44 protein-coding genes, 1 tRNA gene and 1 pseudogene (1 of these 46 only partly in view) are annotated in these 57671 nt (G+C 72.6%); 26 read left to right on the top strand and 20 right to left on the bottom strand.

The window, feature by feature from the left end:
- Window positions 1-16 precede the first annotated feature (16 nt).
- Window positions 17-1045 (top strand): aspartate-semialdehyde dehydrogenase, encoded by a 1029-nt coding sequence (locus ACH4KB_RS19580; RefSeq protein ID WP_398067133.1) that lies wholly within the window; start codon window positions 17-19, stop codon window positions 1043-1045.
- An 80-nt stretch (window positions 1046-1125) separates the two neighbouring features.
- Here the strand turns inward: ACH4KB_RS19580 and ACH4KB_RS19585 are convergent, their stop codons facing one another.
- Window positions 1126-1473 (bottom strand): type II toxin-antitoxin system PemK/MazF family toxin, encoded by a 348-nt coding sequence (locus ACH4KB_RS19585; protein ID WP_398067134.1) that lies wholly within the window; start codon window positions 1471-1473, stop codon window positions 1126-1128.
- Window positions 1466-1690, bottom strand: coding sequence for a ribbon-helix-helix domain-containing protein (locus tag ACH4KB_RS19590; RefSeq protein ID WP_398067135.1), 225 nt, complete (start codon window positions 1688-1690; stop codon window positions 1466-1468). The genes ACH4KB_RS19585 and ACH4KB_RS19590 overlap by 8 nt, the downstream gene beginning before the upstream one ends.
- A 103-nt stretch (window positions 1691-1793) precedes the next feature.
- Between ACH4KB_RS19590 and pepN the strand changes: the two genes are divergently transcribed.
- Window positions 1794-4370, top strand: a complete 2577-nt coding sequence (pepN, locus tag ACH4KB_RS19595; RefSeq protein ID WP_398067136.1) for an aminopeptidase N — start codon at window positions 1794-1796, stop codon at window positions 4368-4370.
- A 325-nt stretch (window positions 4371-4695) separates the two neighbouring features.
- Window positions 4696-5229: a hypothetical protein gene (locus tag ACH4KB_RS19600; protein ID WP_398067137.1), complete on the top strand. Its 534-nt coding sequence runs from the start codon at window positions 4696-4698 to the stop codon at window positions 5227-5229.
- A gap of 95 nt (window positions 5230-5324) precedes the next feature.
- Here ACH4KB_RS19600 and alc read toward each other — a convergent pair whose 3' ends face one another.
- The 5 genes from alc to ACH4KB_RS19625 all read right to left on the bottom strand — a co-directional run bounded on the left by alc (window position 5325) and on the right by ACH4KB_RS19625 (window position 10643).
- The gene (gene alc, locus ACH4KB_RS19605) at window positions 5325-6479 is read right to left on the bottom strand and encodes an allantoicase (RefSeq protein ID WP_398067138.1); all 1155 of its coding nucleotides are present in this window, start codon (window positions 6477-6479) and stop codon (window positions 5325-5327) included.
- 65 nt (window positions 6480-6544) lie between these two features.
- Entirely contained in the window at window positions 6545-7453 is a 909-nt protein-coding gene (locus ACH4KB_RS19610; RefSeq protein WP_398067139.1) for a LysR family transcriptional regulator, read from the bottom strand.
- A gap of 233 nt (window positions 7454-7686) precedes the next feature.
- Window positions 7687-7899, bottom strand: a complete 213-nt coding sequence (locus tag ACH4KB_RS19615; protein WP_398067225.1) for a hypothetical protein — start codon at window positions 7897-7899, stop codon at window positions 7687-7689.
- A gap of 5 nt (window positions 7900-7904) precedes the next feature.
- Window positions 7905-10331: a 4-alpha-glucanotransferase gene (gene malQ / locus ACH4KB_RS19620; protein ID WP_398067140.1), complete on the bottom strand. Its 2427-nt coding sequence runs from the start codon at window positions 10329-10331 to the stop codon at window positions 7905-7907.
- Complete coding sequence (locus tag ACH4KB_RS19625; RefSeq protein WP_398067141.1) at window positions 10332-10643, bottom strand: hypothetical protein; 312 nt, start codon at window positions 10641-10643, stop codon at window positions 10332-10334. It lies immediately after the preceding gene.
- 357 nt (window positions 10644-11000) lie between these two features.
- Here ACH4KB_RS19625 and ACH4KB_RS19630 point away from each other — a divergent pair, with 357 nt between their 5' ends.
- Entirely contained in the window at window positions 11001-13991 is a 2991-nt protein-coding gene (locus ACH4KB_RS19630) for a beta-N-acetylglucosaminidase domain-containing protein (protein WP_398067142.1), read from the top strand.
- Between the two features lie 221 nt (window positions 13992-14212).
- Here ACH4KB_RS19630 and ACH4KB_RS19635 read toward each other — a convergent pair whose 3' ends face one another.
- Window positions 14213-14749 carry an HNH endonuclease gene (locus ACH4KB_RS19635; RefSeq protein WP_003969129.1) on the bottom strand — a complete coding sequence of 179 codons (537 nt, stop codon included), beginning with the start codon at window positions 14747-14749 and terminating at the stop codon, window positions 14213-14215.
- Between the two features lie 314 nt (window positions 14750-15063).
- On the opposite strand from ACH4KB_RS19635, the gene ACH4KB_RS19640 reads away from it, so the two are divergent.
- The 14 genes from ACH4KB_RS19640 (at window position 15064) to ACH4KB_RS19705 (ending at window position 34903) form a co-directional block, all read left to right on the top strand.
- Window positions 15064-16131: a mechanosensitive ion channel family protein gene (locus ACH4KB_RS19640; protein ID WP_398067143.1), complete on the top strand. Its 1068-nt coding sequence runs from the start codon at window positions 15064-15066 to the stop codon at window positions 16129-16131.
- A gap of 237 nt (window positions 16132-16368) precedes the next feature.
- The gene (locus ACH4KB_RS19645; RefSeq protein ID WP_398067144.1) at window positions 16369-17592 is read left to right on the top strand and encodes an ROK family protein; all 1224 of its coding nucleotides are present in this window, start codon (window positions 16369-16371) and stop codon (window positions 17590-17592) included.
- A gap of 59 nt (window positions 17593-17651) precedes the next feature.
- Window positions 17652-18983 (top strand): ABC transporter substrate-binding protein, encoded by a 1332-nt coding sequence (locus ACH4KB_RS19650; protein WP_398067145.1) that lies wholly within the window; start codon window positions 17652-17654, stop codon window positions 18981-18983.
- Between the two features lie 6 nt (window positions 18984-18989).
- Window positions 18990-19931: a carbohydrate ABC transporter permease gene (locus ACH4KB_RS19655; RefSeq protein ID WP_398067146.1), complete on the top strand. Its 942-nt coding sequence runs from the start codon at window positions 18990-18992 to the stop codon at window positions 19929-19931.
- Between the two features lie 3 nt (window positions 19932-19934).
- Window positions 19935-20846 (top strand): carbohydrate ABC transporter permease, encoded by a 912-nt coding sequence (locus tag ACH4KB_RS19660; RefSeq protein WP_398067147.1) that lies wholly within the window; start codon window positions 19935-19937, stop codon window positions 20844-20846.
- 2 nt (window positions 20847-20848) lie between these two features.
- Window positions 20849-22114 (top strand): 6-phospho-beta-glucosidase, encoded by a 1266-nt coding sequence (locus ACH4KB_RS19665; RefSeq protein ID WP_398067148.1) that lies wholly within the window; start codon window positions 20849-20851, stop codon window positions 22112-22114.
- Window positions 22105-23088 carry an N-acetylglucosamine kinase gene (locus ACH4KB_RS19670; protein WP_398067149.1) on the top strand — a complete coding sequence of 328 codons (984 nt, stop codon included), beginning with the start codon at window positions 22105-22107 and terminating at the stop codon, window positions 23086-23088. Before ACH4KB_RS19665 ends, ACH4KB_RS19670 begins: the two co-directional genes overlap by 10 nt.
- A gap of 424 nt (window positions 23089-23512) precedes the next feature.
- On the top strand, window positions 23513-24901 hold the full coding sequence (locus tag ACH4KB_RS19675) for a hypothetical protein (protein ID WP_398067150.1): 1389 nt from the start codon (window positions 23513-23515) through the stop codon (window positions 24899-24901).
- Between the two features lie 11 nt (window positions 24902-24912).
- Window positions 24913-25953, top strand: a complete 1041-nt coding sequence (locus ACH4KB_RS19680) for a glutamate ABC transporter substrate-binding protein (protein WP_398067151.1) — start codon at window positions 24913-24915, stop codon at window positions 25951-25953.
- Between the two features lie 118 nt (window positions 25954-26071).
- On the top strand, window positions 26072-27448 hold the full coding sequence (locus tag ACH4KB_RS19685) for a hypothetical protein (protein WP_398067152.1): 1377 nt from the start codon (window positions 26072-26074) through the stop codon (window positions 27446-27448).
- Window positions 27445-30285 (top strand): tetratricopeptide repeat protein, encoded by a 2841-nt coding sequence (locus tag ACH4KB_RS19690; protein ID WP_398067153.1) that lies wholly within the window; start codon window positions 27445-27447, stop codon window positions 30283-30285. Before ACH4KB_RS19685 ends, ACH4KB_RS19690 begins: the two co-directional genes overlap by 4 nt.
- Window positions 30286-30287: 2 nt before the next feature.
- The gene (locus tag ACH4KB_RS19695; RefSeq protein ID WP_398067154.1) at window positions 30288-31820 is read left to right on the top strand and encodes a PP2C family protein-serine/threonine phosphatase; all 1533 of its coding nucleotides are present in this window, start codon (window positions 30288-30290) and stop codon (window positions 31818-31820) included.
- Window positions 31821-31934: 114 nt separating this feature from the next.
- A complete protein-coding gene (locus ACH4KB_RS19700; RefSeq protein ID WP_398067155.1) occupies window positions 31935-33296 on the top strand; it encodes a VWA domain-containing protein in 1362 nt (453 codons plus the stop codon).
- 131 nt (window positions 33297-33427) lie between these two features.
- Window positions 33428-34903 (top strand): FHA domain-containing protein, encoded by a 1476-nt coding sequence (locus tag ACH4KB_RS19705; RefSeq protein ID WP_398067156.1) that lies wholly within the window; start codon window positions 33428-33430, stop codon window positions 34901-34903.
- A 15-nt stretch (window positions 34904-34918) separates the two neighbouring features.
- Here ACH4KB_RS19705 and ACH4KB_RS19710 read toward each other — a convergent pair whose 3' ends face one another.
- A complete protein-coding gene (locus ACH4KB_RS19710) occupies window positions 34919-35914 on the bottom strand; it encodes a methyltransferase domain-containing protein (protein WP_398067157.1) in 996 nt (331 codons plus the stop codon).
- Window positions 35915-36023: 109 nt separating this feature from the next.
- Here ACH4KB_RS19710 and ACH4KB_RS19715 point away from each other — a divergent pair, with 109 nt between their 5' ends.
- The 4 genes from ACH4KB_RS19715 (at window position 36024) to ACH4KB_RS19730 (ending at window position 43825) form a co-directional block, all read left to right on the top strand.
- On the top strand, window positions 36024-36428 hold the full coding sequence (locus tag ACH4KB_RS19715) for a globin (RefSeq protein WP_003969111.1): 405 nt from the start codon (window positions 36024-36026) through the stop codon (window positions 36426-36428).
- Window positions 36429-36661: 233 nt separating this feature from the next.
- Window positions 36662-39946 (top strand): FtsX-like permease family protein, encoded by a 3285-nt coding sequence (locus ACH4KB_RS19720; protein ID WP_398067158.1) that lies wholly within the window; start codon window positions 36662-36664, stop codon window positions 39944-39946.
- Window position 39947: 1 nt separating this feature from the next.
- The gene (locus tag ACH4KB_RS19725) at window positions 39948-42824 is read left to right on the top strand and encodes an ABC transporter permease (protein WP_398067159.1); all 2877 of its coding nucleotides are present in this window, start codon (window positions 39948-39950) and stop codon (window positions 42822-42824) included.
- Window positions 42821-43825 (top strand): ABC transporter ATP-binding protein, encoded by a 1005-nt coding sequence (locus tag ACH4KB_RS19730; RefSeq protein WP_398067160.1) that lies wholly within the window; start codon window positions 42821-42823, stop codon window positions 43823-43825. Before ACH4KB_RS19725 ends, ACH4KB_RS19730 begins: the two co-directional genes overlap by 4 nt.
- A gap of 192 nt (window positions 43826-44017) precedes the next feature.
- Here the strand turns inward: ACH4KB_RS19730 and ACH4KB_RS19735 are convergent, their stop codons facing one another.
- The 7 genes from ACH4KB_RS19735 to ACH4KB_RS19765 form a co-directional block, all read right to left on the bottom strand.
- Window positions 44018-44734 (bottom strand): hypothetical protein, encoded by a 717-nt coding sequence (locus tag ACH4KB_RS19735; protein ID WP_398067161.1) that lies wholly within the window; start codon window positions 44732-44734, stop codon window positions 44018-44020.
- Entirely contained in the window at window positions 44731-45153 is a 423-nt protein-coding gene (locus ACH4KB_RS19740) for an acyl-CoA thioesterase (RefSeq protein ID WP_397916902.1), read from the bottom strand. The genes ACH4KB_RS19735 and ACH4KB_RS19740 overlap by 4 nt, the downstream gene beginning before the upstream one ends.
- A gap of 5 nt (window positions 45154-45158) precedes the next feature.
- Complete coding sequence (gene ettA / locus ACH4KB_RS19745; protein ID WP_398067162.1) at window positions 45159-46823, bottom strand: energy-dependent translational throttle protein EttA; 1665 nt, start codon at window positions 46821-46823, stop codon at window positions 45159-45161.
- A 137-nt stretch (window positions 46824-46960) separates the two neighbouring features.
- Complete coding sequence (locus ACH4KB_RS19750) at window positions 46961-48448, bottom strand: Cys-Gln thioester bond-forming surface protein (protein WP_398067163.1); 1488 nt, start codon at window positions 48446-48448, stop codon at window positions 46961-46963.
- A gap of 199 nt (window positions 48449-48647) precedes the next feature.
- Window positions 48648-49109, bottom strand: a complete 462-nt coding sequence (locus tag ACH4KB_RS19755) for a single-stranded DNA-binding protein (protein WP_398067164.1) — start codon at window positions 49107-49109, stop codon at window positions 48648-48650.
- 144 nt (window positions 49110-49253) lie between these two features.
- Window positions 49254-51209, bottom strand: coding sequence for a GTPase (locus ACH4KB_RS19760; protein ID WP_398067165.1), 1956 nt, complete (start codon window positions 51207-51209; stop codon window positions 49254-49256).
- Window positions 51206-52849 (bottom strand): ATP-binding protein, encoded by a 1644-nt coding sequence (locus ACH4KB_RS19765; protein ID WP_398067166.1) that lies wholly within the window; start codon window positions 52847-52849, stop codon window positions 51206-51208. The genes ACH4KB_RS19760 and ACH4KB_RS19765 overlap by 4 nt, the downstream gene beginning before the upstream one ends.
- 306 nt (window positions 52850-53155) lie before the next feature.
- Here ACH4KB_RS19765 and ACH4KB_RS19770 point away from each other — a divergent pair.
- From ACH4KB_RS19770 to ACH4KB_RS19780, 3 genes and pseudogenes are all read left to right on the top strand, one after another.
- Window positions 53156-53228 (top strand) — tRNA-Arg (locus ACH4KB_RS19770).
- A gap of 424 nt (window positions 53229-53652) precedes the next feature.
- Window positions 53653-53882, top strand: a pseudogene (locus ACH4KB_RS19775) (transposase family protein); the annotation flags it as partial.
- A 332-nt stretch (window positions 53883-54214) separates the two neighbouring features.
- A complete protein-coding gene (locus tag ACH4KB_RS19780) occupies window positions 54215-55357 on the top strand; it encodes a Fic family protein (RefSeq protein ID WP_398067167.1) in 1143 nt (380 codons plus the stop codon).
- A gap of 13 nt (window positions 55358-55370) precedes the next feature.
- Here the strand turns inward: ACH4KB_RS19780 and ACH4KB_RS19785 are convergent, their stop codons facing one another.
- Window positions 55371-55502 (bottom strand): integrase, encoded by a 132-nt coding sequence (locus ACH4KB_RS19785; protein ID WP_398067168.1) that lies wholly within the window; start codon window positions 55500-55502, stop codon window positions 55371-55373.
- 232 nt (window positions 55503-55734) lie between these two features.
- Window positions 55735-56121: a hypothetical protein gene (locus ACH4KB_RS19790; RefSeq protein WP_398067169.1), complete on the bottom strand. Its 387-nt coding sequence runs from the start codon at window positions 56119-56121 to the stop codon at window positions 55735-55737.
- A gap of 316 nt (window positions 56122-56437) precedes the next feature.
- Between ACH4KB_RS19790 and ACH4KB_RS19795 the strand changes: the two genes are divergently transcribed.
- A complete protein-coding gene (locus ACH4KB_RS19795) occupies window positions 56438-56575 on the top strand; it encodes a hypothetical protein (protein WP_398067170.1) in 138 nt (45 codons plus the stop codon).
- On the opposite strand, the gene ACH4KB_RS19800 is transcribed toward ACH4KB_RS19795, so the two are convergent.
- Together ACH4KB_RS19800 and cas5e are read right to left on the bottom strand one after the other, a co-directional pair.
- Window positions 56545-57267 carry a type I-E CRISPR-associated protein Cas6/Cse3/CasE gene (locus ACH4KB_RS19800; RefSeq protein WP_398067171.1) on the bottom strand — a complete coding sequence of 241 codons (723 nt, stop codon included), beginning with the start codon at window positions 57265-57267 and terminating at the stop codon, window positions 56545-56547. The two genes, ACH4KB_RS19795 and ACH4KB_RS19800, sit on opposite strands and share 31 nt — an antisense overlap.
- Window positions 57264-57671, bottom strand: the final stretch of a protein-coding gene (gene cas5e, locus ACH4KB_RS19805) for a type I-E CRISPR-associated protein Cas5/CasD (RefSeq protein WP_398067172.1). It continues 468 nt past the right edge of the window; 408 of the gene's 876 nt are visible here — the last part of the coding sequence; its start codon lies off the right edge, out of view; it ends in the stop codon at window positions 57264-57266. Before cas5e ends, ACH4KB_RS19800 begins: the two co-directional genes overlap by 4 nt.

The following is a 57671-nucleotide window of genomic DNA, read 5'->3' on the forward strand; positions in this document are numbered from 1 at the left end:
GAACAGAGGAGTCCTCGTGAAGGTCGGAATCGTCGGCGCCACCGGTCAGGTCGGCACAGTCATGCTCAGGATCCTGGCCGAGCGGGACTTCCCGGTCGACGAGCTGCGGCTGTTCGCCTCGGCCCGGTCCGCGGGCTCCACGATCGACTTCAAGGGCTCCGGCATCACCGTCGAGGACGCCTCCGCGGCCGACTACACGGGCCTGGACATCGTGCTGTTCTCCGCCGGCGGCGCGACCTCGAAGGCGCTGGCCGAGAAGGTCGCCGCCCAGGGCGCCGTGGTGATCGACAACTCCTCCGCCTGGCGCAAGGACCCCGAGGTCCCCCTCGTCGTCTCCGAGGTGAACCCGCACGCGGCCCGCGTCCGCCCGAAGGGGATCATCGCCAACCCGAACTGCACGACGATGGCCGCGATGCCCGTGCTGCGCCCGCTGCACGACGAGGCCGGTCTCGAAGCGCTGACCGTCGCCTCCTACCAGGCCGTGTCCGGCTCCGGGGTCGCCGGGGTCGCCGAGCTGCACGGCCAGGCGCTCAAGGTCGTCGCCGAGGCCGAGAAGCTGGCTCACGACGGCGAGGCCGTGGACTTCCCCGAGCCGGCCGTCTACAAGCGCCCGATCGCCTTCAACGTGCTGCCGCTGGCGGGCTCGATCGTGGACGACGGCTCGTTCGAGACGGACGAGGAGCAGAAGCTCCGCAACGAGTCCCGCAAGATCCTGGAGATCCCGGAGCTGAAGGTGTCCGGCACCTGCGTCCGGGTCCCGGTCTTCTCCGGCCACTCGCTCCAGATCAACGCCCGCTTCGCCCGCCCGATCGGCGTCGAGCGCGCCGTGGAGCTGCTGAAGGACGCCGAGGGCGTCGAGCTCTCGGAGATCCCGACCCCGCTCCAGGCGGCCGGCAAGGACGCCTCCTTCGTGGGCCGTATCCGGGTCGACGAGACGGTGGACAACGGCCTCGCGCTGTTCGTCTCCAACGACAACCTCCGCAAGGGCGCGGCGCTGAACGCCGTGCAGATCGCGGAGCTGGTGGCGGCCGAGCTGAAGGGCTGACGCGCGGCGTCACACGTACACGCACGGGAAGGGGCGGCCACCGGCAGTGCACCGGTGGCCGCCCCTTCGTGTGTGCGGGGTCAGAGCGCGAGATGGCGGCGGAGGGCCTGGTCGATCTCGGCCATGCGCTGGCGGGGGACCTCACCGATTCGCTTCAGTACCCGATCGGGGGAGACGGCCCGGATCTGTTCGCACTGAACCTTGGAGTTCTGCGGAAGGTGGCTCTCTTTCGCTGCGAGAAGCACCTGGAAGCTGAGGACCCTTGAGGTGTTCGAGGTCAGGGGCACCACGGCGACGACGCCCCTGCCGGTCAGCTCGACCGACCGGTTGGCGGCGTTGTTGGAGACGATCACCGCAGGGCGTACCTTGTTGGCTTCGCTCCCCCGCGCAGGTTCCAGGTCCACGAGGTGGATGTCGCCCCTACGCATCGGTGAGCCCATCGGCCACGGTGCGGTCCCAGAGAGCGGCGTCCTCGCTCGCGTCCCACTCCTGGAACGCCTCTGTGTACTCGGCTTCCAGACCTGCGGTACGCAACAGCTCGATGGCGGCGTGTATGACGGCGGACCGGGAATCCGCGTCGGTCTTCGTCGCGTACTCGTCGACGAAGGCGACGTCCTCCTGCGGCAGACTCACGCTAATCTTCATACCAACGATGCTACCCGAGTAGGAACAAGGGCGCTACCCATCGTCGGGCCGGGCCGGACATGGAAGGATGATCCGAAACGTCACCATCGAAGGAGATGACCGCGTGCCTGGCACGAATCTGACCCGCGAAGAGGCACAGGAGCGGGCGCGCCTGCTGACCGTGGACGCGTACGAGATCGATCTCGACCTCTCCGGAGCGCAGGAGGGCGGCACCTACCGGTCCGTGACCACCGTGCGCTTCGACTGCGCGGAGGCGGGTGCGGAGTCGTTCATCGACCTGGTCGCCCCTGCCGTCCACGACGTGGTGCTGAACGGCAAGGACCTGGACGTGGCCGCCGTGTTCCGCGACGCGCGGATCGCCCTGCCGCATCTGCGGGAGGGGGCCAACGAGCTGAAGGTCGTCGCCGACTGCTCGTACACCAACACCGGTGAGGGCCTGCACCGGTTCGTCGACCCGGTCGACGAGCAGGCCTATCTGTACACGCAGTTCGAGGTTCCGGACGCGCGCCGCGTCTTCGCCTCGTTCGAGCAGCCCGACCTGAAGGCGACCTTCGCGTTCACCGTGAAGGCCCCGTCCGGCTGGACGGTCATCTCGAACTCCCCGACGCCGGAGCCTGCGGGCGACGTCTGGACCTTCGAGCCGACGCCGCGCATCTCCACGTACATCACGGCCCTCATCGTGGGCCCGTACCACGCGGTGCACAGCAGCTACGAGAAGGACGGCCAGTCCGTCCCGCTCGGCATCTACTGCCGTCCCTCCCTCGCGGAGTACCTGGACGCGGAGGACATCTTCGCCGTCACCCGGCAGGGCTTCGAGTGGTTCCAGGAGAAGTTCGACTACGCGTACCCGTTCGCCAAGTACGACCAGCTCTTCGTCCCCGAGTTCAACGCGGGCGCGATGGAGAACGCGGGCGCGGTCACCATCCGCGACCAGTACGTCTTCCGCTCCAAGGTGACGGACGCGGCGTACGAGGTGCGGGCCGAGACCATCCTGCACGAGCTGGCCCACATGTGGTTCGGCGACCTCGTGACGATGGAGTGGTGGAACGACCTCTGGCTGAACGAGTCGTTCGCCACCTACACCTCGATCGCCTGCCAGGCGGACGCGGCGGGCTCGAAGTGGCCGCACTCCTGGACCACGTTCGCCAACTCCATGAAGACCTGGGCGTACCGGCAGGACCAGCTGCCCTCCACGCACCCGATCATGGCGGACATCCAGGACCTGGACGACGTCCTCGTCAACTTCGACGGGATCACGTACGCCAAGGGCGCGTCCGTGCTCAAGCAGCTCGTGGCGTACGTCGGCAAGGACGCGTTCTTCCAGGGCGTCCAGGCGTACTTCAAGGCGCACGCCTTCGGCAACACCCGCCTCTCCGACCTGCTGGGCGCCCTGGAGAAGACCTCCGGCCGCGACCTGAAGACGTGGTCGAAGGCGTGGCTGGAGACGGCGGGCATCAACATCCTGCGCCCGGAGATCGAGACCGACGCCGACGGCCGCGTCACCTCCTTCACCGTGCTCCAGGAGGCCCCCGCGCTGCCCGCCGGCGCGAAGGGCGAGCCGACGCTGCGCCCGCACCGCATCGCCATCGGCTGCTACGGCCTCGACGCGGACGGCAAGCTGGTGCGCACCGACCGGATCGAGCTGGACGTCGACGGCGAGCGGACCGACGTGCCCGCCCTGGTGGGCAAGGCCCGCCCGGCGGTCGTCCTGCTCAACGACGACGACCTCTCGTACGCGAAGGTCCGCCTCGACGCCGAGTCGCTGCGGGTCGTCACCGAGCACCTGGGCGACTTCACCGAGTCGCTGCCGCGCGCCCTGAGCTGGGCCTCGGCCTGGGACATGACGCGCGACGGCGAGCTGGCGACCCGCGACTACCTCGCCCTGGTGCTCTCCGGCATCGGCAAGGAGTCGGACATCGGCGTCGTGCAGTCGCTGCACCGCCAGGTGAAGCTGGCACTCGACCTGTACGCGGCGCCGGAGGCACGTGAGGGCGCGCTGATCCAGTGGACCGACGCCACGCTGGCGCACCTGCACGCGGCGGAGCCGGGCAGCGACCACCAGCTGGCCTGGGCCCGCGCCTTCGCGGCCACGGCCCGCAACCCGCAGCAGCTGGACCTGCTCCGGTCGCTGCTGGACGGCACGGAGATCATCGAGGGTCTGGCCGTCGACACCGAGCTGCGATGGGCGTTCGTGCAGCGGCTGGCGGCCACCGGGCTGCTGGACGAGGAGGAGATCGCCGCCGAGTACGAGCGCGACAGGACGGCGGCGGGCGAGCGCCACGCGACCTCCGCGCGGGCGGCCCGGCCCACCGAGGAGGCCAAGGCCGAGGCGTGGGCCTCGGTCGTGGAGTCCGACAAGCTGCCCAACTCCCTCCAGGAGGCGGTCATCAGCGGCTTCGTCCAGACGGACCAGCGCGAGCTGCTGGCCCCGTACACGGAGAAGTTCTTCGCCGCGGCGAAGGACGTCTGGGACTCGCGCAGCCACGAGATGGCCCAGCAGATCGCGGTGGGCCTCTACCCGGCCCTCCAGGTCTCCCAGGAGACGCTGGACGCCACGGACGCCTGGCTGGCCTCGGCCGAGCCGAGCGCGGCCCTGCGCCGGCTGATGTCGGAGTCGCGGTCCGGTGTGGAGCGCGCGCTGAAGGCCCGGGCGGCGGACGCGGCGGCGGCGACCGCGTAGCGGCGCGTACGGCCCTGGGGGCGTCCTCTTCGTCGCGGCGGATTCGCCGCGGCCGAGGGGGCGCCTCTTTCCGTTGCGCCGGCGGCCCGCTACTCCGGCCGCGGCGTGAGGACGAGCGGCCAGACCTCACCGGTCCGGACGCACTCCACGGCCTGTTCGGCCGGGGTCCCGGCGGAGTGCGGTATCGGGTGCGAACGTCCGCAGGTCGGCCCGTACCCGCGCGCGGCCCGTTCGGCCGCCGTCCGCGCGCGGTGGGGTCTCCCGTGACCTACGGTCCGAAGGGTCGTCGCAGGAAGCTTCGGCCGCAGGCCACGGGAGGGTTCGGATGCCCGGCTCCGCCGCCGTGCCGGTCGCGCTGGCGCTGTGCGCCGGTCTGCTGACGGGCCCCGCCGCCCCGGTGGCCGGCCGGCCGGACTGCCGGGCGGGTCCGGCGGGCTGCCACGACCTCTACACGTACGGCTACAGCCTCGGGCTGCATCCGTTCACCGGCGCGGACGACGTCAGGGAACAGCTGACCGACCACTTCTGGCTGTTCCCGGTCAGCGGCGGCTGTGCGGGGCGGATCCGGGCGGGGGCGCGGTGCGAACTGCTGGGCGGCAATCCGGTCGAGGTGGAGTACATCGGGAACGACTTCTTCCAGATCAACACGCTGCCGGGGCACCAGTTGGGCCGGGGCATGCACATCCGCTTCGCCTTCTCGCGGACCCTCGGCTTCCACTCCCTGACGGTCCGGGCCTGGCAGGACCGGCCCACCGACTGCACGGGCGAGCCCTTCTGCGACACGGTGAACCGGGTGTTCGCCTGGGGGACCTGGCGGGTGCTGGCGAAGACGCTGCGCTTCTCCGCGTACGCCGCCTGAGCCGCCCGGACCCGTTGGAAGCCGCCCGGCGGACGGGCGCAGGAGCGCAGCCGTCCGCCGGGCGGAGCAGGGGTGCCGCGGAAGGGGTACGGGGGTTACGCGCCCGACTCCTCGTAACGGCGGGTCAGCTCGGCCGCGCCGGACTCCGTGAGCGTGCCGTGCAGACGCATCCGGGCCACGCCGCCGTCGGGGAAGGCGTCGAGGCGGACGTGGGTGACGACGGCCTGGGCGCGCAGCACGAAGCGGTGCAGGGTGTCGGGCTGGAGGCGGGTGCGCGGGACGATCTCGAACCAGTCGCCGGTGTCGCCGTTGCGGCCCTGGAGGGCGATCCAGCCGGCCGAGTTGCCCTTGAGGTAGGCGGTGTCGATCTCGATCGCGCGGACCGCGCCCTGGGCGGGGAGGCGGAAGCGGACCCAGTCGTTGGTGTCGCGGACCCGGCGGCGGCGGTTCTCCCAGCCGTCGTCCATCTTGCGGGAGGTGCCCGGCAGGATGATCTGGGTGGGCGAGGAGTAGAAGCGGTCGGAGGCGTCCTCGTACGTACCGCCGTTGAGCACCGAGATCAGGTCGATGGTGCCGAGTGCGGCGAGCCAGGCCGGGTCCGGGACGACCTCGCCGTGCACGCGGAGGCGGGCGATGCCGCCGTCGGGGTGCTGGCAGAGGCGCAGGTGGGTGTAGCGGCGGCCGCCGGTGATCTCGAAGGCGTTGGCCGCGTGGCCGCGTACGGGGGTGGGCGGGAGGATCTCCTCCCACTTCACGTCGTCGGCGAGCAGCTGCTCGGGGCCCGGGGCTCCCTCGACGGAGGTGGCCTGGACGGATACGCGCTGCGGGTAGTTGCCGCGGAAGTGGGCGGTGTCGACGATCAGGCCGCGGATGATGCCGGGCGCGCCGAGGCGGACGATGGCCCAGTCGTGGTCCCCGGGGGCCGGGAAGGGGGTTTCGGCGTCCGCTCCCCTGCGGCGGCGGGTCTCCCAGCCGTCCATGATCTTGCCCTTGTGCCCGAAGTGCTCGGGGTCGAAGACGGCGCGCTCACGGATCAGGAGGTTCTCGCGCTCGGCGAAGAACTCGTCGTTGGCGGCGATCACGCCCGCGCCGAGGCGGCGGTCGGCGAGGTCGACCAGCTCGGTGAAGGGGAGGTCTCCCGCTTCGCGGTAGTCGGCGTAGGGGTCGCCGCCGCCGTAGGGCGCGGCGTCATTGGCGTGGGGGTCGGTGTCGTGGTCCTGGAATGTGGTCTCGCTCGCGTCGAAGGTCATGGCTCCTACCTTCACGCCACCTGACCCATCAGGTCCATCGAAAGTTTTCGCAGATACCTTTCAGCTCAGCTGAATGATCTGGCCACGCTGGTGAGTGCCGCGAGGACCCGGGCCACCGCCGGTCCGCTCGAAGCCCCGTGCCGGACCGCCGCCACCACATGGCGGCGCGGCCGGTCCGCCTCCAGCACTCGCATCACCACGCCCTCGCGACGCTCCCGGGCGGCCATCCGGGGGACCAGCGCGACGCCCATGCCCGCCTCGACCAGGGCGAGGATCGCGGTCCACCCGGCGGCGCTGTGGGCCTGCTCGGGGACGAAACCGGCCGCCTCGCAGGCGGCGGTGGTGATCTCGGACCAGGGTCCCGAGCCGCCGAAGATCCAGCGGTCGGCCGCCAGGTCCGCGAGCCGCAGGGCGGGTGCGCCGGCCAGCGGGTGGTCGGCGGGGAGCGCCACGTCCAGCGGGTCGGCGAGCAGCGGGAAGAGGCTGAAGCGGGGGTCGCGGGCAGTGGGCGCGTGGGCGGCCAGCGACAGGGCCAGGTCCACCTCGCCCGCGGTGAGCAGCTCGTAGGCCTGGGCGGCCTCGGCCTCCCGTACGCGTACGTCGGGCCCCGGGCGGTCCTCGGCGCGCAGCAGCCGGACGGCGGGGACGACGAGGGCGGGCACGGCGGTGGAGAACGCGGCCACCCTGACCTCGCCCGCCTCGCCGCGCAGATAGCCGGTCAGTTCGGCCTCGGCCCGCTCCAGCTGGGCGAAGACCGCCTCGGCGTGGCGCAGGACGAGGTGGGCGGCGTCGGTGAGGCGGACGCGGCGGCCCTGGGCCTCCAGGAGGTCCACGCCGAGCTGCTTGGCCAGGTTGGTGAGCTGCTGGGAGACGGCGGAGGGGGTCATCAGGAGCGCCTCGGCGGTCGCTGTCACCGTGCCCCGGTCGCGCAGGGTGCGCAGGATACGGAGCTTCTTGACGTCCCACTCGGTCATGGGCGCAACCTACCGGCCCGGCGCGGGCCGTGTTCCCGCCCCCGGGCCGTGCACACGTCGGCGTCCGGGCCGTGCGCACGTCGGCGTCCGGGCCGTGCACACGTCGGCGTCCGGGCCGTGCACACGTCGGCGTTCGGGCCGTGTACATGGCGGCGTCCGGGTCGGACGCACGAATGCGCCGCGCGGTGGTGCCCACCGGCGGCGCATCCTTCGTGCAGGGCGTACGTGTGCGGTCAGACCCGCTTCTTGGACTTGTCCAGGACCATGACCAGGCCCGTGATCACCACGAACAGGGCGATGGGCGCGACGACGTAGAGACCGATGGTCTCGACCGCGCTCAGGCGCGGAGCCGGGTCGTCACCGTCGTCGGGCGTGAGCGCGAGCGCCGGGCTCGACATGAGCAGCATCATCAGCGTCGTCCCGGCCGCAACGACGCCGGCGCGCATAGCGTTCATCTTTTCCACGGTGCCAACGTAGCGAACGGCTGGGGACGGCGCTCGCCCGGGGGTGCCGTACGAGGCTTTCGGGGCCGCAGGACGTCCATCAGCGCGTGCAGCCGGGGCGAGGCGGTGATCTCCTCCAGGGTGACCGGATGCCCCTCGGCGTCGGCGATCGGAAGGCGCCAGTTGGGGTACTGGTCCCAGGTGCCGGGGAGATTCTGCGGGCGGCGGTCGCCGACGGTGTCGGGGAGCCAGACGCCGGTCATCGTGGCGGGGGTGCTCAGCAGGAAGCGGTGGACGGCCCGGACGGCGGCCTCCTCGTCGCCGTCGCCCTCGGGGAGCATCCGCAGCCGGGCGAGGAGGGCCAGCCACTCGGCGGTGTCGGTGGCGTCCTCGGTCAGCTCCTCCTCCAGGGAGCGGGTGAGCAGACCGAGGCGGTGGCGCAGCGTCACATGGTCGCCGGTCAGCCGGGCGGCGGTGGAGGGCAGGTCGTGGGTGGTGGCGGTGGCCAGGCAGTCCCGGCGCCATTTCTCCGGGGCGAGCGGCCGTCCGTCGCCGTCCCAGTCGCGTTCGAACCAGAGCACCGAGGTGCCGAGCACGCCGCGCCGGGCGAGCGCCTCGCGGACCCCGGGCTCGACGGTGCCGAGGTCCTCGCCGACGACGACGGCCCCGGCCCGGTGGGCCTCCAGGACGAGGACGGCGAGCATCGCCTCGGCGTCCTGGGCGACGTAGGTGCCGTCGGTGGGTGAGCTGCCCTCGGGCACCCACCAGAGCCGGAACAGGCCCATGACGTGGTCGATGCGCAGGGCTCCGGCGTGGGCCAGCAGTCCGCGCAGCAGGCCCCGGTAGGCGGCGTAGCCGGTGGCGGCGAGGACGTCGGGGCGCCAGGGCGGCAGGCCCCAGTCCTGGCCGCGCGCGTTGAAGGCGTCGGGGGGCGCGCCGACGGACATGCCGTGGGCGAATGCCTCCTGCTGGGCCCAGGTGTCGGCGCCGGCCGGGTGCACGCCGACGGCGAGGTCGTGGACGATCCCGACGCCCATCCCGGCGTCCTCGGCGGCCCGCTGGGCGTCGGCGAGCTGGGTGGCGGTCAGCCAGGCGAGGCGGCAGTGGAAGTCGACCCGGTCCAGCAGCTCGGTCCGGGCGCGGGCGGTCGCCGGGGAGCGGGGGTCGCGCAGGGCCTCGGGCCAGGCGTGCCAGTCGGGGCCGTGCACCTCGGCGAGCGCACACCACAGGGCGTGGTCCTCCAGCGCCTGGCCCTGCTCGGCCAGGAAGTCGCAGTAGGCGGCGCGGCGGCCGGGGGTGAGCGGCACCGCGACGACCAGCTCCAGGGCCTGGCGCTTCAGCTCCCGGACGGCGTCCCGGTCGATCAGCGCGCCCTTGTTCAGCACGGCCTCGCTCAGCGCGGCGGCGTCCTGCCGGAGGTCGTCCAGGGCCGCCCGGTCGCGGACGAGGCCGTATTCGGGGATCGACTCGACGCGCAGGTGCACCGGGTCGGGGAAGCGGCGCGAGGAGGGGCGGTACGGGGACGGGTCGGTGGGGTGCCCGGGGACGGCCGCGTGCAACGGGTTGACCTGGACGAACCCCGAGCCGAGGGTCCGCCCGGACCAGGCGGCGAGGTCGGCCAGGTCGCCGAGGTCGCCCATGCCCCAGGAGCGGGCCGAGAGCAGGGAGTAGAGCTGGACCAGGAAGCCGTGGGTGCGCTCGGGCGGCTGCGGGACGCGGGCCGGGGCGACGACGAGGGTGGCCGTGGCGCGGCGGTGGTCCGGTGTCACGACGTGGACGCGGTGGACGCCGGGAGGCGGCGGGATCCACCAGGCGGGTACGGCGGCCGGAGCGCCGGGCTCCCCGTCGGCGCGCTGCGGGTACGGCGCGGACGCGAAGGCGGTAGCGGTGGCGGCGCCCGCGGGAGGCGACACGGGCGCGGCGGGGACCGCGCCCCCCGGCGGCTGCACGGGCGGGGCGGTGGCACCGGGGGCGACGGGTGGGACGGCGGCTCCTGCCGCGACGGGTGGGGCGGCGGCTCCGGCGACATCCCCCAGAGGCATCAGAGGCACGGCAGCGCCCCCCGGCGGCTGCACGGGCGGGGCGGTGGACGTCGCCCGGGTCCGCATGCTCAGCGGGGCGGGCGGGGGGCCCGAGGGGGGTCCCGGGGTCTCGGCCGGCTCCGGCTCGACCGTGACGGTCGAGCCGGGGGGCAGCCCGGCGAGGGCGGACGGCAGGGGCTCGCCGGCCCAGACCACGACGGTCGGCGGCAGCAGGCGCGAGCGGGACTCCGCGGCGACGAGACACTTCCGTACGTCCGCCGGAGTGCCGGCGTCGACGCCCAGCGCGGCGAGCACGGCGATGACCGTGTCGTCGGGGACGGACACCGTGACATCCGGCGACGGGGAGTAGGAGGTGGCGACACCGTGCAGTGCGGCGAGCCGGGACAAGCCCATTCAGACTCCTGGGAACTCCATGCCCCCTGCGGTGCCGGGTGCGGTCGGCTCGCTGGTCAGAGGGGCGACGGCGGCGAGCGGCGGCTCGCTCGTGAGAGGGGTGGCATCGGCGAGCGGCGGCTCGCTGGTCAGCGGCGCGGAATCGGCGAAGGAGGATTCGCCGAGCAGGAGGGAGACATCGGCGAGCGGCGGCCCGCTGATCAGGTGGGCGACCTCGGCAAGGGGGAGTTCGCTGGTCAGCGGGGCGGATTCGGGCTGTGTGGGTACCTGTTTGGAGAGGGCGGAGAGCAGAAGCTGCGCGGCAGCGGGCATGTTGGCCTCCTGGCCATGGAGAACAGGACACAGCAGGCCTACCCAGGCCTCGCCATGGCAGACGTGGACGTGATGCAGGCGTTATGAACAACGAGCCCAACGTGCTCTGGGTCACACTCCGTTCCCCCGAACGGCAGGTATGGGCCGTTTTCAGCCACTCTCGGCCGCCACACCAGCCCCAGAGGGCTCGAAGGTGTCGCTATTCCCGGCAAATACGGCAGAACGGCCATGCGCATTGACACCCTCGCGCCCGGGTGGTGGGCTCGGACCCCGCCGGGGCCCATCGCCCGCGGTCCGAGGGGTCGGCACGGCGGCGGCCCATCGCCGGCAGTTGGTCGTTACGAAGGGGAGCGCGACGTGCGGATCGGGCGCAGAAGGCAGGCAACGGCCGTGGCCGCCGCCGTGATCGGCGGACTCCTCGGATCCGTCTCCGTCGCTCCGGCCGCGACGGCCGCCCCCGCCGATCCCGGCAGGCCCGCGGTGGGCTCCGCCGACCGGGCCGACAGCGCGCGGACCCCGTCCGTCTGGCCCCGGCCGCAGAGCTTGAGGACCACCGGGCCCGCCGTGCCGCTGGGCTCCGAGGCCACGCTCGTCGCCGCGCCGGACGCCGATCCGTACGCCGTCGAACAGGCGCGCACCCTGCTGCGCGGGGCGGGCGTCCGGACCCTGCACGAGAGCCTGCCGGGCGGCGGGCCGGTGGTCCGCGTCGGCGGCGTCGGAGCCGCCGAGGCACTGCGGGCGCTGCGCGCTCCCGACCGGGCCGATCTGCCGTCGGGCGGCTACCGGATCGCGGTCGGCCAGGTCTCCGGACGCGCCACCGTCGCGCTGGACGGGCTCGGCGCGGACGGCCTCTTCCACGCCGTCCAGACCCTGCGCCAGCTGATCGCCGACGGCACGGTGGCCGGCGTGACGGTACGAGACTGGCCGGGAACCGCCGTACGCGGCATGGCCGAGGGGTTCTACGGAGAGCCGTGGACGCGCGAGGAGCGGCTCGCCCAGATCTCCTTCATGGGCCGCACCAAGCAGAACCGCTATCTCTACGCGGCGGGCGACGACCCCTACCGGCTGGCACGCTGGCGCGAGCCGTACCCGGCCGAGAAGCGGGCCGAGTTCCGGGCGCTCGCCGAGCGGGCGCGCGCCGAGCACGTCACGCTCGGCTGGGCGGTCTCCCCCGGTCAGGCGATGTGCATGGCATCGGACCAGGACGTCCGGGCGCTGACGAAGAAGATCGACGCCATGTGGGCGCTGGGCATCCGGGTCTTCCAGCTCCAGTTCCAGGACGTCAGTTACAGCGAGTGGCACTGCGACCTGGACGCGGAGACCTATGGCAGCGGTCCGAAGGCGGCGGCCCGCGCCCAGGCCCGGGTCGCCGGCGCCCTCGCCCGGCATCTGGAGGAACGCCACCCGGACGCGGCCCCCCTGTCGGTGCTGCCGACGGAGTTCTACCAGGACGGGGCCACCGACTACCGCACCGCGCTGGCGGCCGAGCTGGACGACCGGGTACAGGTGGCCTGGACCGGTGTCGGGGTGGTGCCGAAGAAGATCACCGGCGGTGAACTGGCCGGGGCCCGCGCCGCGTTCCGCCACCCGCTGGTGACGATGGACAACTACCCGGTCAACGACTACGCCCAGGACCGCATCTTCCTCGGCCCGTACACCGGCCGGGACCCGGCGGTGGCGAGCGGGTCGGCGGCGCTGCTGGCCAACGCGATGGAGCAGGCGTCCGCCTCGCGGATCCCGCTGTTCACCGCAGCCGACTTCGCCTGGAACCCGAAGGGGTACCGCCCGGACGAGTCGTGGCGGGCGGCCGTCGAGGATCTGGCGGGCGGGGACGCGGGCGCCCGGGAGGCGCTGCTGGCGCTGGCCGGGAACAGCGCGGGCTCGGTGCTCGGCGCGGAGGAGTCCGCCTACCTCCAGCCCCTGTTCGACGCGTTCTGGAACTCCCGCGCGGACGCCCCCCGCCGCGACCGGGCGGCGGCCGAGCTGCGCGCGGCCTTCTCCGTGATGCGCGGGGCCCCCGAGCGGCTCAGGACCCCCGCCGACGGCCGGCTGACCGAGGAGGTGCGCCCCTGGACGGAGCAGCTGGCCCGCTACGGCCGGGCCGGTGAGCTCGCGGTGGACCTGCTTCAGGCGCAGGCCGCCGGGGACGGCGCCGCCGCCTGGCGCGTCCAACTGGCCCTGGAGCCGCTGCGCGAGGAGATCGAGGCGAGCCGGGCCACGGTCGGCGAGGGTGTGCTGGACCCCTTCCTGGACAGGGCGGCGAAGGTGTCGGCCGGATGGAACGGCGTCGACCGCGCCTCGGGCCGGGTCACGAAGGACGCGCACAGCTATACGGTCCGGCTGGCCGCGCCCCGCCCGGTGGAGGCCGTCACGGCGCTCGCCGAGCCCGGATCCGCCCTCGCCGGCGCGGTCGTGGAGGCCCACGTGCCCGGTGAGGGGTGGCGGGGGCTCGGGAAGCTCTCGCCGAGCGGCTGGACCCAGACCGCCGCGAAGGGGCTGCGCGCCGACGCCGTACGGGTCACGGTGCCGGAGGCCGCCCGGACCGTCCCGCCCTCGTACCTGAGCCCCACCCTGCCCCCTTCCCCCGCCGTCGTGGCGGGCTCCCCGCAGGTGCGCGCCCTGGTGCCGTGGTTCGGCGACGAGCCCGCCGCCACGCTCGACCTGAAGCGCGGCGAGACGGACGCGGAGATCGGCGGCGAGCCCCAGCGTGTCGAGGCCCGGCTGGCCGGGCGGCGTCCGGTCGAGGTGAAGGGCAAGCTCACCGCGAAGGCCCCCGAGGGCATCGAGGTGCGGGTCCCGAAGCAGACGACCGTGCCGCGCGGATCGCGTACGGACGTGCCCGTCGACATCACCGTCCCGGCGGACACCCCGGCGGGCGAGTACGAGGTTCCGCTGGCCTTCGGCGGCCAGGAGTCCACGCTGACCGTGCGGGCCTTCCCGCGTACGGGCGGTCCGGATCTGGCGCGCACGGCGAAGGCCTCGTCGTCCGGCGACGAGACCCCGGACTTTCCCGCGGCGGCGGCCTCCGACGGCGATCCGGAGACCCGGTGGTCCTCGCCGGTGGAGGACGGGGCGTGGTGGGGGGCCGAGCTGCCGGAGCCGGTGCGCCTGGGCCAGGTGGTGCTGAACTGGCAGGACGCGTACGCCTCCCGCTACCGGATACAGGTCTCCGCCGACGGCCGCGTCTGGCGCACCGCCGCGACGGTGACGGAGGGCCGGGGCGGGCGCGAGTCGGTCCGGATGGACGCGAAGGACACCCGGTTCGTCCGGGTGCAGGGGGACGCCCGGGCGACGGAGTACGGCTACTCGCTCTGGTCGGTGGAGGCGTACGCGGTCACCGACGACTGAGCCGGGACGGGGCGGGAGGACGACGAAGGCCCGGTCTCGGCAGTCCCTAGGTCCTGTCGTCAAACTCCCGCCGTCGCCCGAAGGGCGGCCCTGCGGGGTCAGGTGCGTGCTCTCGGTGTGCCGGGCGCAGGTCCGCGTACTGGACGTACTCGGGCGTGTGCCCGGTGCGGCGAGAGTGCGTGCATGGCGCCGCAGGGCAGGCGGGAGCTTGACGACAGGGCCTAGGCGGACACGCCGTCGATCCGGGCCATCACGTCGTCCGCGCCGAACGGTTGCAGATACGGCAGCCAGCGCGGGTCGCGGTGTCCGGTCCCGATGATCCGCCAGGCCAGGCCGGTCGGCGGGGCGGGCTGATGGCGCAGCCGCCAGCCGAGCTCGGGCAGATGGCGGTCGGCCTTGACGTGGTTGCAGCGGCGGCAGGCTGCCACCACGTTGTCCCAGGCGTGCTGTCCGCCGCGGCTGCGCGGGATGACGTGGTCGACGCTGGTCGCGGCGGCCCCGCAGTACATGCAGCGCCCGCCGTCCCGGGCGAACAGCGCCCGCCGCGTCAGGGGGACGGGTCCCCGGTAGGGGACCCGGACGAAGCGCTTGAGCCGGACCACACTGGGTGCGGGCACGGCACGGGTGGCACTGTGCAGAAAGGAGCCGGACTCTTCAAGGCAGATGGCCTTGTTCTCCAGGACGAGGACGAGCGCGCGGCGGAGCGGTACGACGCCGAGCGGCTCGTACGACGCGTTGAGAACCAGGACGTGCGGCACGGTGGATGCCTCCTTGTACGCCGGCGGCGCGTGGCTCGCGCCGGGACGATCCGATCTCAGTCTCTCCTCATGCCTGGTCAAAGCGCCACCACGTACGGGTAACGGGCCGGGAGGATTTTTCTCACTCCGGGCTCCACGCGCCGGCCGGCGGTGCCGAACAGGTGTTTCACCAGGGTGGGCGTCCGCACTGTGCGATCGGCCACAGCGGAGGTGTTCCCGGTGAGACCCGTCTCTCCTCCCGCGACGGCAACGATCCACTCCCCCGGCTTCGTTAGTGTTGTCGACCAGCCGTCGTCCCCCTGGAGGTCCCCGCCGTGTCGCTGTCCGTCCTCCTGGCCGCAGCCCCGTCTCCCGAGCCGGGTGGCTCGCTGGGCGAAGCCGCCGAACAGGCCGGTAACGCCGCGGGCTGGGTCGAGGAGAACTGGTCCACCTGGCTGAGCACCGGGTTGCGCATCCTGCTGATCGTGGCGGTCGCGATCACGCTGCGTTATCTGATCCGGCGCGCCCTGACCAATCTGATCGAGCGGATGAACCGCAGCGCCCAGGCGGTGGAGGGCACGGCGCTGGGCGGGCTGCTGGTGAACGCCGAGCGGAGACGCCAGCGCTCGGAGGCGATCGGCTCGGTGCTGCGGTCGGTGGCCTCGTTCGTGATCATGGGCACGGCCGCCCTGATGGTCCTGGGCGCCTTCAAGATCAACCTGGCGCCGCTCCTGGCCTCCGCCGGTGTCGCGGGCGTGGCACTGGGCTTCGGCGCCCGCAACCTGGTCACGGACTTCCTCTCCGGCGTCTTCATGATCCTTGAGGACCAGTACGGGGTCGGGGACACCGTCGACGCGGGCGTGGCCTCCGGCGAGGTCATCGAGGTGGGGCTGCGCGTCACCAAGCTGCGCGGCGAGAACGGCGCGATCTGGTACGTCCGCAACGGCGAGGTGAAGCGGATAGGCAACCTCAGCCAGGGCTGGTCCACCGCCGGGATCGATGTCACGGTGCGCCCGACGGAGAACCTGGAGCACGTCCGCGAGGCGATCGCCACCGCCGCCGCCACGATGACGAAGGAAGAGCCCTGGTCGGAGCAGCTGTGGGGCCCGGTCGAGGTGCTCGGCCTGGACGAGGTGCTGCTGGACTCGATGACGGTCCGGGTGACCGCGAAGACGATGCCGGGCAAGGCGCCCGGAGTGGAGCGCGAGCTGCGCTGGCGCGTCAAGCAGGCGCTGGACGACGCGGGCATCCGGATGGTCGGCACGGTGCCGCTCCCGACGGAGGGCGCCTCCACGGCGGACCCGACGGCCGCGATGGCGGCCCCCTCGGCGTACGCCTCGGCGACCTCCCCGCAGTCGCTGGCGGCGACGCCCATACCGCCGGCGACGAACCTGGCCAAGTAGCCGTCGAACCCGGACAGGCAACCTCTGTCGCAACGCCTCCGGCCGCCCCCTGGACCCCAGGGTGGCGGCCGGGGGCGTCGCCATGCCGGGTAACACTTTGATTGCCGGACGGGGGGCACCCATTGACGCCCCGGTGACCTGCGGCCTACCGTCCTCTCAACCAAATAGGAAACTTTCCTAACAGAGTCTCTCGGGATCCGCTCCGGAGGGCCTAGAACAGAGGGCGGTGCATCCACGATGGCGGGACCCACTCCCGGCGCACCCGGCACCCCGGGCACACCACGGGTGCTGCGGGCCATGAACGACCGGGCCGCCCTCGATCTGCTGCTGGAGCACGGGCCGCTCTCCCGGACCCGGATCGGGAAGCTGACCGGCCTCTCCAAGCCCACCGCGTCCCAGCTGCTGGCCCGGCTGGAGGCGGCCGGTCTCGTCGTCGCCACCGGGACCAGCGAGGGGCGCCCCGGGCCCAACGCGCAGCTCTACACGGTGAACGCGCGGGCCGCCCATGTGGCCGGGCTCGACGTGAACAGCCGGCGCATCGTCGCCGCCGTCGCGGACGTGACCGGCCGGACCGTCGGGGAGTTCGAGCTGGCGACGCCTGGCCGGCGCGCCGACAGCGTGGTGCGCCAGGTCGCCGACGCGCTGGACGGGGCGGTGAAGGACGCCGGGCTCACCCGCGCCGACGTCCACCGGGTCGTCATCGGCACGCCGGGCGCCTTCGACCCGGGCACCGGACGGCTGCGGTACGCGTCGCACCTGCCCGGCTGGCACTCCCCCACCCTGCTGGACGAGCTGGCCGCGTTCCTGCCGATGCCGGTGGAGTACGAGAACGACGTCAACCTGGTCGCCGTCGCCGAGCAGCGCCTGGGCGCGGCCCGCGGCCACGAGGACTTCGTCCTGCTGTGGAACGAGGAGGGCCTCGGCGCCGCCCTCGTCATCAACGGCCGGCTGCACCGCGGCTTCACCGGCGGCGCGGGCGAGGTCGGCTTCCTGCCGGTGCCGGGCACCCCGCTCGTGCGCCAGGTCGTCAAGGCCAACAGCGGCGGCTTCCAGGAGCTGGCGGGCGCCCAGGCGGTGCCCCGGCTCGCGAAGGCGCTGGGCGTCGACACCCCGCAGCAGCCGTACGCGAAGGTCGCCGCCGACCTGCTGGCGCGGGCGGCCGACGCCTACGAGCGGGACGAGGCGCTCACCGAGCTGCTGCGCCAGTACGCCCAGCGGCTCGCCACCGGGCTCGCCTCCGTCACCGCCGTCCTGGACCCCGGGCTGATCGTGCTCTCCGGCGGGGCGGTCGCGGCGGGCGGCGAGATCCTGCGCTCCCTGATCCAGTCCGAGCTGGCCGAGCTCGCCGCCTCCCGGCCGCGGCTCGTGGTCGGCGAGATCGACCGCACCCCCGTACTGCGCGGCGCCCTGGAGAGGGCGCTCGCCGACACCCGCGACGAAGTGTTCGACACCTCGCGCTGAACCACGCTTCTCCCCCGTCCCCCGTCGTCTGCCTCTTCCCCGTCCCTGGGAGTTTTGTCATGCGCACAAGCCGTCTCACCACCACCGCCGTCGCCGTCGCCGCGATATCGGTGCTCGCCACCGCGTGTACCGGCCAGTCCGAGGCCGGCGCCTCCGACGACCCGAACGCGAAGACCACGATCAACTTCTGGCACGGCTGGAGCGCTCCCGCCGAGGTGAAGGCGGTCGAGGACAACATCGACCGGTTCGAGAAGGCCCACCCGAACATCACGGTGAAGGTCTCCGGCAACATCAACGACGACAAGCTCAACCAGGCGCTGCGCGCGGGCGGTTCGGACGGGCCCGACGTGGTCTCCTCCTTCACCACCGCCAACGTCGGCAAGTTCTGCTCGTCCGGCGCGTTCGCGGACCTGAAGCCGTTCATCGAGAAGTCGAAGCTCGACCTGGAGAAGACCTTCCCGAAGGTACTCCTGGACTACACCCAGTTCGAGGGCAAGCGCTGCGCCCTGCCGCTGCTCACGGACGCCTACGGCCTCTACTACAACAAGGACGCCTTCGAGAAGGCCGGGATCAAGGCCCCGCCGAAGACGATGTCGGAGCTGGCGAGCGTCGCGAAGAAGCTGACCGTCGAGAAGGGCGACAGCTACGAGCAGCTCGGCTTCATGCCGACCTTCCACGGTTACGAGACCGTCGCCAGCCACTACATGTCCTCGTGGGACCACACGTACTTCGACGAGAACGGCAAGTCCAACATCGCCAAGGACCCGGCGTTCGCGGAGATGTTCACGTACCAGAAGAAGCTCGTCGAGGACCTCGGCGGATACGAGAAGCTGGAGAAGTACCGCGGCACCTTCGGTGACGAGTGGGGCGCCAAGCACCCGTTCCACACCGGGCAGGTCGCCATGCAGCTGGACGGCGAGTGGCGGCTCGGGATGGCCGAGAGCGCCAAGGCCGGCTTCGAGATCGGCGTCGCGCCGATGCCCGTCGCCGACGACGAGGCCGACAGCTACGGCAAGGGTTTCCTCTCCGGCACCATCGTGGGCATCGCCCCGGCCAGCAAGAAGCAGAACGCCGCCTGGGAGCTGGTGAAGTACATGACCAGTGACACCGAGGCGGTCGTCGCCTTCGCCAACGGCATCCGCAACGTGCCGTCCACCCTCGATGCCCTGAAGTCGCCCGACCTGAAGTTCGACCCGCGGTTCAAGACCTTCCTGGACATCGCCCAGCACCCCAAGTCCAGCACGTCGGACGGGGCCGTCAACGGGTCGACGTACCAGCTGACGCTCCAGGACTTCGGCTACCAGTACGAGAAGGGCGCGGTGAAGGACCTGAAGGCCGGTCTGGAGAAGACCGCGCAGCAGATCGACACCGACATCGCCAAGGCCAAGTAGCCCCCGATGACGACGCACACACTCCGCTCCAAGCGCCGCAGGTCGGCGCTGCGCACGGCGGCCTTCATGTCGCCGTGGCTGATCGGGTTCTCGGTCTTCTTCGCGTATCCGATGATCTCGACCGTCTACTTCTCCTTCACCCAGTACGACGGCTTCGGGGCTCCGGTCTTCAACGGGCTGACCAACTGGACCTACGTCTTCAGCGACTACCCGATGTTCTGGCCGTCGCTGCGCAACACCCTGTGGCTGGTCCTCGTCATGGTGACCTGCCGGGTCGTCTTCGGTCTCGGCATCGGCATGCTGATCACGAGGATCAAGACGGGGACCGGCGTCTTCCGGACCCTGTTCTACCTGCCCTACCTGGCCCCGCCGGTCGCCGCGACGCTCGCCTTCGTCTTTCTGCTCAACCCCGGTACCGGGCCCGTCAACGCGATCCTCGGGGACCTGGGGCTGCCGACGCCGGGCTGGTTCAACGACGCCACCTGGTCCAAGCCGGCGCTCACCATGCTCGCGGTCTGGGGCATCGGGGACCTGATGGTCATCTTCATGGCGTCGCTGCTGGACGTGCCGACCGAGCAGTACGAGGCGGCCGAGCTGGACGGCGCGTCCGCCTGGCAGAAGTTCCGCTTCGTGACCCTGCCGAACATCTCGCCGATCGTGCTGTTCGCCGTGGTGACGGGCGTCATCCAGGCGATGCAGTACTACACGCAGCCACTCGTGGCCGGGAAGGTCGCCTCGGGGGTCATCGGCGGCTCCGGGCAGTCCTTCGAACCCGGCTATCCCGACAAGTCGACACTGACGCTCCCGCAGCTGGTCTACAACCTGGGCTTCCAGCGCTTCGACTACGGTGCCGCCTGTGTCGTCGCCCTCGTCCTGTTCGCCCTGGCCATGGCCTTCACCGCGCTGCTGATGCGGGGCCGCAACAACCTGATCCAGGCCGGTGACTGAGCCATGACCCAACTCCTCGACGCCGTCGACAAGACCGCCACCGCCTCGCCGGAGAACGCGCCGCTGACCCCCGCCGCGCGCACCGCCCGCCGCAAGGCACTGCTGCACTGGATCGCCGTGCACTCGCTCGGGATCGCCGCCGCGCTCTTCTTCGTGCTGCCGTTCGTCTTCGTGGTGCTGACCTCGCTGATGAGCGACCAGCAGGCGCTGACGCGCGACCTCACCCCGAACACCTGGGAGTGGGGCAACTACGAGCGGGTCTTCAACACCCCCGGCTTTCTGACCTGGTGGCGCAACACCCTGCTGTACGCGGGCGTCGGCACCGTCCTCACCGTCGTCTCGTCCGTCCCGGTGGCGTACGCGCTGGCGAAGTTCCGCTTCCGGGGCCGCAAGCTGTCGCTGATGCTCGTCATCTCGATGATGATGCTGCCGCCGCAGGTCATCATCATCCCGATGTACCTGTTCTGGGCGAAGCAGCTGGACCTGTCCGGCACGTTGTGGCCGCTGATCATCCCGATGGCCTTCGGCGACGCGTTCTCCATCTTCCTGCTGCGGCAGTTCCTGCTGACCATCCCGAACGAGTACCTGGACGCCGCCAAGGTCGACGGCTGCGGTGAGTTCCGCACGCTGATGAAGGTCGTCCTGCCGATGGCCAAGCCCGGCATCGCGGCCATCGCCCTCTTCCAGTTCTTCGCCGCCTGGAACGACTACTTCGGACCGCAGATCTACGCCTCCGAGAACCCGGCCGCCTGGACGCTCAGTTACGGCCTCGAATCCTTCAAGGGCGCGCACCACACCGACTGGAACCTGACCATGGCCGCGACCGTTCTGGTCATGGCCCCCGTGATCGCCGTCTTCTTCTTTGCCCAGAAGGCATTCGTCGAGGGCGTCACACTGACCGGAGTAAAGGGCTGACTATGAAGCTCGCAGTAGTGGGTGGCGGGTCCACCTACACCCCCGAACTGATCGACGGATTCGCCCGGCTGCGGGACACGCTGCCGATCGAGGAGCTGGTGCTCGTCGATCCGGCGGCCGACCGCCTGGACCTGGTGGGAGGTCTCGCCCGGCGGATCTTCGCCAAGCAGGACCACGCCGGGAGGATCACGACCACCACCGACATCGACGCGGGCGTCGCCGACGCCGACGCGGTCCTGCTCCAGCTGCGCGTCGGCGGGCAGGCCGCGCGCAACCAGGACGAGACCTGGCCGCTGGAGTGCGGCTGCGTCGGCCAGGAGACCACCGGCGCCGGCGGCCTCGCCAAGGCCCTGCGCACCGTGCCGGTCGTCCTGGACATCGCCGAGCGGGTCCGCCGCGCCAACCCGGACGCCTGGATCATCGACTTCACCAACCCGGTCGGCATCGTCACCCGCGCCCTGCTCCAGGCCGGGCACAAGGCCGTCGGCCTGTGCAACGTGGCGATCGGCTTCCAGCGGAAGTTCGCCCGGCTGCTGGACGTGAACCCCTCGGAGGTGCACCTCGACCACGTCGGGCTCAACCACCTGACCTGGGAGCTGGGGGTGCGCCTCGGCGGCCCGGACGGCGAGAACGTCTTGCCGAAGCTGCTCGCCGAGCACGGTGACGCCATCGCCGACGACCTGCACATGCCCCGGCAGATCGTCGACCGGCTCGGCGTCGTGCCCTCCTACTACCTGCGCTACTTCTACTCCCACGACGAGGTGGTCAGGGAGCTCGGCACCAAGCCGTCCCGGGCCGCCGAGGTCGCGGCGATGGAGAAGGAACTCCTCGCGATGTACGGCGACCCGACGCTGGACGAGAAGCCCGAGCTGCTCGCCAAGCGCGGCGGCGCGTTCTACTCCGAGGCGGCCGTGGACCTGGCGGCCTCCCTGCTGGGCAACAGCGGCTCCCCGGTGCAGGTGGTCAACACGTACAACAACGGGACCCTGCCGTTCCTCCCGGACGACGCCGTCATCGAGGTACAGGCCAGGGTCGGGCACGACGGCGCGACGCCGCTGGCCGTGCCGGCGCTGGACCCGCTGTACGCCGGTCTCATCGCCAACGTGACGGCGTACGAGGACCTCGCCCTGGAAGCCGCGCTGCGCGGCGGCCGGGACCGGGTCTTCAAGGCGCTCCTCGCCCACCCGCTGATCGGCCAGTACGCGTACGCCGAGGGGCTCACCGACCGGCTGATCGCGCACAACCGGGAGCACCTTTCGTGGGCGTGAACGTGTCGGTCGTCGCCATCGACGCGGGCAACAGCAAGACCGACGTGGCACTGATCGGCGAGGACGGCAGCGTGCTGTCCACGGCGCGCGGCGGCGGCTTCCAGCCGCCCGTGGTCGGGGTGGAGGCCGCGATCGACGTGCTGGCCGCCGCGCTGGACCGGGCGGTCGCGGAGCTGCCGGACGCCGGTGGCGCGTTCGGCGCGTCCGCCCATGTCTCCGCCTGCCTGGCCAACGCCGATCTGCCGGTCGAGGAGGCGGAGTTGGCCGACGCCCTTCGGGCCCGCGGCTGGGGCTCCTCGGTGGAGGTGCGCAACGACACCTTCGCGATTCTGCGCGCCGGGGTGGACGAGCCCCGGGGCGTCGCGGTGGTGTGCGGGGCCGGGATCAACTGCGTGGGCATGACCCCGGACGGGCGGACCGCCCGCTTCCCCGCGATCGGGCGGATATCCGGTGACTGGGGTGGCGGTTCGGGGCTCGCGGAGGAGGCGCTGTGGTTCGCCGCGCGCGCCGAGGACGGGCGCGGCGAACCGTCCGAGCTGGCCCGTGCGCTCCCCGCCCACTTCGGGCTCGACTCGATGTACGCGCTCATCGAGGCGCTGCACCGGGGCGGGATCCCGTCGGCGCGGCGGCACGAGCTGACACCGGTGCTGTTCGCGACCGCCGCGGGCGGGGACCCGGTGGCCCTCGCGCTGGTGGAGCGGCTGGCCGAGGAGGTGGTGACGATGGCCTCGGTGGCGCTGGGACGGCTCGGTCTGCTGGCGGAGGAGGCGCCGGTGCTGCTGGGCGGCAGTGTGCTGGCCGCACGCCATCCGCAGTTGGACGACCGGATCACCGCGCTCCTCGCGGCACGCGCGCCGAAGGCCGAGGTGCGCGTCGTGTCCGAGCCGCCGGTGCTGGGCGCGGCGCTGCTGGGCCTGGACCGTGCGGGCGCGGCGCCGGAGGTCCACCGGAGGCTGCGCGCGCAGTACGTCTGAGGACCGCCGGAGCACGTCGTACGTCACGGGGGCGTCCCCTCACGCGGTTCGCGTGGGGGGACGTTACTCGTACGGGTGAACGCCAGGCACTCGCGGGGCGCGAGGGAACCGATCGGGCTCCTGGAACGTGTACCTGATGGGGAGTCCGTTCGCTTATGGGGATGTATCAGGGCACGTTGTACCGCTTGCCTTGATCGGCCGCGTCCGCCCTGATCGAATGCGGGGACTGGTGTGGGGACTGATGTGAGGACTGGTGCGGGAACCGATATCGGGACGGGGCTGATGTCGGGACCGATGTGGGGGCCGCCAGGGGAAGCAGCCGTTCCTGGTGTGGATGTCCGTCCCCGCGGCCATACTTCTGGCCGGGCGCGCGTCCCTGGGCCGGGGACGGGGACCCGCCGTCAGTGACCGAGGGGGAGGTCGAGTGACACACCCGCCGAGCGGCGGCACGCAGACGCTGCGCACGCCGGAACCGGTGTCCGCGCACGCCGGCATGGACGCACCGCGCAGCACCACGTGGGCCGCGCAGACCGAGCGCCTGCGCGCCGTGGCGACGACCGAGCCCGGCCGGCTCCAGATCATCGGGGCCGTCCTGGCCCTGCTGGTCGTGGCGTTCGGCGCGGTGACCACCCTGGAGATCTCGTCGCGGGCGTCGTCGGCCGACGACGTGGTCAGCCGCAGTCAGCCGCTCAGCGCCGACGCGGCGGACATCTACCGCTTCCTGGCGGACGCGGACACGACGGCGGCCAGTGGGTTCCTCGCGGGTGCGCAGGAGCCCGAGGCCGTGCACGAGCAGTATCGGAAGGACATCGAGGAGGCGGCCCGGCTGCTGGTGAAGGCGTCGGGGAGCACCGACTCCGACAGCGCGTCCAGCCGTGAGATAGCCACCCTCAACAAGCTGCTCCCGGTCTACACGGGCCTGATCGAGCGCGCCCGCGCCAACAACCGCCAGGGTCTGCCGCTGGGCGGCGCCTATCTCCGGTACGCGAACCAGAAGATGACCGGCGAGATGCTGCCGGCCGCCGAGCGGCTGTACGCGGCGGAGACGGGCCGGCTGGAGACGGACTCCGCCGACGCCCGGCAGTGGCCGCTCCTGTCGCTCGGCGCCGGGATCCTGGTGCTCGGCGCGCTGGGGTGGATGCAGCGGCGCACCTACCGCCGGACGAACCGGGTGCTGAACCACGGACTGCTGGCGGCGACGGCCGCCGCCTCGGTGGTGGTGCTCTGGCTGGCCGTGGGGCACGCGGTGGCCCGTACGGAGCTGCGGTCGGCGATGGCGCACGGCCAGGCGTCCCTGGATGTGCTCAACGACGCGCGGATCAACTCCCTGAAGGCGCGCGCCAACGAGAACCTCACTCTGGTGGCGCGCGGTGCGGAGCTGACCCCCGACGGCTCCGCCGACCAGTACGAGGCGGACTACAGCACGGAAATGAAGGCATTGAAGGCCCGGTTGGAGAAGGCCGACCGGTTCGCGGACGACGACAGCGGGAACGCGCCGGTCCTCGACGCGACCAAGGGCGTGGCCGAGTGGCAGACCCGTCACCGCGAGGCCCGCGCCACGGACGACCGCGGCGACTACGACGGCGCCCTGGAGCAGATCATCGGGACCGAGGGCTCCACCGGGCAGTCCTTCCAGCGGGTGGACGCCGCGCTGGAGAAGGCGCTCGCCCATGAGCAGGGCGAGTTCACCGCGGCGGCGAAGGACGGGCGGGGCGCTTTGCGGGGCCTGCCGACCGGCGCCGCGGCGCTGGCGGTCCTGGGAGCCGCCGCCGTGATCGTCGGGGTCAACCGCAGGCTCTCGGAGTACCGGTGAGAGGGGCAGCGATGAGCAGGTCGAAGGAGCGTTCCGCACGCGGCGGCCTGCGCGGCTGGGGCGGCGTGGCGGGCATGGCGGCGGCGTGCGCGGTCACCGCGGCGGTCACCCTGCTGCCGCTGGCCCACCACAGCGGCGGAGCGGCCGGAGCGAACACCCCGGGCGGCGGAGCGGTGACGGCCGACCAGGCACGCGCGGCCGAGGAGTGCACCGAGCCGGAGGCGAGCCTGCCCGCGTCGAGCGCCGACGGACCCAGCATCGAGGAGATCAAGAAGCGCGGCAAGCTGATCGCGGGCGTCGACCAGAACAGCTTCCGCTGGGGCTACCGCAATCCGGAGGCCCGGGAGCTGGAGGGGTTCGACATCGATCTGGTGCGGGCCATCGCCAAGGACGTCCTGGGCGACCCGGACGCGGTGATCTTCCGCGCGATCCCCACCAACCAGCGCATCGCCGCCCTGGAGAACGACCGGGTCGACGTCGTCGTGCGGACGATGACGATCAACTGCAAGCGGCTGGAGCAGGTTTCCTTCTCCACCGCCTACTTCCAGGCCGGACAGCAGGTGCTCGCCCCGAAGGGGTCGACGATCACCGGGTACGACGCGTCGCTGAAGGGCAAGCGGGTCTGCTCGGCCGAGGGCTCCACGGCGTACGAGGCGCTGGAGAAGAAGTCGTTCGGCGCGCTCTACAAGGACGACTTCGACGGCACCGAGCGCGACCGGGACCTGCTGACCGTGCCCAACCAGCTGGACTGCCTGGTGCGGCTCCAGCTCGGCGAGGTCGACGCGATCGTCACGGACAACGCCCTGGCGGCCGGTCAGGCGGCGCAGGACCCGGCGGTGGAGCTCAAGGGGAAGGCCCCGTTCACCACGGAGTACTACGGCGTCGCGACGAAGAAGGGCGCCGACGACCTGGTGGCCCGGGTGAACAAGGTCCTCGTCGACTACCGGGCGGGCGGTGACAACAGCCCCTGGATGACGTCGTACCGCAAGTGGCTGGCGGCCGGACTGCCCGGCATAGCGGGTCCGCCCGCCCCCAAGTACCGGGGCGACTGACCCGGAGCGCACCCACGCGCACTGACCGGGGCGAGCCGGCCGAGACAGGGCCGGCAGACCGAGACAGACCGATCCCGCCGGGCCCACCGGCCCGGCGGGGAGAGCGGAGAGGTGATCGATGGGCGTCGCGGGATCCTTCCCCGGCTTCGCGGGGAGGCCCCCCGGCCCGGTCATGGACCGGGAGGAGGCGGACCGTGCGCTGGCCCGGCTCGGTGCGGAGCACGAGGCCATCGAGACCTCGCTCCTCGCGCTCCAGGACCATGCCGGCCGCCGGCTCCTGGAGGGCGCCGAGCTGACCGGCGTCACCCGGGAGCGCTGGGCCGTGACCGAGCAGTCGATCACCCTGCTGTGGGGCTACTTCGACGCGTACGCCGGAGCCCTGTCCGAGGCCCGGGAGATCCGTGCGCGGCGGCGCCACCCGAACCGGGAGGACCTCACCGCGCTGACCGAACTCCTGCGCGGCGAGGCCGTCACCGTCGCCAACCCGGGGGCAGTGCCGCCGCCTTCGGCCGCGGGCCCTGCCAGGCTCTCCGAGCGGTTCTCCCTCCAGGAGCTGGTCGCCCGGATGAACGAGCTGTACGCCAGGTCCCTGGACATGGTCGTCTCCTCCGACTCCGTGTGGTCGGCGCTGCCCGCCCGGATCGATCTGCTCGCCGCCGAGCTGCACCGGACGCGTTCGCTGGCGCACTCCGTGGGGGTGCGGCCCGGTGAGCATCCGGCCGGGGACGACCTGGCGGAGATCACCGAGGAGCTGGCCACCCTGCGGGTGCAGGTGATCTCCGACCCGCTGGCCTTCTGGCTGCCGGGGCCCGGCAGCGCCGCGCCGGGCGGCGGGCGGCCCGACACCTCGCGCTATGACCGGGCGGCCCGCGCCCTGGAGGACGTACGGCGGGAGATCGAGGCGGTGCTCGCGGTCCGGCAGGACGCCGAGGCGCGGCTGGTGCGGCTGCGGGACGTGCTCTCGCGGGCCGACCGCACCCTGACGGAGGCACGGGCTGCGCGCGGCGAGGTACTGGCCAAGATCGCCGCTTCCGAGGTGCCCGCGGTCAGCGGCCCGCCGACCGCCCTCCAGGAGCGGCTGGCGGCGGCGTCGGACCACCGCAGGTACGCCCAGTGGCACCGGCTGTCGCCGCTGCTGGAGTCGCTGGAGCAGGAGGCCGAGGACGAACTGCTGCGCGCCCGGGAGTCGCTGACCTCCGTGACGGCCCCGCTGGCGGTCCGCGCGGAGCTGCGCGGCCGGCTCGACGCGTACAAGGCGAAGGTGGCCCGGCACGGCCTGGCGGAGGATCCGGTGCTGATCGAGCGGTACGACGCGGCGCGGCGCATGCTGTGGAGCGCTCCGTGCGATCTGCGGGTCGCCGAGCAGGCCGTCCTGCGCTACCAGCACGCGGTCGCGGAGACGCTGACGCCGCACCGGCCCGACGGACCGCAGGACCGGCGGTCCACGGGCGTCGGCACCGGCAATGGCACCGGGGAAGAGGGGGAGACAGGATGAGTACGCAGTGCCAGCGCCCCGCGTGCGAGGGGAGCTACGAGGACATGGGCGGCGGTGAGCTGTACTGCGACACCTGCGGTCTGGCTCCGGTCGTCTCACCGACGGGCATGGTCTCCTCACCGCCGACCGGGATCGCCGGGGGCGGCCGGGCGAGCAGCCGGGGCAGCTCGTCGGGGCGGTCCAGCTCCCGCGCCTCCGGCCGTGCCTCGTCCCGTTCGTCGACCTCGCGCCGCTCGGTCTCCGGCCGGCTGTCGCGCTCGCTGTCCGGGGCGTCCACCTCCCGTTCGGTCTCGGTGCGTTCCTCCGGCTCGACGTCGGCCGCCTCGGTCCGGGGGCGGCTCGGTGTCGGTCTGGTGGACGTCCCGGACGTGCCCCGGCCCGATCCGCGCACGGCGGTGATGGAGAACCCGGAGGTGCCCGAGCGCAAGCGGTTCTGCTCCCGTTCGGACTGCGGTGCGCCGGTGGGCCGTTCGCGCGGTGAGCGGCCGGGCCGCACCGAGGGGTTCTGCACCAAGTGCGGCCACCCGTACTCCTTCGTGCCGAAGCTGACCGGCGGCGACATCGTGCACGGCCAGTACGAGGTCGTGGGCTGTCTGGCGCACGGCGGGCTCGGCTGGGTCTACCTGGCGGTGGACCGGGCCGTCTCGGACCGCTGGGTGGTCCTCAAGGGCCTGTTGGACACCGGAGACCAGGACGCGATGGCCGCCGCGATCTCCGAGCGCCGCTTCCTCGCCGAGATCGAGCACTCCAACATCGTCCGGATCTACAACTTCGTCGAGCACCTGGACCAGCGGACCGGCTCGCTCGACGGCTACATCGTGATGGAGTACGTCGGCGGCAAGGCGCTCAAGGAGATCGCCAACGAGCGCCGCACCCCGGCCGGGAAGCGCGACCCGCTGCCGGTCGAGCAGGCCTGCGCGTACGGGATCGAGGCGCTGGAGGCGCTCGGCCATCTGCACAGCCGCAACCTCCTCTACTGCGACTTCAAGGTCGACAACGCGATCCAGACCGAGGACCAGCTCAAGCTGATCGACATGGGCGCGGTGCGCCGGATGGACGACGAGGAGTCGGCCATCTACGGCACGGTCGGCTACCAGGCCCCCGAGGTCGCTGAAGTGGGCCCGTCGGTCGCCTCCGACCTCTACACGGTGGCCCGGACGCTGGCGGTCCTCACCTTCGACTTCCAGGGGTACACGAACGTCTTCGTGGACTCGCTGCCGGACCCGGACAACATCGAGGTGTTCCGCGCCTACGAGTCGTTCTACCGGCTGCTGGTGCGCGCCACGGACCCGGACCCGGCCCGCCGGTTCGCCTCCGCCGCGGAGATGGCCGAGCAGCTGACGGGGGTGCTGCGGGAGGTCGTGGCCCTCCAGACGAGCCGGCCGCGCCCCGCTCTGTCGACACTGTTCGGCACGGAACTACGCGTGACAGACACCGAGTTGTTCGCCCGGCAGACGGACGACGTCTCGCGGCTGGGCGGCCGGGAAACCGGCTCCGGGCGTGGCGGGCTCCGGGGCCGCCGCAAGGGCCGCCCGCCGTCCGGCGTTCCGGCGCAGGGCGGCACCTGGCAGCCCCACGGCGGCGCGGCTCCGGTCGCGCCGGGGGCCGTGACGTCCGCGGTGGCCGGGGCGCTGCCGGTGGGCGCCCAGCCGCCCGGCCCCGCGGGGGGCCACCCGTCGGGTCCGGCGGGGGCCTCCGCGCTGGCGGCGCCGCCGACCCATGTCCGGGGCTCCGCGCAGGGCGGCGCCCCGCTCGCGTACGCTCCCCCGGCGCAGGCTCCGGTCCCGGCGCCCCGGTCGGCCGAGCAGCCCCCGGTCGCGATGTCCGGGCCGTACGTCGCGACCGGACCGTACGGCCCCTTCGGGGCGACCTCCGGGGGCGTCCTGCTCGCCCTGTTCGACACGCGGGCCACGGCGCTGGCGCTGCCGGTTCCCCGGGTCGACGCGACGGACCCGAACGCCGGTTTCCTCGCCGGTCTCATGGCTTCCGCCCCGGCCGAGCTGATCACAGCCCTGCGCACGGTGCCGGCCCCCTCGATGGAGACCCGGCTGCGGGAGCTGCGGGCCCGGCTGGAGATGCGGGAGCTGGACTCGGCCGCCCGTGCGCTGACCACCCTGGAGGGTGAACACCCGGACGACTGGCGGGTCGTCTGGTATCGGGGCGTCACCTCGCTGGTCACCGGTGACCACGAGTCGGCGGCGCTCTCCTTCGACGCGGTCTACGACGCGTTCCCCGGGGAGATGGCGCCCAAGCTGGCGCTCGGGATCTGTGCGGAGGTGCTGGGCCAGCTGGACAACGCCGCCGAGTACTACCGCCTGGTGTGGGCGACCGACCCGGGGTTCGTCAGCGCCGCGTTCGGCCTGGCCCGGGTGCAGATCGCCGCCGGTGAGCGGGGAGGGGCGGTGAGCACCCTGGAGTCGGTGCCGGAGGCCTCGATCCACTACACGGCGGCCCGGGTCGCCGCCGTCCGGGCGCGGCTGCGCGAGCGCTCGCACCGGGAGCCGCTGCTGGCCGACCTGACGGCCGCCGGCGTCCAGGTGGCGGCGCTGGCCGCCTTCGGTCTGGACCCGGAGCGTCACGAGCAGTTGTCGACCGAGGTACTGGGCAAGGCGCTCGACTGGGTACTCTCCGGTAGTCCCGGTCTCCCGGGGCCGGGCGGACCGGCCGCCGGTTCGCCCGGGGCAGGCAAGCTGCTCGGCGCCGAACTGAACGAGCGGGGGCTGCGGTTCGGGCTGGAACGCTCGTACCGGATGCTCGCCCGGCTCGCGCGGCGGGGCGACGAGAGGATCGAACTGGTGGAACGGGCCAACCGTTTCCGCCCCCGGACGTGGGTGTGAAGATGTCACAGAGCCACCAGCAGCCCGCCCTGCCGAAGTGCCCGGGCTGCGAGGAACCGCCGGCTGCGGGCGATCTGTTCTGCGGGGTGTGCGGCTACGACCTCTCGGCCGTTCCCGCGCGCCCCGACGACCGGCCCACGATGGCCATCACCGTTCCTCCGGCCGCTCCGGCCGCTCCGGCCGCTCCGGCGGCTCCGGCCGCTCCGGCGGCTCCGGCCGCTCCGGCGGCTCCGGCCGCTCCGGCGGCTCCGGCGGCTCCGGCGGCTCCGGCGGCCGGTGCGGTGCGGTGGCCCGCCGCCGAGGAGACCGACAGTTCGGACGTGCCCGCGCCCGTGGTCCGTCCGGCGGACGTGCCCGGGACGGACTCGGGCGGCAGGCCCCTGACGGAGCCGGACACACCGGGCGTGGTGGACGGGCGGGGCGCGGCGTCGCCGTCCGAGCCGGTGCGGGCGGGCGGGCCGGCGGCCGCGGCCGTCCAGGTGCGCCACGACGACCGGGCGGACCCGGGCGGTGCGGAGGCCTCCGGTGACTTCGCGCTGGCCGCGCCCGATCCCCGGGCGGCGGAGCACGCCGCCGCGCCCGCCGCCGCTCCCGCCCCCGGGGCGAAGGTCTGTGTGGCCTGCCGCTCCGGCCGGGTGGACCCCGACGGCTACTGCGAGAACTGCGGGCACGCCCAGCCCCGTGCGCGCGACCACATGGAACAGGAGCTCGACGCGGTGGCCGCCGTCAGCGACCGGGGCCTGCGCCACCACCGCAACGAGGACTCCTTCGCGGTGTCCTCCACCGCGCTCCCGGACGGCTCGCCCGCCGTCGTCGCGATCGTCTGCGACGGGGTCTCCTCGGCGAGCCGTCCCGACGAGGCCTCGGCTGCCGCCGCGAGCGCCGCCAACGAGGCGCTGCTGCAGTCCCTGCCGCGCGGTACGCATCCGCAGACGGCGATGCACGAGGCGATCGTCGCCGCGTCCGAGGCGGTCAACGCCCTGGCGCAGGAACCGGCCGGGGCGAGGGAGCACGACACGCACCGCCACCAGAACGCCCCGGCCTGCACGCTGGTCGGCGCGATCATGGCGGGCGGTCTGCTGATCGTCGGCTGGGTCGGCGACAGCCGGGTCTACTGGGTGCCGGAGGACCGGACCCGGCCGACCGCCCGGCTCACCGAGGACGACTCCTGGGCCGCGCAGATGGTGGCGGCCGGCCTGATGAACGAGGCGGAGGCGTACGCGGACGAGCGCGCCCACGCCATCACGGGCTGGCTCGGCGCCGACGCGTACGAACTGGAGCCGCACACCGCCGCGTTCAAGCCGGACCGGCCCGGCCTGGTCGTCGTGTGCACGGACGGCCTGTGGAACTACGCGGAATCCGCCGAGGAGATGGCAGCCGCCGTCCCGGCCGACGCCCAGGAACAGCCGCTGCGCGCGGCCCGGACGCTCGTCGGTCACGCTCTCGACGGCGGGGGCCACGACAACGTAACAGTGGCGCTTCTGCCGTTCGCCGTACGGCCGCAGGGGGCAGGATCGGCCTGCGACACCGTTTGAGCCGGTTCCCTGCCCCTGCCCCGCCCCCGTGTCAGCCGACCGCGTCCCCTCTTCACCTGATCGCCTGATCGCCTGATCGCCTGATCGCCTGTGGAGCCTCAAGGAGCCGACCAGATGGCCAACTTCTCGAAGTCGAACGTGCCGCAGTTCTCCGTCGAGGTGTACCAGAACGCGTTCCTGCCCGAGGGCGGCCGTGAGGTCAACGCGATCGTCACCGTCACCTCGACCGGCGGCGGCACCACCGGCGGCATACCGCTGGCGGGTTCGGCGCCGGCGCCCGTGTACGGGACCGGGCGGGGCCCCGAGGCGGCCGTGGTGCTGATGGTCGACTGCTCGGGCTCGATGGACTACCCGCCGACGAAGATGCGCAACGCGCGCGACGCGACGGCGGCGGCCATCGACGCCCTGCGCGAGGGCACCCGGTTCGCGGTGGTCGCCGGGACGCATGTGGCCAAGGACGTCTATCCGGGCGACGGGCGGCTCGCGGTCGCCGACCAGCAGACGAAGGCCCGGGCCAAGGACGCCCTGCGGAAGCTGAGCGCGGGCGGGGGCACCGCGATCGGCACCTGGCTGCGGCTGGCCGACCGGCTGCTGGGCGCGGCCGAGGTGGACATCCGGCACGGCATCCTGCTGACCGACGGCCGCAACGAGCACGAGGCGCCCGAGGACCTGCGGGCGGCCCTGGACTCCTGCGCGGGCCGGTTCACCTGCGACGCCCGCGGAGTGGGCACCGACTGGGAGGTGAAAGAAGTCACCGGCATCGCCGCCGCTCTCCTCGGCACCGCCGACATCGTCGCCGACCCGGCGGGCTTGGCCGCGGACTTCACGCGGATGATGGAGAACGCCATGGGCAAGGAGGTCGCGGACGTGGCGCTGCGGCTCTGGACGCCGGTGGGGGCGGAGATCCGGTTCGTGAAGCAGGTCGCGCCCACGGTCGCGGATCTGACCGGGCGGCGGGCCGAGGCGGGCCCCCGGGCCGGGGACTACCCGACCGGTTCCTGGGGCGACGAGTCCCGCGACTACCACGTGTGCGTCCTGGTGCCGGAGGCCGGGATCGGCCAGGAGATGCTGGCCGCCCGGGTCTCGCTGATCCTGCCCGATCCCTCGGGCGCGGGCGCCCCGCAGACGCTGTCGCAGGGGCTCGTACGGGCCGTGTGGACGGACGACATGGTGGCCTCGACCTCGATCAATCCGCAGGTCGCGCACTACACGGGCCAGGCGGAACTGGCACAAGCCATCCAGCAGGGCCTGGACGCACGCAAGTCGGGCGACTTCGACGGCGCGACGGCGAAACTGGGCCGGGCGGTGCAGCTGGCGTCGGCGTCCGGGAACCAGGACACTGCGAAACTGCTTTCGAAGGTGGTCGACGTCGTCGATGCGGCGACAGGTACTGTGCGACTGAAGGCGAAGGTTGCGGAAGCGGACGAGATGACCCTCGAAACGCGCTCCACCAAGACCGTTCGCGTCAAGAAGTAGCACGGCACGGTCATCGGACGACCGCCGGGCCGTGAGCACAGAGCAACCATACGTACGCGTTGGGCGAGAACGCCCGCGAACGACAGCATGACGGCCTCCGGGGCCGGAAGAGGAGAGGGGGAAGCGCCGACATGCCGACCTGCCCGAACGGACACCAGTCGGGTTCCGAGGACTGGTGCGAGGTCTGCGGACACCGCATGGCCACCGGCGGTGCGCCCGCGGGCGCGGTGCCCCCGCCGCCTCCTCCGCCGCCCGCGCCCGGTTACGGCTACCCGCAGCAGGGTTCCGGCGGTGGCCAGCCCACCATGCAGGCGGAGCTGTGCCCGCAGTGCCGCACGCCGCGTGAGGCGATGGCGCCGTACTGCGAGGAGTGCCGCTGGAACTTCCTCACCAACACGGCGACCTCCTACACCCCGCTGGCCCCGCAGCCCGGCCCGCCCGGCGGACCTCCGCCCGGCCTCAACCTGCCGCCCGGCTTCCAGGCGCAGGGGCCCGGCGGCGGCCCTGGACCCGGTGGCCAGCCCGGTCCCGGCGGTCCCGGTGGCCAGGGCGGTCCCGGTGGCCGGCCCGGTCCCGGTGGCCAGGGCGGTCCGCCCGGTGCGCCCCAACCGCGCGACCCGTTCGACTACCAGGGCTCGCGCCCCTCACAGATGAACCGTCCCGCCGAGCCGCTCGCCCCCGAGCAGAACGGTCCGGGCGGGAACGGCAGTCCGCACGGGAACGGCGGTCCGGGCGGGACCGGCGGTCCGGGCGGGCCTCCGTCGCAGGCGTTCCAGCAGGGGCCCCCGCCGCCGCCCTCGTTCCAGCAGGGCCCTCCGCCGCAGCAGCAGTCAGGACCCTCGCCGTTCGAGCCCCAGCAGGCCTCGCCCTTCGCGCCGCCGCGACAGCCGCAGCAGTCGCCGGGGCCCAACGCCGGCGGGGATGACTGGCTGCTGCCGCCGCCCTCCCAGGCCCAGCAGCCCCAGGCGTTCCAGGGGCCCGGCCCCCACCAGGGGCAGCCCCACGGACAGGAGCCGGGGCAGGAGCAGGGCTACGACCAGCAGGGCCTTCCGGGTCAGCAGGGTCAGCAGGGTCAGCAGGGTCAGCAGGGTCATGGTCCGCAGCACGGCCAGGACCAGGGCTACGACCAGGGCTACGACCAGGGCTACGACCAGGGTCAGCAGCACGGCGGGGTGCCTGGTCAGGGCCGGCCCCAGCAGTCCGCCTCCTGGACCGCCGTGATCGCTCCCGACCGCGCGTACTTCCTCGCCATGATGCAGCGCAGCGGCCCCGAGGCGACCGGGCTGAACCTGCCCGCGTACTCCCCGGAGCAGCGCCTTCCGCTCACCGGGAGCCAGATCACCATCGGCCGTCGCCGGCACAGCACCGGCGAGTCCCCCGACGTCGATCTGTCGGTGCCCCCGGAGGACCCCGGCGTCTCGCACCAGCACGCGGTGCTGGTGCAGCAGCCCGACGGCAGCTGGGCGGTCGTGGACCAGAACTCCACCAACGGCACCACGCTGAACGGCGCCGAGGACCCGATCCAGCCCTACGTCCCCGTACCGCTCCAGGACGGCGACCAGGTGCACGTCGGGGCGTGGACCACGATCACGGTGCGCCGGGACTGAGGCGGCACGCGCCGCTCACCCGGCGCCGAGGGGCCAGGTGTACGGGCCCTGCGGGTCGTCGAGCCAGGCCCACTGCCGGCCCTGGCCGACCGTGACGCCGTATCTCTCCCGCCCCGGGCGCCCCTCGCGCTCCCAGAGGGAGAGTGCCTCGTGCGGATCGAGGGTGCCCGCGGTCAGGGTCAGGAGGAATCGGAACAGGTCGTCCCCGGCGATTCGGCGCGGCAGTCCGCCCAGGCGCGGCAGCGCGCCGGGTCCCGGGAGCGCACCGCGCAGCGGCACGAAGTACGCCGGGGTGTGCAGGAAGTGCCCCTCGGCGCACGGACCGTGCTCCGTCGCGCGGACCTGGAGCAGGACCAGGCCGGTGGCGAGCGGCGCGAGGATGCGCGCGCCCGGACGGCACTGCTCCGGCCAGGCCCCCGGCACGGACGGCAGGGTGCAGGTCGCGATGATCCGGTCGTACGGGGCGCGCCGCGGGCAGCCCCGGGCCCCGTCGCCGGTGACCACCGTCGGGTGGTACCCGGCTGCGGCGAGGTGGCGCCGGGCCGACTCCGTGATCTCCGGGTCCAGGTCGACGCTGGTCACGGCGGAGTCGCCGAGCCGGTGGGCGAGCAGCGCCGCGTTGTAGCCGGGGCCGGTGCCGATCTCCAGGACCGTGTGCCCGTCCCGTACGTCGAGGGCGTCGAGCATCAGGGCCATCAGGGATGGCTGGCTGGAGGACGAGACGAGTTCGCCGTCCTTGAGGCGGGTGGCCAGCGCCCCGTCCGCGTACACCCCGCGCAGCCAGCGGGAGCGCCGTTCGGGGTCGGTGTCCTCGCCCCAGAGGCGCTCGAAGCCCCGGATTCCGCGCACGTAGTAGAACGGCACGAACAGCTGGCGGGGCACCTCGGCGAAGGCCGTGCGCCAGGCCGGATCGGTGAGCTCGCCCCGCGCGGCGATCTCCCGCACGAGGGCTTCCCGCGCCGCGTCGGCCTCGGCGTCGGGCGGGGAGGAGCCTTGCCGGTGTGCACCCATGTCTCCACTGTCCTGCGCCGGGGCCGTGCGGGCGAGCGGTCGAACGGGCTTTGCCGTCCTTGGTCCTAGGCCCCCCGTCCTCGGCCGGCGCGTCTGCGACCATGGACGGGTGACTGAGATTCCGCGCGACACGCTTCAGGAGCAGACCTTCTACGAGCAGGTCGGCGGCGAGGCGACCTTCCGGCGCCTGGTCCATCGGTTCTACGAGGGCGTGGCGGGCGATGAGCTGCTGCGGCCGATGTATCCGGAGGAGGACCTGGGTCCGGCCGAGGAGCGGTTCGCGCTGTTCCTGATGCAGTACTGGGGCGGCCCGCGCACCTACAGCGACCACCGGGGTCACCCGCGGCTGCGGATGCGGCACGCGCCGTTCCGGGTGGACCGGGCGGCGCACGACGCCTGGCTCGCCCATATGCGGGTCGCGCTGGACGAGCTGGGGCTCGCGCCCGAGCACGAGCGGCAGCTGTGGGACTACCTGACCTACGCCGCCGCCTCGATGGTCAACACCGCCGACTGATCACCGCCGACTGATCACCGCCGACAACGGCAGCAACCGCAGCAACCGCAGCTGATCACCTGTGCACGATCCGTGACCGGGCAACTCCGGAATTTGACACTCCATCTCCGCATAACGATCACGATCGCATCAAGGTGTACCTGCAAGCGGTTACCAGAACCTGTCGCCTCTGAAAGCATCACCGGTACGTCGGGGGGCGTGCGCACGCGGTGTTTCGGGGGCTGGGGGATCAGGTGACGGGTTTCGTCCTTCTGCGGGTGAGGGCTCATCGCCTCCTGATCTCCGCGGCCGTCCTGGCCGTCCTGCTGACCACCTCCGTCCTGGCGGCGCTCACCGCGTTCTCGGGTTCGGTGGGCGACGCGGCCCTGCGCCACTCGCTCACCCACGGGTCGGCCGCCTCCGCCGCCCTCGTCGTCTCCGCGTCCGTGGACCACGAACAGCGTGCGGAGGCCGACGACGCCGTCCGCAAGGCCTCCCGCGACGCCTTCGACGGGCTGCCCGTGACCGTGGGGAAGCTGGAGAGTTCGGGGTCGTACGCGCTGCCGCGGAGCCTCCAGGACCCGGCTGCCCGGCGGGGCAAGGACCCGGATCTCACCCACTTCGCCGCCCTCGACCCGAGCCGGGTGCGGATCACCGGGGGAAAGACGCCCGCGGCCCCCGGCGGCGCGGGTCCCGTCCAGGTCGCGCTGCCCGTCGTCGCCGCCGAGGCGCTGAAGCTGGAGCCGGGCGCCCGGCTCACCCTCACCGACCGGCTGCACGACAAGAAGCAGCGGATCCTGGTCACCGGCCTCTACGAGGCCGCCGACCAGTCCGACCCGTACTGGCAGCTGGACCCGCTCGGCGGGCGCGGGGTGCGCAAGCTCGCCTTCACGACGTACGGCCCCCTGCTCACCGCTCCCTCGGTCCTCGCCTCCGGTGTGCTCGCCGAGGGCGAGACGTCCTGGCTGGCGTCCGCCGACTTCGCGGAGCTGACCACCGGCTCCATGGAGGGGCTGCGCGAGGCGTCGGCCGGCGCCCCGAAGGCCCTGACGGCCGCACCGGTGTTCGCTTCCGGGGTCAACGCGCGGACGTCGCTGCCCACCCTGCTCGACCAGCTCGACCGGGCGCTGCTGGTCTCCCGCTCCACGCTGATGATCGTCGCGGTGCAGCTGGTGCTGCTCGCCGCGTACGCCCTGCTGCTCGTGGCCCGGCTGCTGAACAGCGAGCGTGACGGGGAGCGCGAACTGCTGCGGGCCCGAGGCGGTTCGCGGGGCCGGATCACTTCGTTCGCCGCGATCGAGGCGCTGCTGCTCGCCGTGCCCGCCGCGGTGGTCGCCCCCTTGCTCGCGGGCCCGCTGACCGGGCTGCTGGCCGAGCGCAGCGCCCTGGCCCGTATCGGGCTGAAGGTCCAGGAGGCCTCGACCGGCACCGTGTGGCTGGTCTCCGCGGCCGTCGCACTGGCCTGCGCCCTGGCCGTGGTGGCTCCGTCCCTGACGGCCGGAGCGGGCGGGCGCAGGACCCGGGCCGCGTCGCTGCCCGGGCCGGTGCGGGCGGGCGCGGACCTCGGGCTGCTCCTGATCGCGGCGGTGGCGTACTGGCAGTTGGACCGGCAGTCCGGCAGCGGGGCGCTCACCGGCGACCAGGCGGGCAACCTCGGGATCGACCCCCTGCTGGTCACCGCCCCCGCGCTGGCACTGCTCGCCGGCACCGTCCTCACGCTGCGCCTGCTGCCGCCCGCGGCGAAACTCGCCGAGCGGCGCGCGGCCAGGGGCCGGGGGCTGCCCGCGGCCCTGGCGGGCTGGCAGTTCAGCCGGCGCCCGTTGCGCGGGGCGGGGCCGGTGCTGCTGCTGGTCCTGTCGGTCGCGATGGGCATGCTGGCGATCGGGCAGAGCGCCTCCTGGAACCGCTCGCAGTCCGACCAGGCGGATTTCGGCTCCGGCGCCTCGGTCCGGTTCGTGGGCGGGCACGGGAGCGGTCCGGCGACGGCAGGCTCGTACAGCGCCCTGGAAGGGGTGCGACAGGCGGCCCCCGCCTACCGGGCGGACGTGGAGGTCTCCGGCGGGCGCACCGCGGAGGTCCTCGCCCTGGACACCACGCACGCGGACGAGCGGATGCTGATGCGCTCCGACCTCGCCGACGGAAGCCCGCGGAAGCTGTTCGGGGCCATCGCCCCGGAGCGGGCCCCGCGCCCCGGCCTCGTACTCCCCGGGGACAGCACCCGGGTGAAGCTGGACCTGCGGATCACCACGGTGTCGAAACCCGCCGGGGCCGACCTGGACCCGGATCCGCCGGTGGTCACCGTGCTCCTGGAGGACCGCTACGGTCTCCCCTACCGCGCCCTGGCCGGCCCCGTGCCGGTGGACGGCCGGCCGGTCCCGGTGTCCTTCCCGGTGTCGGCGGCGGGCGGTCTGGCACTGATCGGCATCGAGGTGGACGCCGCGGCGCCGTCCGACTACGCGCGCGAGCACCGGGTCTCGGTGAGCGACGTGCGGGTGGTCGCCGGGTCGGGCGCCGAACGCCCGGTGCCGGCCCCGGAGTCGCTGCGCTGGGACGCGGCCATGACGCTCACCGAGTACGGCGAGGACCGGCCGGGCAAGCCGCCGGTGCGCAACGGCGCGTCGGGCCTGCCGGACTTCACGTACGACACCGGCGTGGACAACGAGGAGAACTGGGAGCCGACCAGCGGCACCCTGCGGGTCACCGCCGCCCGGCCGAAGGCCGCCGCGGTCAAGGCGGTCGCGACGGACGCCTATCTGAAGAGCACCAACGCGAAACTGGGCGACGAGATCGACGTCACCCTGGCCGGGAACACCATCCGGGTGACCCTGGCGGAGGCGGTGCGCCGGCTGCCGACCACCGAGGCCGACCGGGCGTCCGGCGCCCCGGACCCGGTGGCGCGCGGCGGCGCGCTGCTGCTGGACCTCAAGGCCGTCACCGAGGTCCTGGCCCACCGGCCGACCGCCACGATCGAGGCGACCGAATGGTGGCTGAGCGCCGCCCCGGGCGACGCCGCGAAGGTGGCGGCCGCCCTGCGCGCCCTGCCGGACACCGATCCGGCCCAGGTGCTGGTCCGGGCGGAGGCCGCCCAGCGGCTGGTGGACGATCCGCTGGGGGCGGGGCCGCAGTCGGCGCTGCCGGCCGTGGCGGTGGTCGCCGCCGCGCTGGCGGCGGTCGGCTTCGCGGTCAGCGCCTCCGGGTCCCGGCGCGAACGCTCCGCCGAGCTGGGCGTGTTGCGGGCGCTCGGCGCGCCGCGCCGCCAGCTGGCCCGCATGATCGCCGCCGAACAGGGCGTACTGATCGCGCTCGCCCTGCTCATCGGGCTCGGCATCGGCACGGTACTGACCCGGGCCGTCGTTCCGCTCATCGTGCTGACCGGGCAGGCCGACCGGCCCGTTCCCGCGGTGCTGGTCGAGCTGCCCGCCGGGCAGGTCGCCGCGCTGCTGGCCGGGGTCGCCGCGCTGCCGCTCGTGATCGTCGCGGCGATGGCGCTCCGCCGCGGGGACCCGGCGGTCACACTGCGCCACCAGGGGGACCACTGACATGCGTCACACCAACCGGGCGGCCACCGCCCCGTGGATCCGTACCCGGCTGCGTACCGCACCCGGTGCGGCGACGGCACTCGCGGTGCTGGTGCTGGTGACGGCGTTCCTCGCCGCGGCGTTCCCGCGGGCCGTGGACGCGTACGAGACGAAGGGGCTGCGCCACGACATCCGGACGGCGGACGCGAGCCGTAGCGTTCTGGAGGTCTCCCGCCCGCAGCCCGGTCTTGAACTGCCGCAGGCGCAGCGGGACGCCGAAGTACGGAGCCCCGAGCTGACGCGGGTCGGAGCCGGGCTCCTGAAGACGCTGCCCGCACCGCTGCGCGCCGACACGGCGTCGGTCGCGTACGGGGTGCGCACCACGAAGCCGGCGCTCGCGGACGAGCCCTGGCTGCCGAGGCCCGACGCGGTTCCGCCGCGGCTCTCCTACGTGGCGCAGTCGGGGCTGAAGGAGCACGCCACGCTGGCCTCGGGTGCCTGGCCGGTGACGCCGCGGGAGGTCACGTCGGACTCCCGTGAGGTACAGGGCGCGGTCACCGAGGAGACGGCGGCCGAGCTGAAGGTGAAGGTCGGCGCGACCGTCGAGCTGCTCACCGCGGCCCAGGAACCCATCACCGTGACGATCACCGGCATCGTGGCCCCGCGCGATCCGCACGGCAGCTACTGGTCCGCCGATCCGCTGCTGCGCACCCCGTCCCTGGTGCCGGACCCCGAGGCCCCCTTCCCGGTGTACTACTGGACCGGCACCGTCCTGCTGGCCGAGGACGCCGGCCCCGCGCTCCTGAGCACGGCCGCCGAGCCGGTCCTCTTCTGGCGGATCCCGCCCGACCCGGCCGGGCTGACCGGCCCGGACGGCGCCCGGCTGACGTCCGTCATCGCCTCGCTGGAGAGCGGCCCCGGGCTGCTGAAGGTGCGGGAGACCGCCGGGGACACCGCGGTGTTCGCCACCGGACTCGGCCACGTCGTGGAGGCCAACGCGCGGATGCGCGACGCCATCAGTCCCGTGATCGCGGTCGCCGCCCTCGGCATCGGCTCCGTGGCCGCCGTCGTGCTGCTGATGACGGGGGCCCTGATCGCCGCCCGCCGCCGTAGCGAACTGGCGCTGATGCGCTCGCGCGGCGGATCGCTGCGCGGCATCGGCGGCCGGCTGCTCGCGGAGACCGCGGTGACCGTGCTGCCCGCGAGCGCGCTGGGGCTGCTGCTCGCGGTGCTGGCCGTGGGCGATGGCCGGTGGTGGCCGGGAGCGCTGGCGGCCGCCGGCGTCGGTCTCCTCGTGTGCGTCGCCCTGCCGCTGCGGACGACGCTCCAGCACATCCGGCCCACGCTGCACGGGGCCCGCGAGGACACGGTGAGCGCCCGGCCCTCGCGTTGGCGGACCGTGGCCGAACTGACCCTGCTCGTGCTGGCGGTCGGCGCGGTGACGGCGCTGCGCCGTCGCGGTACGTCCGACAGCGGCACCGACCTGCTGGTCGGCGCCGCACCGGTGCTGGTCGCGCTGATCGCGGCGCTGGTGCTGGTACGCCTCTATCCGCTGCCCCTGCGGCTCGCCATGCGCCCGATGGCCCGGCTGCGCGGGGCGATCGGCTTCCTCTCGCTGGCCCGTGCCGGCCGTTCCTCGGCCGGCGGGGCGCTGCCGCTGCTGGCCCTGCTGCTGGCGCTGGCCACGGCGGCGTTCGGCGGGTCGGTGATCGCCGGGATCGGGGACGCGCGGGACGACGCGGCGCTGGCGTCCATCGGCGCGGACGCCAGGGTCAGCGGCGTGGGCGAGCGGACGACGCTGCCCGACGAGCTGGTCCGCACGGTGCGCGACCTGGACGGCGTACGGGGCGTGGCACCGCTGCGGATCGAGCACAGTGTGGCGCTGCCGGAGACCGCGGCCGGTGACGGCGGAGCCGACGGGGACGGTGCCGCTGCGGATACGGGTACGGGTACGGATACGGGTACGAGTACGGGCAGCGGCAGCGTCGAGGACGTGGGGGCGGCGGCCGTGGTGGGCGTCGATCCCGCCCGGTACGCCGAGTTGGCCCGCGCGACCGGGCTGCCGGCCTTCCCGGCCGCCCGGCTGAAGGCCACCGGCCCCTCGGCACCCCTGCCCGAGGGCACGGAGTCCGGCCCGGGCCGCGTCCTGCCGGCCCTCGCCTCCCCGTCGGTGGCGGCCCGCCTGGGCAAGGAGCCGCAGGCGCTCGACACGCTGTCCGGGAACTTCGAGGTGCGGGTCGTGGGGACCGTCCCGCGCGTCGCCTCGCTCGCCACCACGAACTTCCTGATCGTGAACTCCGCCGCCCTGGAGCAGCGGGCGCCCACCACGCTGCTCCTCACCGGCGCACCGGATCCCGGGAAACTGCACGCGGCGGTCGAGGGAAGCGGCAAGGAGTACGCCGCGCACCTGCGGTCCGAGGAGCGCGCGCGGTACGTGAACACCCCGATGCAGGCGGGGGCCGAGCGGATCTACCTCGCGGCCGTCGCGGCGGGCGCCGGATACGCGCTGCTGGCCGTCCTGCTGTCGCTGCTCCAGACCGCGCCGGAGCGCAAGACGCTGCTGGCACGGCTGCGCACGATGGGACTCACCACCGGGCAGGGCAGGCGGCTGCTGGCCTTCGAGGCGACGCCGCAGGCGCTGCTGGCGGCGGGCGGTGGACTGTTCACCGGCTGGGCGACCATCGCCCTGCTCTCCCCCGGCGTCGATCTGGTGCCGCTGGCGCTCGCGGGCGTCGCCGGATCGGATGCGAGCCCCGTCCCCCTGCGCACCGACCTCTGGTCGCTGGGGCTGCCGGCCGCCGGGGTCGTGGCGCTCGCCGCCGCGGTCGCGGGCGTTCAGGCGTGGTGGGCGAGCCGCCGCGGATCGATCACCGAACTCAGGGCAGGAGACTCCCGATGACCTCGTCCACCGAGACGGAAGGCACGGCCCGCGCGGCCGAAACGACGCTGGCGGAGTTGGAGCAGCGGGCCGCGGCCCGCCGGGACCGCCCTTCCTACGGGCACGACGCGCTGATCGCCTGCGACCGCGTGGTGCGGATCTTCACCACGGACGGGGTGGAGGTGCAGGCTCTCCAGGGCCTCGACCTGCTGGTCACCGAGGGCGAGTTGATGGCTCTCGTGGGGGCGTCGGGCAGCGGAAAGTCGACGCTGATGAACATCCTGGCGGGCCTGGACGTGCCGACGGCGGGGTCGGCGAAGGTCGCGGGCTGCGATCTGCTGTCGATGGGCCCGAAGGAACGGCTGCGCTACCGCCGGGACGTCGTCGGGTTCGTCTGGCAGCAGACCGCCCGCAATCTGCTCCCGTATCTCACCGCGATCCAGAACATCACTTTGCCCATGCAGTTGCGCGGTGGCGGCAGCAAGCGCGAACGGGCAACCCGCGCCGAGTCGTTGCTCACCATGCTCGACATCGCCGACTGCCGCGACCGGCGCCCCCAGCAGCTGTCCGGCGGGCAGCAGCAGCGGGTGGCCATCGCGGTGGCGCTGGCCAACTCCCCGTCCGTGCTGCTCGCGGACGAGCCGACCGGGGAGCTGGACTCGGCCACCGGGGAGCAGGTCTTCGCCGCGTTCCGGCGCGCCAACGAGGAGTTGGGGACCTCGATCGTGATCGTCACCCACGACCAGGCGGTCGCGAACGAGGTGCGGCGTACGGTCGCCATCCGCGACGGCCGTACCTCGTCCGAGGTGCTGCGCCGCACGGAGGTGGACGCGGCGACGGGCCAGGAGTCGCAGGTGGCCCGGGAGTACGCGATGCTCGACCGGGCGGGGCGGCTCCAGCTGCCCGCGGACTACACGCAGACGCTGGGCATGGAACACCGGGTGCTGCTGGAGCTGGAGCAGGACCACATCGGCGTCTGGCCGGACGCGCACGGGACGGCCCCGGAGGAGCCGGGCACGTAGGGCCGCACCAGGACGGTGCGTGGGGTGTCCGGACGGTGGCGGCACCGGGTACGCCCGTGACGTGGCGGCACCGGGTACGCCCGTGACGTCGATCAGCTGGCACCGGGGGGCAGGGGACCTCCGGACCAGCCGGCGCCGGCGGCGCGGCACCTCCGCGCCAGCGGGCGTTCCGGCGGCCCGGGGCCTTCGGATTCAGGCGGGGCCGACGGTGAAGGGCAGGGCGCCGAGCTCGCCGCTCGTCGCGCGGCGCAGGGCGACCGAGCCGTACGGGCTCCGCAGCCGGAGCCAGCTGCCCGAGGACAGCAGCGACACCGGGAACCGCGGGTCGGCCCGGAGGAAGCCGAGGGACTGGGCCGCGTGGACGGCCCGGAGCGGAAGGTCCGTGGTCCCCACCGGCCGGGACCAGATCTCCCGGCCGATACGGTCCCGCTCCGCACGGGTACGCCGCTCCTCGGGCAGGGCCTCGTCCCGGGTGCGGAACTCGGTGACGGCTCCCTCCAGCACGGCGCGCAGGGTGTCCGGCCCGGGCAGTCCCGGCTGCTCCCGCCAGGGCCCCCGGGGCGGCAGGACACCGGTCCAGGGCGGCCCGGTGACGGGGGCGGGCAGCGCACCGGCGCCCGGCTCCGGGGCGCCCGCGGGGTCGCCGGTGACGGGAACGTCGAGGGTTTCCAGCAGCTCCCCGGCCGACACCGTGACGTCGAGCGTCTCGGGGCGGGCCAGGCGGGCGGCGCGGATGGCGAGGACCTCGAAGGAGGGCGGGCGGCCGAACACGGCCAGTGCGTCGCCGCCGCCCGCCTGCAACCGGACCGCCGCGGCCCGGTCGTAGTGGAGCAGCCGGCCGAGGAAGGCGGCGAGATCCGCCGCCTCCCTCGCGTCGGCGAACCGCAGCGACTGCACAGGCACGGTCATGCCGCGGCGGGCTCCTCTGCCAGGTACTGCTGGAGGAAGAGCTTCTCCTCGGCGGAGATCCGCCGGGGCCGCTCCGCCGCCAGGTCGTACGGCACGACGACGGTCGAGGCGCGTACGTACACCTGGTCGGCGTCCTTGATCTCATAGGCGATCGTCAGGGACGCGGCGCCGATCTTCGTGACCCACGACTCGACGGTCACCGGCTCGTGCCGGTGGACCAGCGGCCGTACGTAGTCGATCTCGTGACGGGCCACGACGGACCCGCCCGCGAACGACGGCGAACCGTCCCCGGGCGCCAGCCGGAACATGAAGTCGATGCGCGCCTCCTCCAGGTAGCGGAGGAAGACCACGTTGTTGACGTGGCCGAAGGCATCCATGTCCGACCAGCGCAGGGGGCAGCTGTAGACGTGACGAGCCAAGACGATCAGCCTCGCGTGAGCTTCTTGTACGTGGCACGGTGCGGGCGGGCCGCGTCCGCGCCGAGCCGCTCGATCTTGTTCTTCTCGTACGACTCGAAGTTGCCCTCGAACCAGTACCACTTGGAGTCACCCTCGTAGGCGAGGATGTGCGTGGCGACGCGGTCCAGGAACCAGCGGTCGTGGGAGATGACCACAGCGGCGCCCGGGAACTCCAGGAGGGCGTTCTCCAGCGAGGAGAGCGTCTCGACGTCGAGGTCGTTGGTGGGCTCGTCGAGGAGCAGCAGGTTGCCGCCCTCCTTGAGCGTCAGCGCCAGGTTGAGGCGGTTGCGCTCACCACCGGACAGGACGCCGGCCGGCTTCTGCTGGTCCGGGCCCTTGAAGCCGAACGCGGAGACGTAGGCGCGCGAGGGCATCTCGACCTGGCCGACGTTGATGTAGTCCAGCTCGTCCGAGACGACGGCCCAGAGGGTCTTCTTCGGGTCGATGTTGGCGCGGGACTGGTCGACGTAGGAGATCTTGACCGTGTCGCCGACCTTGATGGCGCCGCTGTCCGGCGTCTCCAGGCCCTGGATCATCTTGAACAGCGTGGTCTTGCCCGCGCCGTTCGGACCGATGATGCCGACGATGCCGTTACGGGGCAGCGTGAACGACAGATCGTCGATGAGGACCTTGTCGCCGAAGGCCTTCGAGAGGTTCTCGACCTCGACGACGATGGAACCGAGCCGCGGGCCCGGCGGAATCTGGATCTCCTCGAAGTCCAGCTTCCGCATCTTGTCCGCCTCGGCCGCCATCTCCTCGTACCGGGCGAGTCGGGCCTTGGACTTGGTCTGGCGGCCCTTGGCGTTGGAGCGGACCCACTCCAGCTCCTCCTTGAGCCGCTTCTGGCGCTTCTCGTCCTTGCGGCCCTCGACCTTGAGCCGGGTGGCCTTGCGCTCCAGGTACGTGGAGTAGTTGCCCTCGTAGGGGATCGCGCGGCCGCGGTCGAGCTCCAGGATCCACTCGGCGACGTTGTTCAGGAAGTACCGGTCGTGGGTGACGGCGACGACGGCACCCGGGTACTTCGAGAGGTGCTGCTCCAGCCAGTTCACCGACTCGGCGTCGAGGTGGTTGGTGGGCTCGTCAAGGAGGAGCAGGTCCGGCGCCTCGATGAGCAGCTTGCAGAGCGCCACGCGGCGCTTCTCGCCACCGGAGAGGTTGGTGACGGGCCAGTCGCCGGGCGGGCAGCCCAGGGCGTCCATGGCCTGCTCCAGCTGCGCGTCCAGGTCCCACGCGTTGGCGTGGTCCAGGTCCTCCTGGAGCTTGCCCATCTCGTCCATGAGCGCGTCGGAGTAGTCGGTCGCCATCAGCTCGGCGACCTCGTTGAAGCGCTTGAGCTTGCCCATGATCTCGGCGGCGCCGTCCTGGACGTTCTCCAGGACGGTCTTCTCCTCGTCCAGCTTCGGCTCCTGCATGAGGATGCCGACGCTGAAACCGGGCGAGATGAAGGCGTCACCGTTGGACGGCTGCTCCAGGCCCGCCATGATCTTCAGCACCGTGGACTTACCGGCGCCGTTGGGCCCCACGACACCGATCTTCGCGCCGGGCAGGAAGTTCAGGTTGACGTCATCGAGAATCACCTTGTCGCCGTGCGCTTTGCGCGTCTTGCGCATGGTGTAGATGTACTCAGCCAAGAGAAACCGTCCGGCAGCAATAGAGGTGTGGGCAGATACACCCCATCTTGCCTGACAGCCCTCCCCGGACGGAAACCCGTCCAGGGATCGACATGGGAACGACGTCACTTCCGGCGTGACTTCCCGCGTGCGGACGCTCACTCACCGTCGGCGTGCGGTGCCTTCCGGCGGAGGAGGAAGACCGCGCCGCCGCCCACGACGAGCAGTCCGATGGCGACCGCGGCGAGCATCGGGGTGGCGCTGGAGCCGCCGGTCTCGGCGAGGTCGCCCGCCGGCCCGGAGGTGACGGAGCCGGTCGTGGCCGGGACGGACTGCTGGGCGCTCCGCGTGCCGATGTCGTTGCCCGCGTCGCCCGCGCCCTCGCGGTCCAGGACACTGCCGCTGGTGGCGCAGTCCAGCACCCCGGTGAAGGTCCTGGCGAACCCGCCGGGTCCGGTGATGGTGAAGTCGTACGCCTGGTCCTCGGCGACGGGGACCGTCACCGTGCGGGTGGCCCCGGCGGCGATGGTGTGCTCGATTCCGGCCAGCTCGAAGGTGAAGGGCTCGTCGCCCCGGTTGGCGGCCGTGATGTCGACGCCGCCCGCCGCGCAGTTCTTCCGCGCGGTCAGTGCGGGGGCGGCCCCCTTCTCGGCCCAGGTGGCGCCGGCCCGCGCGGAGACCGTGGACTCGCTGGAGCCGGCCAGGATCTGCGTCTGGGTGCGGCCGGTCCCGACGAGGGCCCGGCCGACCGGCACGGAGGTGGTGGCCTGGACGGTCAGGGAGGCGGTGCCGTCGGCGGTGTCCTTCGGCACGGCGAAGTAGAGCCGGTCTCCGTCCGCCGCGGCGGTGACGGGGGCGCCCTTCTCGTCCGTCACCGCGACGCCGCTGACCGCCGCGTCCACCGGCGGCGACACCGAGACCTGGTCCGCGGCGGTGCGGACGGTGACGGGGCCGAGCCGCTCACCGGCCCGGCCGGAGACGGCGGCCGGCTCCAGGGTCAGCGAGGCCTGGGGCTCCTTCGTCTTGCGCGCGTTGCGGTGCAGCCAGTCGGCGAGCTTCTCCGCCTGCTTGTCCGCCGCCGTGACATCGGCGTTGTCCGAGTAGCGCCAGATGGCGACCTGGGTCCCGGCGGCGGCGGTCCGCTCGGTCAGCGGGCCGGTGCCGGCCGCGTCGGCGAGCGCGGCCAGGTCGTCGACCTGGGGGTAGGAGTGCTGGAGGATCCAGCGGATCTTCCCCGCGTTCCGGTTGGTGCCCAGCGAGGTCTCGGCCCAGGGCGTCTCCAGATACCTCGCCTGGTCCTGGGTGGGGTTGTGGAGGTCGATGCAGTAGGTCTTGAGCTTGCCGCCGCCGTCCACGGTCATCTCGAACAGTCCGGCGGGCAGCTCCTGGGTCCGGTCGGGCGCACCGTCCTTCCCCGCGACGCGGAGCACGGCGCTGTCGAAGGTCTTCAGCCCGTCGAGCACCGCGGCCGCGCCGCCGTGGTGCCGGCCCGGGTCGTCGGCCGCCGCCGGTCCGGCGCCGACGAGTGCGGCAGCCGCGACGAGACCGGAGAGCAGCAGCGCGGCGACCGGGCGGCGGGTGCCGCGGCCGGGGGGCGCCCCTGTCGTGCCGGACGACGCAGCGGACGCTGAAGACGCAGAAAACACAGAATTCCCCTCCGGGCGAGGCCCTCGCGCATGGTGCGCGTGTGGGGAATGCCTCGCCAGCAGACCCAAGTGACCCGTGAGCACTGGGAATCCTAAAGAACGGGGCAAGGGCAGTCCCCCGTACTGCCCTTGCACAACCATTCCGAATCGGAATCGTTATCGCGCGACGGCCAGTCGCGCTTGTCGACGATCAGCCTTTTCAGGACACCGCGGCCATGGTGCCGACGTGTCCCCGCGGTTTCGGCGACTCGCGTACATCGCCGTCCGTGACACTTTCCGGACGCTCCGTCAGAACCGGTTCGACTCTGGCCGCCCGGCGGAAGGCGGCCGTTCCCCGGCTCAGATCGTGGCCGACGGCGACGGCTTCGACATCGACGAACGTCCTTCGCTGCCCGGCCTGTTCCTCCTCGCGGACCTTCAACCGGCCGTGCACGACCAGAGGTTCTCCGACCGAAACGGAACCGGCCAGATTCGCGGCGAGCGTCCGCCAGGACCAGACGGTGTAGAAGCTGGTGCGGCCGTCGGCCCAGAGCTGTTTCTCACGGTCCCAGCGCCGGGGAGTCACGGCGAAACGGAATCGCGCCATTCCACCGGTGGCCGTCTCACGGAACTCCACCGCCGTCGCGGCGTTGCCCACCAGTGTCACCAAGGTCTCGTTCATTTTCCCGCCCCCGCTTTCCCTGTCGTACCGGATCGCACCATCGCACCGCTCGTACCGCGTCGCACCGCTCGTGCCTCTCCGGGCGGCGGTGGGGTGCGGACTCCATGGTGGACGCCGGGCGGGAATCGCGTCGGAGCCTGTGGACTACCGGCCGGTTGTGGAGAACTCCGTCACCGTCACGTACCGCTCGCGCACTTCCCGGTAGCGCACCAGTTCGGCGGCGACCGGATCCAGGACCCTGGCCCGGCCGCAGCCGGCGGCCGCGTCGCGCAGCCGCCGCTCGGCGTCCTGCCCGTACCGCCTGGCCGGTCCCCGGATGGCCGCCGCACAGGACCACTCCACGAGCGGGCCGCCGACGACTCCGGCCAGCATGATGAGCGCGGGCGTGACGAGCCCCGGCTCCAGGACGCCGATGATCTGGCCGACCAGCCACAGGCCGCCGAAGATCTGGAGGAGCGTCATCGACACCTGGGCCAGCACCGCGGCGGGCCACCACTTCGGCCGGGGCGGCTTGGCCGGACGGCCGCCGAGCGGGGCTCCGGGAGAAGTTCCGGCAGAGATTTCGGCAGAGATCCCGGCAGAGGTTCCGGGAGAGGTTCCGGCGATGGTGCCCTGCCCCGCCTCCGTTCGACCGCCCCGCTTGGACGCGCCGGGGGCCCCGGCCTTGACCGCCAGTTCGTCCAGCGCCTCGGGCAGCCCCTTCGCCCCGTTGAACGCGGCCTCGCGCACCGCCTGCGCCCAGGGGCCCGGCAGCCCGTCGGCGGCGTCGTCCGCGACGATGCGCACCGCCTGCTCGACCCGCTGCCGGGCCGTCGGTTCCTCTTCGGGCGGGGTCAGCGCCTGGCCCATCCGGTCCAGGCTCCCGGGCAGGCCCCGGTTCTCGTACCAGCGCCAGAGCCGCAGCCACGGCGTCCCGCAGGCCCGACCGGCGTTCCTGCGCCACTCCCGCTCGGCGGCCTGTCCGGCGGCCGCCGCGCCGACGGCCTCGGCCAGCCGGTCGGTGAACTCGTCGCGGGCCCGCTCGCCGAGTCCGGGCCGGCCCTCGGCCACGTAGACCGGGCGCAGCCGCGCCGCCGCCGCGTCGACGTCGGCCCAGAGACGGCGAGTGGCGGCCGTGCGGTCCTGGACGAAGCGGCCGACCATCTCGCGGAGTTCGGGTACCCCGTCGCCGGTGAGCGCGGACAGGGACATGACGGTGGCGCCCGGTTCGCCGTGCTCGCCGAGCGCGATGCCGTCCTCGTCGAGGAGGCGGCGCAGGTCGTCGAGGACGAGGTCGGCCGCCTCGCCGGGCAGCCGGTCGGTCTGGTTGAGGACGACGAAGGTGACCTCGGCGTGCCCGGCGAGCGGGCGCAGATAGCGCTCGTGGAGGGCGGCGTCGGCGTACTTCTCCGGGTCGACGACCCAGATCACCGCGTCGACCAGGGCCAGCACCCGGTCCACCTGGTCGCGGTGTTCGGTGGCCGCGGAGTCGTGGTCGGGCAGATCGACCAGGACGAGTCCCTGGAGCGCCTCGTCGAGGGCGGCGGGCCCGGGGTGGGGCCTGCGCCGCAGCCGGCCGGGGACGGCGAGGCGGTCCAGCAGCCCGGCGGCCCCGTCGGTCCAGCTGCACGCGATGGGCTGGGAGGTGGTGGGCCGGCGCAGCCCGGTGTCGGAGATCGGGGCCCCGGCGAGCGCGTTGAACAGGGTCGACTTCCCGCTGCCGGTGGCCCCCGCGACGGCGATGACCGTGTGCCGCGAGGAGAGCCGCTGCCGGGCGGCGGCCTCGTCCAGCACGCGTCCCGCCTCGGCGAGGGTGTCCCGGTCGAGCCGGGCACGGGAGAGCCCGACGAGCTCGCGCAGGGCGTCCAGCCGGGGCGGCAGCGGCCCGCCGGAGGGGACGTACGCCTCGACCTGCGGCTCCACGTCGTCGTCGGCGGGCGTCCGTGGGGCGGCTTCCCCGGCCTCACGGGCCTTCGCCGCCGCGCGCCGGGCGATGAGCCCGTCGTCCCAGCGCCCGTCCCCGTCCCTGCCCGGCACCTCCCCGTCCGACTTCGCACCACCGCCACCATTGCTGCTGCCGTTGCCGTTGCTGCTGTTGTCGTGGTCCGTGACGGCGGTCATCGCTGCCACCTCTCCTTCTGCAGTACGGAAAGCGCGGCGATCAGTTCGGCCTGGGGTTCGGGAGCGACGTCGAGCGCGTCGAGCGGGGCGAGGCGGCGGTCGCGTTCGCCGCCGAGTACCTGGTCGAGGTAGGCCGTCAGCAGCTCACCGCCCTTGTCGCGGAGGCGCAGCGCGCCCTGGGCGCCGATGCGTTCGGCGAGCTGCTCCCCCGCCGCACGGGCGCGCCGCCCGCCGAGGAGGGCGGCCGCGAGCAGTGCGGCGACGGTCTCGGGGGCGGGCGCCACGTTGCGTTCGAGCTGGCGCACCTCCTCGTCGGCCAGTTCCTCCAGGACCCGCCGCCACCGGCGTACGGCGACGGAGATCCGGCCCTCGACGTCCTCGGCGGGCCCCCAGCCGCCCGCCTCGCGTCCGGCGCCCTCGAACCGGAACAGGCCACCGGCGGGCTCGCGGCGCCACTGGGTGCGGATCTGTTCGTCGGCGGCGGAGACCGAGCACTGGAGCAGGGCCACCAGGCTGTCGACGAGGGCTTCGAGGAGTTCCTCGGGCGAGCTGTAGAGCGGGTAGCCGCGCCACCGGGTCCGCGCGTCCCCGGAGAGCACGGCACCACGCTGGAGGCGACGCCGGATCCGGGCGGCCTCCTTGCCGTACGCGTCCTGGACCACCCCGGTCAGCCGTACGGAGGCGGCGTACTGGGCGGCGACGGCGGAGGCCAGCGAGGGCATCCGCACGTTGAGCGACTGGATGACGCCGGAAGCGGTGCGCGCCACCGCCTGCTGCCGGGCGGCGGGGTCCTGGGCCCGGTGGGCGAGCCAGGCGCGCAGCGGGGCGACGGCGGTGGTGGGGAGCAGTCCGCTGCCGCCGCCCGCGGACTCGGGCAGCTCCGGGATGGTGAACCGGGGCACGTCCCCGAGCCCGGCCCGGGTCAGCAGCGCCGCGTACTGTCGGGAGACCTCGGCGATCACCTGGTGGGGCACCCGGTCGAGGACGGTGACGAGGGCCGCGTCGTACTCCTTCGCGGTACGCAGCAGGTGCCAGGGCACGGCGTCGGCGTAGCGCGAGGCGGTGGTGACCATCACCCAGACGTCGGCGGCGCAGATGAGTTCGGCGGCGAGAACCCGGTTGCGTACGACGAGCGAGTCGATGTCGGGGGCGTCCAGGAGGGCGAGCCCGCGGGGCAGGCTCACGGCGGTCTCCACCCGCAGCACGGTCTCCCCGTCCTCGCCCCGGGCCGCGAGGTCGTCCAGCCCGTCCGGGTCGGGCGTCTGACCCGGCGGCAGCCAGATCCGGGTCAGCTGGGGCAGCACCCGCACCCCGGCGAACCAGTGGTGGTCGTCCGGGTGACAGACCAGCACCGGGGTCCGTGTGGTGGGCCGCAGCACCCCGGCCTCGCTCAACCGGCAGCCCACCAGCGAGTTGACCAGGGTGGACTTCCCGGCTCCGGTGGATCCGCCGATCACGGCGAGCAGCGGCGCCTCGGGGTCCTTGAGGCGGGGCAGGAGGTAGTCGTCGAGCTGGGCGAGGAGTTCGACCCTGGTCTGCCGGGCACGTTCGGCCCCCGGCAGGGGCAGTGGAAGACGCACGGCGGCGACACGGTCGCGCAGGGCGGAAAGTGCGTCGATGAGCTGAGGCCGTACGTCCATGGTCACCACATGCGAAGAATGCCCAATTTTGGAGCCTTTTTGAAGCGTATAGCCCCCTCTGCGCGGCGGTTCCACCCTCTGGCCAGAGTCAGGACAGAGGGGACGAGTGGGGCAGGGGCATAACGAGTGCACAACACCCGGCGCGAGGGGAGCGAAAACCGATGCAGGAATCGCACCTACCTGCGATTATCGGTTCGCTTCACCGAACCTCCACATCATGCCACGCAGGTGAAGCAACCGGGTCGAGGGGATCGGAGCCCTATCCTTGTCCCGGCACGGCCACGGAACCACCGATCAGGACTCCCGGCCCCCGTAGCTCAGTGGATAGAGCAGGCGCCTTCTAAGCGCTTGGCCGCAGGTTCGAGTCCTGCCGGGGGCGCACGTTTATGCAGGTCAGGCGGTTTTAAGCCCTCCGCAAGATCACTTGCGGAGGGCTTTTTCGTTGCCCGGGGTGAACTTTGCCCCGATTTCCACCCTCGCCGTTGGCTCCCCTTCCCACATACGTCCCCCAGTTCGGGAGACACCCCATGATCCGCCCCCAGCCGCGAGAGAGTAGTACCTGGTCAGAGCCATTCTGACAGTCCATCGGGAACGCACAGAGTGTGCGCCAAGGCGGCACCTGCTCTGTCCATCGCGAACCAGCGGCGCGATGCACCGTCCGTCTCCCGCTCGGCGAGGTCCCAGGCTCATGCTTCGAGGCAGCCCACTTGTTGCGGCAAAGCGGACTATCGGCAGGTACCGCCAGTGCGACGGTGGTTCTCACTGAACACTGCGCTTCTTCGAGTTGCCTACTGATCGGGTGATTGGTCGTGCAGCGCAACGAGAGAGTCCCCGGTTTGTTGATCGAGATGGAGGGCGGCCGACGCTGCAAGCTCCGTCCGTCCCAGCGCGCGTGGCACGGATGTACCTGCGCGAACACACCACATTCGCGAAGATCGCCGCCGCATTCGGGATCAGCGAGTCGACCGCCCAAGCCCACACCAGCGCGGTCGTCGACCTGCTCGCCGAACGAGCACCGGTCCTATTACGAAGCAGAACCCGCGCATCCGGCGAGATTCCCAGCGCCCGCCTTCCGTCGAAGTTTTGGGAGATGACGCAGAGTCGCCGCGGACTCGATCGGCATGCACGGTGATCATCCCAGCGCAATGGGTCAGTGCCGGCGGTCAGACATCTCCCGCCTCACGGACGCGCTATGACGAACTTCGCGGTATTCCATTCGGGTCGGCCACCTGCAACTCCCTGGGCGGCCACTACTGAAGGAACCCCGGAGGCCCTCCTCGGAGCCTTCGACAGCCCACCTCACAGCTAGCGAGTCCACCCCATCACCTACTTGACTTCGTGACACAATCATTGTGTCATCGAATCATGCTGTACGCGACTCCCACCTTGAGCAGAGACGATCTGCGCGCCCTCGATGAGATTGAAGCCATGCGTCGCGCCCTGCGCCACATGCTCCGTGCCACCCCGCGCTGGACCCACCAGCTGCGCCGTAACCTCACCGCCCGCGCAATCGCCGGATCGAACACCATTGAGGGCTACGCCGCGACGGTCGATGACGTGGAAGCCCTCATGTCCGGGGAGGAGCCACTGGAGACCGGGGAGAAGACGCGCGCCGAGCTGGGGGGCTACCAGCGCGGTATGACCTATATCCAGGCCCTCGCCGACGCCGGAGACGACTTCCGGTACGACGCCGGCCTGCTCAACGGCCTGCACTTCATGCTCCAGGGCCACCACCTCGACAAGCGCCCCGGCCGCTGGCGCGACGGGCCCGTCTACGTCACCAGCCCCGACGACCCCCTGGTCCCCGCCTACACCGCACCGGACCAGGCGGACGTTCCGGCTCTGATGGCGGAGTTCATCGACTGGCTCAACGAGGGCGATCTCGACGCACCCGTCCACGTCCGCGCCTCCATGGCGCACCTCAACCTCGTCAAGATCCATCCGTGGAAGGACGGCAACGGACGCATGTCCCGTGCCCTGTCCACTCTCGTGTTCTCCCGTGAGGCTCTGATGCCGCCCGAGTTCTCCTCCATCGAAGAGTGGCTCGGTCGGGGACAGAACACGTACGCCTACTACCAAATCCTGGAGGATGTGGGCGGCCCGCGCTGGAGTCCGGAGCGGGACACCCGGCCCTGGATCCGGTTCTGTCTGACCGCCCACCATCGCCAGGCCCAGCAGGCCCAGCGCCGCTTCGACGTCATGTCGCGAGCCTGGACCCGTCTGGTCGAAGGCGTCGAGGCCGCCGGTTTGGACGAGCGGGTGGTCTATGCCCTGCTGCCAGCCTTCTCGGACGCGAAGGTGCGCCGCACCGTCTACCAGCAGGACGCCGACCTCAGCGACCAGCAAGCTATCCGCGACATCCGGGAACTCGTGGCCCGCGGCTGGCTAGTCCCCCATGGCAAGGCCCGCGCCCGCTACTACGCCCCAGGCCCTCTCATGGCCCCGGTCCGGGACGAGGTCCGCCAGTCCATGGAGCCGTACACGGATCCCTACAGGCGGGAGCGGTGACCCTCACCGGCGATCACGCGATCAGGGTGGCCGAGGCGTCCGGCATCTCGTCGAATCGCTGCCGCAGATCTTGCTCTTGACCACAGATGCACTGCGCGTACGTGGCGAACAGCATGGCGACGCTGGTGCCGGCCCATTCGGCCACCTGGGCAGGTGGGATGTTCCCCAGGAAGGAGTCGATCGTCGGGGAGCAGGCTCGCCTCCTGGATACGCGCCCGCAAGAGGGTGGACAGGCTCGGAGGGCATGGCACTATGCGCGTCTCACCCTCTGCTCTGGCTTTCAGACGTCGCCGATCGTGCCGGGTTCTACTGTCGGTCTACGTGCACCCGATCTCGGGCTCGGCGGTGTGGACCACGATGTCGGCCCACTGCCCTTCCTACGAGGTAAGCAGGACAAGGTCCGAGACACGCAGCGCGACCGCTTCTTCCGGACGTAGCCCCGTGAAGTACAACGTGGCGAAGAACGCTTGCAGTCTTTGCCCGCTGCGCGGCCGACCGCGAATCCAGTCGAGCAGCTGCGCCGCCTGCCGCTCGTTCAGCAGACGGCGCCGGTCGATCTCACCGGCAGACCGCTGTGTGAGGTTCCGCGACTCGGGAACAGGGTCGGACGGCAGAATGCCGCGGACGATCGCATACCTCATCAGCAGATGCAGGACCCGTCGGTGCCGCTTCACGGACGAAGCGGCCGCCCGTCTCCCGTCCAGCAGCGTTCCCAATACCAGCAGCACGTCCTGGACGATGAGCGGATCGGTCCAGGCGTCCATGGTCCGCACCTCGATCAGGTCTCGCCCGTCCGCCCTCGTCAAGGAAACGGCCCCCGAATCGCTACGGGCTCTCCCTCCATGATCCCACCAGCAGTCGGCGAGCAAGATCGTCCCCCATGCGTCCCCCAAAACAGCTGACGACGCCTCACTGAACTATAAAATGCCAGGTCAGGGCGGTAGAGATAACGTTGGAACAAGTGCCTTCTAAGCGCTTGGCCGCAGGTTCGAGTCCTGCCAGGGGCACACGTTTACGCAGGTCAGAGCCTGCTTCTAGCCCTCCGTGAGATCGCTCGCGGAGGGCTTTCCGCTGCCCGCGATGCCGTTTGCTCTAACCATCGCGGGCAGCGGAAAGCCCGCCGCGGTCCGGTCCGGCGCTTCCGCGCGGTCGGAGAAGGGGTACGACCACGGGCTCACCGCCACCGCTCACCGCACCAGCAGCAGCCCGCAGCTGTAGGCGCGCCCGTGTCCCAGTCCCCTCGTCAGGGCCCCCACGAACGCCGTCGGGTCCGTCACCGTCAGCTTGCCCCTGATCTCCGCCCGGACGAGGCGGAGCCCCTTGTGCGGGGCGGGGCTGGAGATGAGGGGCAGCATGCGGACGGCCAGCTGTTCGGCCGGAGTGTCGACGCCCAGGCGCGTCAGGCCGTCGGGGGCGACGGGTGGTTCGCCGGCCGGCTGGAGTCGCCGGACGAACCAGGCCTTCACGTGGTCGGGGCGGGTGTGGGCCACCCGTTGGCCACGGGTCTTCTCCGGGGAGCCCGGTGCGGGCGGACGGCTGTACACGGGGTTGACGACCGTGCGGAAGTCCACCGTGTCGCCCACGGAGAAGGTCCGGTCGAGGGTAAGCGTCTCCGGCTCCCCGGCGAGCGCCGTTCTCGGGACGCGGCCCCAGTCCCCGGGCACCTGCGACTGCACGACGAGGGAGATCCGCGCCTCACGGAGATTCAGCGTCCAGGTCGACAGGATGCCCATCTGCGCGCGGGCGTCACGGCTGCCGTCGTCGACCCAGCCCGGGAAACCGCTCATGACGTTGCGGTGCATGTCCTGGGCGTCGATCAGCGCCTTGGCGGCATAGGGGTGCCGGGCATCCAGGGTGAGGAGGGTCTGGGTGGCGACGAACCGGGCGGTCGTGGCACGAGGCTGCTTCACAGGATGATGTCCCAATCCCTGGCGTGCGGATCGATGGTGACGCGGGCCCCGGTCTCCCAGCGCGCGGCATGCTTCGGCCCCATGGCCTGGAAGCTCACCGGCTGGTCCATGACCGGACTGCCGCCGGGCACCGGGTGCCTGCTCTCGATCCAGGCCCACGGCCGGTTCTCCCGGGCCGATCGAGGGGCGTCGGAGGGCGAAGGCAACAACGCCACGGACGCGAAGGCGTCGGCGAGCGTGCAGGCCATGATGGTGAGGGCCAACTGCCCCGACGGTGGACAGGACTTGCGCCCGAGCCACAGGAGTCGCTGCGGGTGCTCCAGAGCATGGGCGATCCGCTCCAGCACCTTCTTCTCGGGGTGTTGCAGGCCCACCAGGAAGGCGGCGTCGGAGAGATACCAGCG

It is taken from the genome of Streptomyces sp. NPDC017520, assembly GCF_044329855.1.
Lineage (GTDB): Bacteria > Actinomycetota > Actinomycetes > Streptomycetales > Streptomycetaceae > Streptomyces.

Bases quoted from the DNA above. Each gene is read 5' to 3' on its own strand.
- ACH4KB_RS19585 (WP_398067134.1), bottom strand. From the start codon at position 1,473: ATGCGTAGGGGCGACATCCACCTCGTGGACCTGGAACCTGCGCGGGGG.
- ACH4KB_RS19590 (WP_398067135.1), bottom strand. From the start codon at position 1,690: ATGAAGATTAGCGTGAGTCTGCCGCAGGAGGACGTCGCCTTCGTCGAC.
- ACH4KB_RS19600 (WP_398067137.1), top strand. From the start codon at position 4,696: ATGCCCGGCTCCGCCGCCGTGCCGGTCGCGCTGGCGCTGTGCGCCGGT.
- alc (WP_398067138.1), bottom strand. From the start codon at position 6,479: ATGACCTTCGACGCGAGCGAGACCACATTCCAGGACCACGACACCGAC.
- ACH4KB_RS19610 (WP_398067139.1), bottom strand. From the start codon at position 7,453: ATGACCGAGTGGGACGTCAAGAAGCTCCGTATCCTGCGCACCCTGCGC.
- ACH4KB_RS19615 (WP_398067225.1), bottom strand. From the start codon at position 7,899: ATGCGCGCCGGCGTCGTTGCGGCCGGGACGACGCTGATGATGCTGCTC.
- malQ (WP_398067140.1), bottom strand. From the start codon at position 10,331: ATGGGCTTGTCCCGGCTCGCCGCACTGCACGGTGTCGCCACCTCCTAC.
- ACH4KB_RS19625 (WP_398067141.1), bottom strand. From the start codon at position 10,643: ATGCCCGCTGCCGCGCAGCTTCTGCTCTCCGCCCTCTCCAAACAGGTA.
- ACH4KB_RS19645 (WP_398067144.1), top strand. From the start codon at position 16,369: ATGGCGGGACCCACTCCCGGCGCACCCGGCACCCCGGGCACACCACGG.
- ACH4KB_RS19650 (WP_398067145.1), top strand. From the start codon at position 17,652: ATGCGCACAAGCCGTCTCACCACCACCGCCGTCGCCGTCGCCGCGATA.
- ACH4KB_RS19655 (WP_398067146.1), top strand. From the start codon at position 18,990: ATGACGACGCACACACTCCGCTCCAAGCGCCGCAGGTCGGCGCTGCGC.
- ACH4KB_RS19660 (WP_398067147.1), top strand. From the start codon at position 19,935: ATGACCCAACTCCTCGACGCCGTCGACAAGACCGCCACCGCCTCGCCG.
- ACH4KB_RS19665 (WP_398067148.1), top strand. From the start codon at position 20,849: ATGAAGCTCGCAGTAGTGGGTGGCGGGTCCACCTACACCCCCGAACTG.
- ACH4KB_RS19680 (WP_398067151.1), top strand. From the start codon at position 24,913: ATGAGCAGGTCGAAGGAGCGTTCCGCACGCGGCGGCCTGCGCGGCTGG.
- ACH4KB_RS19685 (WP_398067152.1), top strand. From the start codon at position 26,072: ATGGGCGTCGCGGGATCCTTCCCCGGCTTCGCGGGGAGGCCCCCCGGC.
- ACH4KB_RS19690 (WP_398067153.1), top strand. From the start codon at position 27,445: ATGAGTACGCAGTGCCAGCGCCCCGCGTGCGAGGGGAGCTACGAGGAC.
- ACH4KB_RS19695 (WP_398067154.1), top strand. From the start codon at position 30,288: ATGTCACAGAGCCACCAGCAGCCCGCCCTGCCGAAGTGCCCGGGCTGC.
- ACH4KB_RS19700 (WP_398067155.1), top strand. From the start codon at position 31,935: ATGGCCAACTTCTCGAAGTCGAACGTGCCGCAGTTCTCCGTCGAGGTG.
- ACH4KB_RS19705 (WP_398067156.1), top strand. From the start codon at position 33,428: ATGCCGACCTGCCCGAACGGACACCAGTCGGGTTCCGAGGACTGGTGC.
- ACH4KB_RS19710 (WP_398067157.1), bottom strand. From the start codon at position 35,914: ATGGGTGCACACCGGCAAGGCTCCTCCCCGCCCGACGCCGAGGCCGAC.
- ACH4KB_RS19725 (WP_398067159.1), top strand. From the start codon at position 39,948: ATGCGTCACACCAACCGGGCGGCCACCGCCCCGTGGATCCGTACCCGG.
- ACH4KB_RS19730 (WP_398067160.1), top strand. From the start codon at position 42,821: ATGACCTCGTCCACCGAGACGGAAGGCACGGCCCGCGCGGCCGAAACG.
- ACH4KB_RS19735 (WP_398067161.1), bottom strand. From the start codon at position 44,734: ATGACCGTGCCTGTGCAGTCGCTGCGGTTCGCCGACGCGAGGGAGGCG.
- ACH4KB_RS19755 (WP_398067164.1), bottom strand. From the start codon at position 49,109: ATGAACGAGACCTTGGTGACACTGGTGGGCAACGCCGCGACGGCGGTG.
- ACH4KB_RS19760 (WP_398067165.1), bottom strand. From the start codon at position 51,209: ATGACCGCCGTCACGGACCACGACAACAGCAGCAACGGCAACGGCAGC.
- ACH4KB_RS19765 (WP_398067166.1), bottom strand. From the start codon at position 52,849: ATGGACGTACGGCCTCAGCTCATCGACGCACTTTCCGCCCTGCGCGAC.
- ACH4KB_RS19780 (WP_398067167.1), top strand. From the start codon at position 54,215: ATGCTGTACGCGACTCCCACCTTGAGCAGAGACGATCTGCGCGCCCTC.
- ACH4KB_RS19790 (WP_398067169.1), bottom strand. From the start codon at position 56,121: ATGGACGCCTGGACCGATCCGCTCATCGTCCAGGACGTGCTGCTGGTA.
- ACH4KB_RS19795 (WP_398067170.1), top strand. From the start codon at position 56,438: ATGCCGTTTGCTCTAACCATCGCGGGCAGCGGAAAGCCCGCCGCGGTC.